This is a genomic window from Streptomyces siamensis (assembly GCF_039543605.1).
Lineage (GTDB): Bacteria > Actinomycetota > Actinomycetes > Streptomycetales > Streptomycetaceae > Streptomyces > Streptomyces siamensis.
In genome coordinates, this window is the sequence record NZ_BAABKB010000001.1 from 401,444 (window position 1) to 457,617 (window position 56,174).

General features: G+C 70.0%; 55 protein-coding genes and 3 tRNA genes (2 of these 58 running past the window's edge). 26 read left to right on the forward strand and 32 right to left on the reverse strand.

Annotated elements, in window-relative coordinates; genetic code table 11:
- Both ABEB03_RS01725 and pdhA read right to left on the reverse strand, forming a co-directional pair.
- Positions 1-251, reverse strand: the start of a protein-coding gene (locus ABEB03_RS01725) for an alpha-ketoacid dehydrogenase subunit beta (protein WP_345640082.1). The gene continues 754 nt to the left of window position 1, outside the view; only the first 251 of its 1,005 coding nucleotides appear in the window; it begins with the start codon at positions 249-251; the stop codon falls past the left edge of the window.
- Complete coding sequence (gene pdhA, locus ABEB03_RS01730) at positions 248-1,408, reverse strand: pyruvate dehydrogenase (acetyl-transferring) E1 component subunit alpha (RefSeq protein ID WP_345640085.1); 1,161 nt, start codon at positions 1,406-1,408, stop codon at positions 248-250. The genes ABEB03_RS01725 and pdhA overlap by 4 nt, the downstream gene beginning before the upstream one ends.
- A gap of 174 nt (positions 1,409-1,582) precedes the next feature.
- On the opposite strand from pdhA, the gene ABEB03_RS01735 reads away from it, so the two are divergent.
- Positions 1,583-2,083, forward strand: coding sequence for an Lrp/AsnC family transcriptional regulator (locus ABEB03_RS01735; RefSeq protein ID WP_345640088.1), 501 nt, complete (start codon positions 1,583-1,585; stop codon positions 2,081-2,083).
- A 21-nt stretch (positions 2,084-2,104) separates the two neighbouring features.
- Here ABEB03_RS01735 and ABEB03_RS01740 read toward each other — a convergent pair whose 3' ends face one another.
- Positions 2,105-2,695 carry a TetR/AcrR family transcriptional regulator gene (locus tag ABEB03_RS01740; RefSeq protein WP_345640090.1) on the reverse strand — a complete coding sequence of 197 codons (591 nt, stop codon included), beginning with the start codon at positions 2,693-2,695 and terminating at the stop codon, positions 2,105-2,107.
- Complete coding sequence (locus ABEB03_RS01745) at positions 2,692-4,206, reverse strand: 3-hydroxyacyl-CoA dehydrogenase (RefSeq protein ID WP_345640092.1); 1,515 nt, start codon at positions 4,204-4,206, stop codon at positions 2,692-2,694. Before ABEB03_RS01745 ends, ABEB03_RS01740 begins: the two co-directional genes overlap by 4 nt.
- A 148-nt stretch (positions 4,207-4,354) precedes the next feature.
- Here ABEB03_RS01745 and paaN point away from each other — a divergent pair, with 148 nt between their 5' ends.
- Positions 4,355-6,046 carry a phenylacetic acid degradation protein PaaN gene (gene paaN, locus ABEB03_RS01750; RefSeq protein WP_345640094.1) on the forward strand — a complete coding sequence of 564 codons (1,692 nt, stop codon included), beginning with the start codon at positions 4,355-4,357 and terminating at the stop codon, positions 6,044-6,046.
- Between the two features lie 7 nt (positions 6,047-6,053).
- Here the strand turns inward: paaN and ABEB03_RS01755 are convergent, their stop codons facing one another.
- The 3 genes from ABEB03_RS01755 to ABEB03_RS01765 are packed head-to-tail and all read right to left on the reverse strand — an operon-like array spanning position 6,054 to position 9,045.
- Positions 6,054-6,932 carry a TrmH family RNA methyltransferase gene (locus tag ABEB03_RS01755; RefSeq protein ID WP_345640096.1) on the reverse strand — a complete coding sequence of 293 codons (879 nt, stop codon included), beginning with the start codon at positions 6,930-6,932 and terminating at the stop codon, positions 6,054-6,056.
- Positions 6,929-8,149 (reverse strand): HTTM domain-containing protein, encoded by a 1,221-nt coding sequence (locus tag ABEB03_RS01760; protein WP_345640098.1) that lies wholly within the window; start codon positions 8,147-8,149, stop codon positions 6,929-6,931. Before ABEB03_RS01760 ends, ABEB03_RS01755 begins: the two co-directional genes overlap by 4 nt.
- The gene (locus ABEB03_RS01765) at positions 8,146-9,045 is read right to left on the reverse strand and encodes a DUF5819 family protein (protein WP_345640100.1); all 900 of its coding nucleotides are present in this window, start codon (positions 9,043-9,045) and stop codon (positions 8,146-8,148) included. The genes ABEB03_RS01760 and ABEB03_RS01765 overlap by 4 nt, the downstream gene beginning before the upstream one ends.
- A gap of 444 nt (positions 9,046-9,489) precedes the next feature.
- On the opposite strand from ABEB03_RS01765, the gene paaA reads away from it, so the two are divergent.
- The 6 genes from paaA (at position 9,490) to ABEB03_RS01795 (ending at position 14,472) form a co-directional block, all read left to right on the forward strand.
- Positions 9,490-10,587 (forward strand): 1,2-phenylacetyl-CoA epoxidase subunit PaaA, encoded by a 1,098-nt coding sequence (paaA, locus tag ABEB03_RS01770; RefSeq protein WP_345640102.1) that lies wholly within the window; start codon positions 9,490-9,492, stop codon positions 10,585-10,587.
- Entirely contained in the window at positions 10,584-10,871 is a 288-nt protein-coding gene (gene paaB, locus ABEB03_RS01775; RefSeq protein WP_345640104.1) for a 1,2-phenylacetyl-CoA epoxidase subunit PaaB, read from the forward strand. The genes paaA and paaB overlap by 4 nt, the downstream gene beginning before the upstream one ends.
- Entirely contained in the window at positions 10,868-11,596 is a 729-nt protein-coding gene (gene paaC, locus ABEB03_RS01780) for a 1,2-phenylacetyl-CoA epoxidase subunit PaaC (protein WP_345640106.1), read from the forward strand. The genes paaB and paaC overlap by 4 nt, the downstream gene beginning before the upstream one ends.
- Positions 11,590-12,132 (forward strand): 1,2-phenylacetyl-CoA epoxidase subunit PaaD, encoded by a 543-nt coding sequence (gene paaD / locus ABEB03_RS01785; RefSeq protein WP_345640109.1) that lies wholly within the window; start codon positions 11,590-11,592, stop codon positions 12,130-12,132. Before paaC ends, paaD begins: the two co-directional genes overlap by 7 nt.
- Positions 12,132-13,202 carry a 2Fe-2S iron-sulfur cluster-binding protein gene (locus ABEB03_RS01790; protein WP_345640113.1) on the forward strand — a complete coding sequence of 357 codons (1,071 nt, stop codon included), beginning with the start codon at positions 12,132-12,134 and terminating at the stop codon, positions 13,200-13,202. Before paaD ends, ABEB03_RS01790 begins: the two co-directional genes overlap by 1 nt.
- Positions 13,203-13,338: 136 nt before the next feature.
- Positions 13,339-14,472: an acyl-CoA dehydrogenase family protein gene (locus tag ABEB03_RS01795; protein ID WP_345640116.1), complete on the forward strand. Its 1,134-nt coding sequence runs from the start codon at positions 13,339-13,341 to the stop codon at positions 14,470-14,472.
- 252 nt (positions 14,473-14,724) lie between these two features.
- On the opposite strand, the gene ABEB03_RS01800 is transcribed toward ABEB03_RS01795, so the two are convergent.
- The 4 genes from ABEB03_RS01800 to ABEB03_RS01815 form a co-directional block, all read right to left on the reverse strand.
- The gene (locus tag ABEB03_RS01800) at positions 14,725-15,072 is read right to left on the reverse strand and encodes a rhodanese-like domain-containing protein (RefSeq protein ID WP_345640118.1); all 348 of its coding nucleotides are present in this window, start codon (positions 15,070-15,072) and stop codon (positions 14,725-14,727) included.
- Positions 15,073-15,159: 87 nt separating this feature from the next.
- Complete coding sequence (locus ABEB03_RS01805; protein WP_425589167.1) at positions 15,160-16,200, reverse strand: J domain-containing protein; 1,041 nt, start codon at positions 16,198-16,200, stop codon at positions 15,160-15,162.
- Positions 16,201-16,389: 189 nt separating this feature from the next.
- Positions 16,390-17,865 (reverse strand): DUF2252 domain-containing protein, encoded by a 1,476-nt coding sequence (locus tag ABEB03_RS01810; protein ID WP_345640120.1) that lies wholly within the window; start codon positions 17,863-17,865, stop codon positions 16,390-16,392.
- Between the two features lie 140 nt (positions 17,866-18,005).
- Positions 18,006-18,377, reverse strand: coding sequence for a winged helix-turn-helix transcriptional regulator (locus ABEB03_RS01815; protein WP_345640122.1), 372 nt, complete (start codon positions 18,375-18,377; stop codon positions 18,006-18,008).
- A gap of 174 nt (positions 18,378-18,551) precedes the next feature.
- On the opposite strand from ABEB03_RS01815, the gene ABEB03_RS01820 reads away from it, so the two are divergent.
- Positions 18,552-19,205 (forward strand): FMN-dependent NADH-azoreductase, encoded by a 654-nt coding sequence (locus tag ABEB03_RS01820; protein ID WP_345640125.1) that lies wholly within the window; start codon positions 18,552-18,554, stop codon positions 19,203-19,205.
- Between the two features lie 459 nt (positions 19,206-19,664).
- Here the strand turns inward: ABEB03_RS01820 and ABEB03_RS01825 are convergent.
- Positions 19,665-19,751, reverse strand: a tRNA-Leu gene (locus ABEB03_RS01825).
- Positions 19,752-20,166: 415 nt separating this feature from the next.
- Here ABEB03_RS01825 and ABEB03_RS01830 point away from each other — a divergent pair.
- The 8 genes from ABEB03_RS01830 to ABEB03_RS01865 all read left to right on the forward strand — a co-directional run bounded on the left by ABEB03_RS01830 (position 20,167) and on the right by ABEB03_RS01865 (position 29,080).
- On the forward strand, positions 20,167-20,301 hold the full coding sequence (locus tag ABEB03_RS01830) for a hypothetical protein (RefSeq protein ID WP_257004862.1): 135 nt from the start codon (positions 20,167-20,169) through the stop codon (positions 20,299-20,301).
- Complete coding sequence (locus tag ABEB03_RS01835; RefSeq protein WP_345640128.1) at positions 20,289-21,125, forward strand: DUF3662 and FHA domain-containing protein; 837 nt, start codon at positions 20,289-20,291, stop codon at positions 21,123-21,125. The genes ABEB03_RS01830 and ABEB03_RS01835 overlap by 13 nt, the downstream gene beginning before the upstream one ends.
- 10 nt (positions 21,126-21,135) lie before the next feature.
- A complete protein-coding gene (locus ABEB03_RS01840) occupies positions 21,136-21,660 on the forward strand; it encodes an FHA domain-containing protein FhaB/FipA (RefSeq protein ID WP_345640130.1) in 525 nt (174 codons plus the stop codon).
- A gap of 90 nt (positions 21,661-21,750) precedes the next feature.
- Positions 21,751-23,322, forward strand: coding sequence for a Stp1/IreP family PP2C-type Ser/Thr phosphatase (locus ABEB03_RS01845; RefSeq protein WP_095935784.1), 1,572 nt, complete (start codon positions 21,751-21,753; stop codon positions 23,320-23,322).
- A 26-nt stretch (positions 23,323-23,348) separates the two neighbouring features.
- Positions 23,349-24,788 (forward strand): FtsW/RodA/SpoVE family cell cycle protein, encoded by a 1,440-nt coding sequence (locus tag ABEB03_RS01850; protein WP_345640132.1) that lies wholly within the window; start codon positions 23,349-23,351, stop codon positions 24,786-24,788.
- Positions 24,785-26,254, forward strand: coding sequence for a peptidoglycan D,D-transpeptidase FtsI family protein (locus ABEB03_RS01855; protein WP_345640135.1), 1,470 nt, complete (start codon positions 24,785-24,787; stop codon positions 26,252-26,254). The genes ABEB03_RS01850 and ABEB03_RS01855 overlap by 4 nt, the downstream gene beginning before the upstream one ends.
- A gap of 170 nt (positions 26,255-26,424) precedes the next feature.
- Positions 26,425-28,407 carry a Stk1 family PASTA domain-containing Ser/Thr kinase gene (pknB, locus tag ABEB03_RS01860; protein WP_345640138.1) on the forward strand — a complete coding sequence of 661 codons (1,983 nt, stop codon included), beginning with the start codon at positions 26,425-26,427 and terminating at the stop codon, positions 28,405-28,407.
- A gap of 307 nt (positions 28,408-28,714) precedes the next feature.
- Positions 28,715-29,080 (forward strand): hypothetical protein, encoded by a 366-nt coding sequence (locus ABEB03_RS01865; RefSeq protein WP_095935468.1) that lies wholly within the window; start codon positions 28,715-28,717, stop codon positions 29,078-29,080.
- A 142-nt stretch (positions 29,081-29,222) separates the two neighbouring features.
- On the opposite strand, the gene ABEB03_RS01870 is transcribed toward ABEB03_RS01865, so the two are convergent.
- The 6 genes from ABEB03_RS01870 to ABEB03_RS01895 all read right to left on the reverse strand — a co-directional run bounded on the left by ABEB03_RS01870 (position 29,223) and on the right by ABEB03_RS01895 (position 33,808).
- Positions 29,223-29,984, reverse strand: coding sequence for a class E sortase (locus ABEB03_RS01870; RefSeq protein ID WP_425589160.1), 762 nt, complete (start codon positions 29,982-29,984; stop codon positions 29,223-29,225).
- Positions 29,985-30,070: 86 nt separating this feature from the next.
- The gene (locus tag ABEB03_RS01875; protein ID WP_345640144.1) at positions 30,071-31,417 is read right to left on the reverse strand and encodes a class E sortase; all 1,347 of its coding nucleotides are present in this window, start codon (positions 31,415-31,417) and stop codon (positions 30,071-30,073) included.
- Entirely contained in the window at positions 31,414-32,052 is a 639-nt protein-coding gene (locus ABEB03_RS01880) for an aminodeoxychorismate/anthranilate synthase component II (RefSeq protein WP_028799366.1), read from the reverse strand. The genes ABEB03_RS01875 and ABEB03_RS01880 overlap by 4 nt, the downstream gene beginning before the upstream one ends.
- Positions 32,049-32,258, reverse strand: coding sequence for a hypothetical protein (locus tag ABEB03_RS01885; protein ID WP_095935464.1), 210 nt, complete (start codon positions 32,256-32,258; stop codon positions 32,049-32,051). The genes ABEB03_RS01880 and ABEB03_RS01885 overlap by 4 nt, the downstream gene beginning before the upstream one ends.
- Positions 32,259-32,283: 25 nt before the next feature.
- The gene (locus tag ABEB03_RS01890; RefSeq protein WP_345640611.1) at positions 32,284-32,982 is read right to left on the reverse strand and encodes a class E sortase; all 699 of its coding nucleotides are present in this window, start codon (positions 32,980-32,982) and stop codon (positions 32,284-32,286) included.
- 46 nt (positions 32,983-33,028) lie between these two features.
- Positions 33,029-33,808: a DUF881 domain-containing protein gene (locus ABEB03_RS01895; RefSeq protein WP_345640148.1), complete on the reverse strand. Its 780-nt coding sequence runs from the start codon at positions 33,806-33,808 to the stop codon at positions 33,029-33,031.
- A 142-nt stretch (positions 33,809-33,950) separates the two neighbouring features.
- Here ABEB03_RS01895 and crgA point away from each other — a divergent pair, with 142 nt between their 5' ends.
- Positions 33,951-34,205, forward strand: a complete 255-nt coding sequence (crgA, locus tag ABEB03_RS01900) for a cell division protein CrgA (RefSeq protein ID WP_345640150.1) — start codon at positions 33,951-33,953, stop codon at positions 34,203-34,205.
- A 275-nt stretch (positions 34,206-34,480) separates the two neighbouring features.
- Here the strand turns inward: crgA and ABEB03_RS01905 are convergent, their stop codons facing one another.
- Complete coding sequence (locus ABEB03_RS01905; RefSeq protein WP_345640152.1) at positions 34,481-35,389, reverse strand: rhomboid family intramembrane serine protease; 909 nt, start codon at positions 35,387-35,389, stop codon at positions 34,481-34,483.
- Between the two features lie 145 nt (positions 35,390-35,534).
- Positions 35,535-36,068 carry a peptidylprolyl isomerase gene (locus ABEB03_RS01910; RefSeq protein WP_345640154.1) on the reverse strand — a complete coding sequence of 178 codons (534 nt, stop codon included), beginning with the start codon at positions 36,066-36,068 and terminating at the stop codon, positions 35,535-35,537.
- Positions 36,069-36,506: 438 nt separating this feature from the next.
- Between ABEB03_RS01910 and ABEB03_RS01915 the strand changes: the two genes are divergently transcribed.
- Positions 36,507-37,208: a DUF5324 family protein gene (locus ABEB03_RS01915; protein WP_345640156.1), complete on the forward strand. Its 702-nt coding sequence runs from the start codon at positions 36,507-36,509 to the stop codon at positions 37,206-37,208.
- A gap of 525 nt (positions 37,209-37,733) precedes the next feature.
- Here the strand turns inward: ABEB03_RS01915 and ABEB03_RS01920 are convergent.
- Positions 37,734-37,806 (reverse strand) — tRNA-Ala (locus ABEB03_RS01920).
- A gap of 182 nt (positions 37,807-37,988) precedes the next feature.
- Here ABEB03_RS01920 and ABEB03_RS01925 point away from each other — a divergent pair.
- Both ABEB03_RS01925 and ABEB03_RS01930 read left to right on the forward strand, forming a co-directional pair.
- Complete coding sequence (locus tag ABEB03_RS01925; RefSeq protein WP_028799374.1) at positions 37,989-38,537, forward strand: helix-turn-helix domain-containing protein; 549 nt, start codon at positions 37,989-37,991, stop codon at positions 38,535-38,537.
- A 143-nt stretch (positions 38,538-38,680) separates the two neighbouring features.
- Positions 38,681-40,705, forward strand: a complete 2,025-nt coding sequence (locus tag ABEB03_RS01930; RefSeq protein WP_345640159.1) for a serine/threonine protein kinase — start codon at positions 38,681-38,683, stop codon at positions 40,703-40,705.
- 56 nt (positions 40,706-40,761) lie between these two features.
- On the opposite strand, the gene ABEB03_RS01935 is transcribed toward ABEB03_RS01930, so the two are convergent.
- A complete protein-coding gene (locus tag ABEB03_RS01935) occupies positions 40,762-42,123 on the reverse strand; it encodes a hypothetical protein (RefSeq protein WP_345640161.1) in 1,362 nt (453 codons plus the stop codon).
- Positions 42,124-42,699: 576 nt separating this feature from the next.
- Positions 42,700-42,828, reverse strand: a complete 129-nt coding sequence (locus ABEB03_RS01940) for a DLW-39 family protein (RefSeq protein ID WP_003999697.1) — start codon at positions 42,826-42,828, stop codon at positions 42,700-42,702.
- 339 nt (positions 42,829-43,167) lie between these two features.
- Between ABEB03_RS01940 and ABEB03_RS01945 the strand changes: the two genes are divergently transcribed.
- Positions 43,168-43,557 carry a DUF6344 domain-containing protein gene (locus tag ABEB03_RS01945; RefSeq protein WP_345640163.1) on the forward strand — a complete coding sequence of 130 codons (390 nt, stop codon included), beginning with the start codon at positions 43,168-43,170 and terminating at the stop codon, positions 43,555-43,557.
- 22 nt (positions 43,558-43,579) lie between these two features.
- Here ABEB03_RS01945 and ABEB03_RS01950 read toward each other — a convergent pair whose 3' ends face one another.
- Together ABEB03_RS01950 and ABEB03_RS01955 are read right to left on the reverse strand one after the other, a co-directional pair.
- A complete protein-coding gene (locus ABEB03_RS01950) occupies positions 43,580-43,813 on the reverse strand; it encodes a hypothetical protein (protein WP_345640166.1) in 234 nt (77 codons plus the stop codon).
- A gap of 485 nt (positions 43,814-44,298) precedes the next feature.
- Positions 44,299-44,721, reverse strand: a complete 423-nt coding sequence (locus tag ABEB03_RS01955) for a helix-turn-helix domain-containing protein (protein WP_028799379.1) — start codon at positions 44,719-44,721, stop codon at positions 44,299-44,301.
- 371 nt (positions 44,722-45,092) lie between these two features.
- Between ABEB03_RS01955 and ABEB03_RS01960 the strand changes: the two genes are divergently transcribed.
- The 4 genes from ABEB03_RS01960 (at position 45,093) to ABEB03_RS01975 (ending at position 47,983) form a co-directional block, all read left to right on the forward strand.
- Positions 45,093-45,686, forward strand: coding sequence for an RNA polymerase sigma factor (locus tag ABEB03_RS01960; RefSeq protein WP_345640170.1), 594 nt, complete (start codon positions 45,093-45,095; stop codon positions 45,684-45,686).
- Positions 45,683-46,543 carry a BN159_2729 family protein gene (locus ABEB03_RS01965; RefSeq protein WP_345640172.1) on the forward strand — a complete coding sequence of 287 codons (861 nt, stop codon included), beginning with the start codon at positions 45,683-45,685 and terminating at the stop codon, positions 46,541-46,543. The genes ABEB03_RS01960 and ABEB03_RS01965 overlap by 4 nt, the downstream gene beginning before the upstream one ends.
- Entirely contained in the window at positions 46,540-47,229 is a 690-nt protein-coding gene (locus tag ABEB03_RS01970) for a WhiB family transcriptional regulator (protein WP_345640174.1), read from the forward strand. The genes ABEB03_RS01965 and ABEB03_RS01970 overlap by 4 nt, the downstream gene beginning before the upstream one ends.
- 121 nt (positions 47,230-47,350) lie before the next feature.
- Positions 47,351-47,983: a hypothetical protein gene (locus ABEB03_RS01975; protein WP_345640176.1), complete on the forward strand. Its 633-nt coding sequence runs from the start codon at positions 47,351-47,353 to the stop codon at positions 47,981-47,983.
- Between the two features lie 118 nt (positions 47,984-48,101).
- On the opposite strand, the gene ABEB03_RS01980 is transcribed toward ABEB03_RS01975, so the two are convergent.
- From ABEB03_RS01980 to gyrB, 7 genes are all read right to left on the reverse strand, one after another.
- Positions 48,102-49,532, reverse strand: coding sequence for a PA14 domain-containing protein (locus tag ABEB03_RS01980; protein ID WP_345640178.1), 1,431 nt, complete (start codon positions 49,530-49,532; stop codon positions 48,102-48,104).
- A gap of 291 nt (positions 49,533-49,823) precedes the next feature.
- Positions 49,824-50,621 (reverse strand): maleylpyruvate isomerase family mycothiol-dependent enzyme, encoded by a 798-nt coding sequence (locus ABEB03_RS01985; protein WP_345640180.1) that lies wholly within the window; start codon positions 50,619-50,621, stop codon positions 49,824-49,826.
- 43 nt (positions 50,622-50,664) lie between these two features.
- Positions 50,665-50,829 carry a hypothetical protein gene (locus tag ABEB03_RS01990; RefSeq protein WP_345640182.1) on the reverse strand — a complete coding sequence of 55 codons (165 nt, stop codon included), beginning with the start codon at positions 50,827-50,829 and terminating at the stop codon, positions 50,665-50,667.
- A 72-nt stretch (positions 50,830-50,901) separates the two neighbouring features.
- Positions 50,902-50,978, reverse strand: a tRNA-Ile gene (locus tag ABEB03_RS01995).
- 101 nt (positions 50,979-51,079) lie between these two features.
- On the reverse strand, positions 51,080-51,769 hold the full coding sequence (locus ABEB03_RS02000; protein WP_345640184.1) for a DUF3566 domain-containing protein: 690 nt from the start codon (positions 51,767-51,769) through the stop codon (positions 51,080-51,082).
- 18 nt (positions 51,770-51,787) lie between these two features.
- A complete protein-coding gene (gene gyrA, locus ABEB03_RS02005; RefSeq protein WP_095935453.1) occupies positions 51,788-54,382 on the reverse strand; it encodes a DNA gyrase subunit A in 2,595 nt (864 codons plus the stop codon).
- Between the two features lie 42 nt (positions 54,383-54,424).
- Positions 54,425-56,174, reverse strand: the 3' portion of a protein-coding gene (gyrB, locus tag ABEB03_RS02010; RefSeq protein WP_345640188.1) for a DNA topoisomerase (ATP-hydrolyzing) subunit B. It continues 314 nt past the right edge of the window; the window shows 1,750 of its 2,064 coding nt (coding positions 315-2,064); its start codon lies beyond the right edge, outside the window; the stop codon is at positions 54,425-54,427.

Sequence of the window (56,174 nt, forward strand, 5' to 3'; positions counted from 1 at the left end):
ACGACCGGCCTGAGGCCGTACATGGCCATGCCGACGGCGGTGCCGAGGATGCCGGCCTCGGCGAGCGGGGTGTCCGTGCACCGGTCCTCGCCGAACTCCTTGGCGAGCCCGTCGGTGACCCGGAAGACACCGCCGAGGGTGCCGACGTCCTCGCCCATGACGTGGACCGCCGGGTCCTCGGCCATGGCGTCACGCAGCGCGCGGCCGAGGGCCTGGGCCATGGTGGCCGGTTTCAGGGCAACGGTGGTCATCGGCCGGCTCCTTCGGGCCCGTGGTGGTGCGGACCGTCCGCCTCGGCGTCGAGTTCCGCCCTCAACTGTGCTTCCTGCTCCAGGAGCTGAGGGGTGGGCTGGGCGTAGACATGGGCGAACAGGTCCATGGGGTCGAGCACCGGGTCCTGGTTCATGCGCTCACGCAGGTCCGCGGCCATCGTCTCGGCAGCCTCACGGACCTCCCTTACGCCTTCGTCGTCGAGCAGGCCGCGGTCGGTCAACTCACGCTCCAGCAGCACGATCGGGTCGTGCGCGCGCCAGGTCTCGACCTCGGCGTCGCCCCGGTAGCGGGTGGCGTCGTCCGCGTTCGTGTGGGCGTCGATGCGGTACGTCACGGCCTCGACGAGCGTCGGACCGCCGCCCGCACGCGCGTGGGCGATGGCCTCGCCGAGCACCTGGTGCACCGCCACCGCGTCGTTGCCGTCGACCAGGCGGCCCGGCATCCCGTAGCCGACGGCCTTGTGGGCCAGCGACGGGGCGGCGGTCTGCTTGGCGAGCGGTACGGAGATCGCGAAGCCGTTGTTCTGCACGAGGAAGACGACCGGGGCCTGCCACACGGCGGCGAAGTTCAGCGCTTCGTGGAAGTCGCCCTCGCTGGTGCCACCGTCGCCGACCAGGGCGAGCGCGACCACGTCGTCGCCCTTGAGGCGCGCGGCGTGCGCGAGGCCCACGGCGTGCGGAAGCTGGGTGGCGAGCGGGGTGGACAGCGGCGCGATGCGGTGCTCGCGCGGGTCGTACCCGGTGTGCCAGTCACCGCGCAGGAGGGTGAGGGCCTCGACCGGGTCCAGGCCGCGGGCGACGGCCGCGAGGGTGTCGCGGTAGCTGGGGAAGAGCCAGTCGTGCTCCTCCAGGACCAGTGCGGCGGCGACCTCGCACGCCTCCTGGCCGGTGCTGGAGGGGTACACGGCGAGACGGCCCTGCTTGGTCAGGGCGGTGGCCTGCGTGTTGTAACGGCGACCGCGCACCAGCTCCGCGTACAGCCTGCGCAGCAGGCCCGGGTCGGCCTGCGCGGCCGCCTCGGTGCCGAGGACGCGGTACGGCAGCGCGTCGGGCAGCAGCGGCGCGGGGTCGGTGCGGGGCTGCCAGGCGGGCGGCGGCGTTGGCCGGTAAGCGCCTCGCTGCTCCATGACCGTCATGACGGCACCTCCTCGTGGGAGCGGCTTCGGACGCCTCACGGGTGTGACGCGCCTCACCTACCGATTGTTCGGTCGTCGGCACATTTTGGCTACAGGCGGCGCCAGGCTGTGGACAAACGGTTCTGCACAGCCTGAGATGGACGCAGTACGTCCATGGTAGGGAGGCGGGGGGACATGGCACCTGAACAAATGGCCGAGCCACCGGAGGCCGGCCCGCACCCGCCGCCCGCCCGACCGCTCGATGCCATCGATCAGGACATCCTGCAGATGCTCCAGGCGGACGGCCGCGCGTCGATACGCTCCGTGGCCGAACGGGTCCATGTGTCGCGTGCCAACGCCTACGCGCGGATCAACCGCCTTATCGAGGACGGCGTGATCCGGGGCTTCGGCGCCCGCGTCGACCACGAGCGCGCGGGGCAGGGCACATCGGCCTACATCACCCTCAAGATCGTGCAGAACTCCTGGCGCACCGTGCGCGAACAGCTGCGACTGCTGCCGGGGGCCTCCCACATCGCACTGGTGGGCGGCGACTTCGATGTCCTGCTGCTGGTGCACACGCCGGACAACAGGGCGCTGCGCGAACTGGTGCTCACCCGCCTCCAGGCCATCCCGGAGGTGCTCAGCACACGCACGCTGCTGGTGTTCGAGGAGGAGGACCTGGAGCCGGAGGGCTGAGCCCCGTGGCAACAGGGACCCTCAGAACTCCTTGCGCAGCCCTCCGAAGACCAACTGCACGACCGCTTCCGCCACTTCGCGCTCGCCCATGCCCCGGCCGTCCGGCCGGTACCACTCCACGAGCGAATTGATCATCCCGAAGACCAGCCGGGTCGCCAGCCGGACCTCCACGTCCGGGCGCACGTCGCCCTCGGCGGCGGCCGCCTTCAGCAGTTCGGCCACCTGGTGGTCGAAGTCGCGGCGCCGCTCCAGGGCCCACCGCTCGGTGTCCGTGTTGCCGCGCACCCGCAGCAGCAGCGTCACGTACGGCAGCTCGGCCGTGAGCACCTCGACCATGCGCCGCACGACGTACTCCAGGCGCTCCACGGCACGCCCCTCGCGCGCGTGCTCCTCGTCGAGGATCCCGAAGAGGCCGTCGAGGGCACGGCTGACGGCCCGGCGCAGCAGCTCCTCCTTGCCCGCCACGTGGTGGTAGATCGAGGACTTGGAGATGCCGGCCGCCTTGGAGAGGTGCTCCATGGAGGTGCCGTCGTAGCCACGCTCGTTGAAGACCTGCACCGCCACGGAGAGCAGCGTCTCCGGCGTGTAGGTGTCGCGCTTGGCGGTGGTCATGAGGTGCCCTCCCGCTTCTCGGTGGCGTACGCGTGGCGGTAGAGCGCGAGCGACGGCGCGTAGCGCCCTGAGGGGTCCCGCTGGTGCAGGTCGTCCAGCAGGGAGCACGCCCAGCTCCTGCCGAGCCTGCGGGACCATTCGAAGGGGCCGAGCGGGTAGTTCACGCCGAGGCGCATCGCCGTGTCGATGTCCTCCTCGGTGGCCACGCCCTTGGCGACGGCGTCGTGCGCCAGGTCGACGATCCGGGCCACCGTCCGGGCGACGATCATGCCGGGCACGTCCCCGACGACACTGACGTCCTTGCCGAGCGCCTGGAAGAGGCCGACGGCCTCGGAGAGCGTCTGGGGAGCGGTGTCCTGGGAGGCGGAGAGGGCGATCCGGGTCGCCTTCCGGTAGTCGAGCGCGAGGTCGAAGTAGACGACGTCGCGGAACTCGACCGAGGTCTGGCCGTCGGCGAGGGCCAGCTGGCCGCCGCCGGGCAGTACGAGGCGGGTCCCGTGGTCCTCCTCGTCCTCGCGGACCTGTATGCCGGCCTCGCGTATCAGGTCCAGGAGCTCCGCGGCGGGGCCGAGATCGCCCTCGGCCACGACGTACGCGGGCGGCTGCGCCTTCTCCGCCGTGTGCGGCTCGGCGGGCTCCGCGCCGTCCCCGTAGTCGTACCAGCCGTGGCCGGACTTGCGGCCGAGCCGGCCCGACTCGACGAGGCGCCGCTGCGCGAGCGAGGGCGTGAAGCGCACGTCCTGGAAGAAGGACTGCCACACGGAGTGCGTGACGGATTCGTTGACGTCCTGGCCGATCAGGTCGGTCAGCTCGAACGCGCCCATCCGGAACCCGCCCGACTCGCGCAGGACCGCGTCGATCGTGGCCGGGTCGGCGGCCTGCGCCTCGTGGACGGCGAAGGCCTCGGCGTAGAAGGGCCGCGCGATGCGGTTGACGATGAAGCCGGGGGTGTCCGCGCAGGCGACAGGGGTCTTCCCCCAGGCGCGGGCCGTCTCGTACGCGCGCGTGGCCGACGTGACGTCGGTGGCGAAGCCGGAGACCACCTCGACCAGGGGCAGCAGGGGAGCCGGGTTGAAGAAGTGCAGCCCGACCAGGCGGCCGGGGCTGCGCAGGGCGCCGCCGATGGCCGTCACGGAGAGGGAGGAGGTGTTCGTGGCGAGCAGGCAGTCCTCGCCGACGACGTCCTCCAGCTCCCGGAACAGCTGCTGCTTCGCGTCGAGCTGCTCCAGGACGGCCTCGACGACGAGCGCGCAGTCCGCCAGCTCGGCGAGGTCGCGGGCAGGGCGCAGCCGGGCGCGCGCGGCGTCCCGCTCGGCACCGGTCAGCCGATCCTTCTCGACGAGCCGGTCGAGCCGGGCGCCTATCGCTTCGGCGGCCGCCTCGGCCCGCCCGGGAAACGCGTCGTGGAGCCGCACCGGATGGCCCGCTACCAGCGCGACCTGGGCGATGCCCTGGCCCATGGTGCCGGTGCCGACGACGGCCACGGGGCTGCTGAGGTCGATAGCTGTCATGTGCGCGATCCTCCCGCACGGGGTTTTCCACAGATGCGGCGGACCCCCTTGTCCCGACCGATCGTTCGGTTACTCTAACTCTGTCCGTCCATTCCTGCCCAGCTCGTGAGCTCAAAGAAGAGCTCTTGAGACGAGGAGTTGGTCCTTGATGGCCGCCGAACTCACCGCGCACCAGCTGATCGCCCAGCACCGGCCCACCCTCGACCAGACGCTGGAAGCGATCCGCACACGCGCGTACTGGTCCCCCCACCCCGAGCACCCGAAGGCGTACGGCGAGCACGGCAGTCTGGGCATGGCCGAGGGCAAGGAAGCCTTCGACGCCCTGCTCGGCACCCGCCTCGACCTCGGCCAGCCCGGCACGGACGACTGGGTGGGCGACGAGACCTCGCCGTACGGAATCGCCCTGGGCGTCACCTATCCGCACGCGGACATCGACGTCCTGCTGCCCGCCATGCGGGCCGGACAGCGGGCCTGGCGCGACGCCGGCGCGGAGATCCGCGCCGTGGTCTGCCTGGAGATCCTCAAGCGGATCAGCGACCGGACGCACGAGTTCGCGCACGCGGTCATGCACACCAGCGGCCAGGCCTTCATGATGGCGTTCCAGGCGGGCGGCCCGCACGCCCAGGACCGTGGCCTGGAGGCCGTGGCGTACGCCTATGTGGAGCAGGTCCGCACCCCCGACACCGCGGAATGGACCAAGCCCCAGGGCAAGCGCGACCCGCTCGCGCTCACCAAGCAGTTCACTGCGGTGCCGCGAGGCATCGCGCTGATGATCGGCTGCAACACCTTCCCGACGTGGAACGGCTATCCGGGCCTGTTCGCCTCCCTCGCCACGGGCAACGCGGTGCTGGTCAAGCCCCACCCGCGCGCGGTGCTGCCGCTCGCGCTCACCGTCCAGGTCGCGCGCGAGGTGCTCGCCGCGACGGGCTTCGACCCGAACCTGGTGGCGCTGGCCGCCGAGCGCCCCGGCGAGGGCATCGCCAAGACCCTGGCCGTGCGGCCCGAGATCCGCATCATCGACTACACCGGCTCGACGGCCTTCGGCGACTGGCTGGAGAGCAACGCCCGCCAGGCACAGGTCTACACGGAGAAGGCCGGCGTCAACACGGTCCTCGTGGAGTCGACCGACGACTACAAGGGGATGCTGTCCAACCTGGCCTTCTCCCTGTCCCTGTACAGCGGCCAGATGTGCACGACCCCGCAGAACCTGCTGATCCCCCGCGACGGCATCCGCACGGACGAGGGCCCCAAGTCCTACGACGAGGTGGTCTCCGACCTCGCGAAGTCGGTCGGCGGCCTGCTCGGCGACGACGCCCGGGCGAACGCACTGCTGGGCGCCATCGTCAACCCGGACGTCAAGGCGCGCCTCGAGGCCGCCGCCGGTCTCGGCGAAGTCGCCCTGCCTTCCAGGGAGATCAGCAACCCCGAATTCCCGAACGCGGTCGTGCGCACCCCCGTCATCGTGAAGCTCGACGGGGCCAAGCCGGACGACGAAGCCGCCTACATGAACGAGTGCTTCGGACCCGTCTCCTTCGCTGTGGCGATGGACTCGGCCACGGACGCCGTGGAGCTGCTGCGGCGGACGATCAGGGACAAGGGCGCGATGACCGTCGGCGCGTACACCACCGACGAGGAGGTCGAGCAGGCCGTGCAGGAAGCCTGCCTGGAGGAGTGCGCCCAGCTCTCCCTGAATCTGACCGGCGGGGTCTACGTCAACCAGACGGCGGCCTTCTCGGACTTCCACGGCTCCGGCGGCAACCCCGCGGCGAACGCGGCACTGTGCGACGGCGCGTTCGTGGCCAACCGCTTCCGCGTGGTCGAGGTGCGCCGGGAGGCGTAGCGGCGGCTCAGGCCGGTGCGCCCCCGGTCGCGCTCCAGTGGAACAGCGTCATGGCCACACTGGTCGCGAGGTTGTAGCTGGAGACCTGGGGACGCATCGGCAGTGCCACCAAGTGGTCCGCGCGGGCGCGCAGTTCGGGCGACAGCCCGGTGCGTTCCGAGCCGAAGGCGAGCACGGCGTCGTCAGGAAGCTTCAGCCCGCGGATGTCCTCGCCCTCGGGATCGAGGGCGAACACCGGCCCCGGTGGCAGTTCGTCGACCGTCAGTCGCTCCACGGCGGTCGCGAAGTGCAGTCCCGCGCCGCCGCGCACGACCGTGGGGTGCCAGGGATCGAGCGTGCCCGTCGTGACCACTCCGGTCGCGCCGAAGCCCGCGGCCAGCCGGATCACCGCGCCGGCGTTGCCCAGATTGCGGGGGTTGTCGAGGACCACCACGGGCGTGCTGCGCGGCGTGCGGGCCAGGATCCCCAGGTTGGCGGCACGGGAGGGACGTACGGCCAGCGCGGCGACCGAGGTGGGATGCGGGCGGGGGACGAGCGCCTTCAGCGTCGTCTCCGGGACCTCGGTCAGGAGCGCTTCCAGAGCGTCACGCACGTCGGGAGCGAGTTCGTCGGCCAGCTCCAGGGCCGCCCGCCGGTCGGTGGTGACGGCCACCGGGACGTCGGCCCGGAAGCGCACCGCGTGCTTGAGGGCGTGGAATCCGTCGAGCAGCACGGAGCCGTCGGCGAGCCGGTGCCAGGTGCGTACGGCATCCGGACGGCCCTCGTCGCCCGGCCCGTCCGCCGCGGACGGGCCGGCGCCGGTTTCCGGCCGGGCGAAGGTCCCCGGCCCGTCGACGGCGTCCGCCCCGGCTGTGGTCTCCGGCGCGTCGGCGTCCCTCTCGTTCATGCCGTGAAGCCTACGTGCGTGTCCTCGTTCTGCTCGCCGGAGCGGGGCTCGGGCTGCCGGGGCCCCGGCAGCGCGGGACGGTGGCCCGGAACCAGCGCGGCACGCCCGCGAGCCGCCCATCCGCCGAGGCGCCGCAGGAAGGAAGTCGGCAGGAACACAGCGTCCGCCGCGATCATCGCGAGCGAGAAGAACGGCAGTCCGAGGACCACGGCGATCACGGCGTGCTCGGTCATCATCGCTGCCAGCAGGACGTTCTTGACGCGCCGGTTGAACAGCGTGAAGGGGAAGGCGACCTGCACGATGACCGTCCCGTACGTCACCAGCATCACCATCGTGCCGTGGGAGGCCATCAGGTGCGACAGGGCGGGCCAGGGCGAGAAGTAGTCCAGGTTCAGCGGGTAGTAGACCGCCGTGCCGTCCTGCCAGCGCGAGCCCTGGATCTTGTACCAGCCGGCGGTCGCGTAGATGAGGCACGCCTCGGCCATGACGACGACCAGGGCGGCGTTGTGCACGAGGTTGGCCACGACGTCCAGCAGGATGCGCGGCTCGGCGGTACGCGCCCGTCTCCCGACGACCCACCACAGTGCCTGCACCGCCAGCAGTCCCCAGAAGATCACCAGCCAGCCCGTGCTCAGCCGGCCCGCGAGCGAGGCCGCGGCCAGGGCCAGGCACATCACCCCCCACAGGGCGATCCCCACCCGGTCGAGAGCGGGAGGCTGCCCCGGCGCGCGTGCCTCCCGCGCGCGCCGTGCCTGCCGCGCGTCCATCGACCACACCTGGCCGCAGCGCGTGAACACCAGGTAGATCGCCATCAGGTGGATGACGTTGTCCCCGCCGTCCCCCATGAAGACACTGCGGTTCTGGAGGGACAGCACCCCGATCATGAAGAGCACGGACGTCGTGCGGGTCCGCCAGCCCACGAGCAGCAGCGCGCTGCAGAGGACGGCGAGAGCGTAGAAGGCCTCGAACCATCCCTGGCTGTCCGACCACAGCAGTGCCGAGAAGGCGCCGTTGCCCGAGACGGACTGCTGGGCGAGGTCCCAGCTCCACGGCGATTCGGGCCCGTACAGCTCCTGGCGGTGCGGGTATTCGCGCAGCAGGAAGAGCAGCCAGGTGGCGGAGAAGCCGATACGGATCACGGCACTCTGGTACGGGCCGAGCGCGGACTCGGTGACGCGGTTGATGCCGTGGGAGACCGCCGGGGCGAACCGGTTCATCGGGCGCTCGCCTCCGTCAGCCCGCCCTCGCGGTCGCTGTCGGGGACGATCCACCAGGGCAACTCCCGGACGACGGGCTTGTCGGACACCTTCTCCTCGCTCCACTCGGGGGCCGGCACGTTGGTGGAGCTGGAGCGCACCTGGATGCGTTCGACGACGGAACCGGCGCCGCCCGCGTGCTCGCGGGCGAGACGCATGACGGCGATCCGGCGCAGATAGCGCTCGGAGAGGTCGCCGCGCAGGCCCATGGGACGGTTCTTGCTGTCGTGCGTGGCGGCGTAGTAGTCCCACGCCCGGCGCAGTTCGTTCTGCTGGGTGTGGCTCGGCAGCAGATTGCCCTCGATGGCCTCCCCGTCCAGGGCGGACAGGTCGTACCAGCCGGTCTCGCGGCTGAGGCCGTCCGGGGTGCGGACCAGGGCACGGACCTGGACCGAGACGTTCTGCTGCAATGGGTTGGGAGCGAAGAGCTTCCAGTTCTGCTCGAACTCGGGGTAGATCCAGTCGTCGATCGCGCGGCCGTGCTGCTTGGTCATCGTGTTCGACGGCGCGACGTGCAGGAAGACCATGCCGAGGTGCACAAAGGTGACCACGGCGACCACGGCGAGCGCGAAGGCGGCGGCGACCTGGGAGCGGAGGGGGAGGGCGGCTATGCCCGCGATCGCGCCGCGGGGCCGACCGGGGGCGGGGTCGTCCGGAGCCGGGTCATCGGGGCGGCCTGGGTCATCGAGGTCGCCCGGGGCACTGGGGTCACCCGGGGCGCTGGGGTCACCCGGGGCGCTGGGGTCACCCGGGGCACTCGGGTCGATGAGATCACCGGGACCGAGATCGCCCCGTACGGCGGTTTCGGCCTCCGCGTCACCCCTGATGGCGGTATCAGGCCCCGTGTGGTCAGCCACGGCTCTGTCGGATGCCGGGGCGTCGCTCACGACCCCGTCGCTCACCGCCCCGTCGGGCCCGGCCCCGACGTCTGCGGCCCCGTCCTCGGCGGAGTCGCCCGGGAACCCGTCCGCCCCGGGCCGGAGCTTCGGTCCCTCGTCGTACGCGTCCAATTCCGCCCCGATTCACGATCCCGAACCCGAATGCCGTTGGGCCGCAGGCATCGTGCGCTCACGCCGCTCCCGACCTGTACCACCGCTGCGCACAGCACCGCCCGCACCGCGACGTCCGCACCGGAACCGTACTCGGACCGGCCGGTCCGGCACAGCCTCCTGAGCCACAGCGGTCACAGAGTGGCCCACGAGGTTATCCACAGCGGTTGACACCTTACGGCGCTCGGCCGACCATTGATTCGAAGCGAACCGAACGATCGGTCGGTCGGGAGAGAGGTCGAGGGGGACCGCATGGCGACAGCAGCAGCGCACCACACGGCCCGCGCGCAGGCGGACGGACAGGAAGAAGCCGCGCACGCGGCGGCGTACGAAGCCGTCTTCGACGCCGCGGTGGCGGCGGACGAGCGCATCGAGCCGCGTGACTGGATGCCCGACGCCTACCGCTCCACCCTGGTCCGGCAGATCGCGCAGCACGCGCACTCCGAGATCATCGGCATGCAGCCCGAGGCCAACTGGATCACACGCGCGCCTTCGCTGCGCCGCAAGGCGATTCTGATGGCCAAGGTCCAGGACGAGGCCGGGCACGGCCTGTACCTGTACAGCGCGGCCGAAACCCTCGGCACCGGCCGCGACGAGCTCCTCGACAAGCTGCACACCGGCCGCCAGAAATACTCGTCGATCTTCAACTACCCGACGCTGACCTGGGCCGACGTCGGCGCCATCGGCTGGCTGGTGGACGGCGCCGCGATCACCAACCAGGTCCCCCTGTGCCGCTGCTCGTACGGACCGTATGCGCGCGCGATGGTCCGCATCTGCAAGGAGGAGTCCTTCCACCAGCGCCAGGGGTACGAGCTGCTGCTGGCCCTCAGCCGCGGCACCCCCGAGCAGCACGAGATGGCGCAGGACGCGGTGAACCGCTGGTGGTGGCCCTCCCTGATGATGTTCGGCCCGCCCGACGACGAGTCCTCGCACTCCGCACAGTCGATGGCCTGGAAGATCAAGCGCCATTCGAACGACGAGCTGCGTCAGCGATTCGTGGACATCTGCGTACCCCAGGCGGCGTCGCTGGGCCTGACCCTCCCCGACCCGGACCTCGTGTGGAACGAGGAGCGGGGACACCACGACTTCGGCGCGATCGACTGGACGGAGTTCTGGGAGGTCCTCAAGGGCAACGGCCCGTGCAACGAACAGCGCATCACCCAGCGCCGACGCGCACACGACGAGGGCGCCTGGGTACGGGAGGCCGCCGCGGCGTACGCGGAGAAGCAGGCCACCACCCGGGCGGAGCCGCCCGCCGGACAGACCGACCAGCAGAGCAACGGCACGGGCGGCCCCCAGGGCGACGAGCCCGCGGGCACGGCCGACGAGCACGGGAAGGCACGAGCATGACGACCAACGAATGGCCCCTGTGGGAGGTCTTCGTGCGCTCCCGCCGCGGCCTCTCCCACACGCACGCCGGCAGCCTGCACGCGCCGGACGCGGAGCTGGCCCTGCGCAACGCACGCGACCTGTACACGCGCCGCGGCGAGGGAGTCTCGATCTGGGTCGTCCCCTCCGCCGCCGTCACGGCCTCCTCGCCCGACGAGAAGGACCCGTTCTTCGAGCCCGCCGCGGACAAGCCGTACCGGCATCCGACGTTCTACGAGATCCCGGACGGGGTGAAGCACCTGTGACCGCCTCCACGTCCGAGACGGCGACCGCCGCGGCCCTCGCCCTCGGCGACGACGCCCTGGTGCTCTCGCACCGGCTGGGGGAGTGGGCCGGCCACGCGCCCGTCCTCGAGGAGGAAGTCGCCCTCGCCAACATCGCGCTCGACCTGCTGGGCCAGGCACGCGTTCTGCTGTCCATGGCCGGTGACGAGGACGAGCTGGCGTATCTGCGCGAGGAGCGCGCCTTCCGCAACCTCCAGCTCGTCGAGCAGCCGAACGGCGACTTCGCGCACACGATCGTCCGCCAGCTGTACTTCTCCACCTACCAGCGGCTCCTGTACACCCAGCTGGCCGAGGGCACCGGCCCCTTCGCGCCGCTCGCCGCGAAGGCCGTGAAGGAAGTCGTGTACCACCAGGACCACGCCGAGCAGTGGACCCTGCGGCTGGGCGACGGCACGGACCTCAGCCATGAGCGCGTGCGGCGTGCGACCGAGGCGCTGTGGCGGTTCACCGGCGAGATGTTCCAGCCGGTCGAGGGCGTGGACGTCGACCGGGAAGGGATGCGCGCCGCCTGGCTGGAGTCCGTGGGCGACGTCCTGCGTCGCGCGACCCTCGCGCTCCCCGAGGGACCGGCGTCCGGAGCGTGGACGGCGGGTGCCGGACGGCAGGGCCTGCACACCGAGTCCTTCGGGCGGATGCTCGCCGAGATGCAGCATCTGCACCGCAGTCACCCGGGGGCGACATGGTGACGACGACCGCTCTCGAAGAGGAGGTCCGCAGGCTGGCCGGGTCCGTGCCCGACCCCGAGCTGCCCGTGCTCACCCTGGAGGAGCTCGGCGTGCTGCGCGCCGTACGGATGCATGACGCGGACTCGGTCGAGGTGGACCTGTCCCCGACGTACACCGGCTGCCCGGCCATCGAGGCGATGTCCGTGGACATCGAGCGGGTGCTTCACGAGCACGGCATACGAGAGGTCGCCGTCCGTACGGTGCTCAGCCCCGCGTGGTCGACCGACGACATCTCCGACGAAGGCCGCCGCAAACTGCGGGAGTTCGGGATAGCGCCACCGCGCGGCGGCCGTCCCACAGGCCCGGTGACGGTCGAGTTGGGTCCGACGCGGACGTCCCCGTCCGCCCCGCGCCCGCAGCAGACCGAGCCGGTCCTCTGCCCGCACTGTGGATCGGCAGACACCGAGCTGCTCAGCCGCTTCTCCTCCACCGCGTGCAAGGCGCTCAGGCGCTGCCTGTCCTGCCTCGAGCCGTTCGACCACTTCAAGGAGCTGTGATGGCCCGCTTCCACTCGCTCCCGGTGGCCGCGGTCGACCGGCTCACCGACGATTCGGTGGCCCTGACCCTCGCCGTGCCGCCCGCACTGCGCGAGGAGTACCGGCACGCACCCGGCCAGCACCTCGCCCTGCGCTGCACGATCGACGGCGAGGAGATTCGCCGGACGTACTCGATCTGCTCACCGGCGCCCGCACCCGGCGACGAGGGCCCGCACACCCTGCGGGTCGGGGTGCGGCTGGTCGACGGCGGAGCCTTCTCGACGCACGCGCACAAGGAGATCGCCGTCGGCGACGACGTCGAGGTGATGACTCCGGCGGGCCGTTTCATCCTGGAGCCGGCCAACGGGCTGTACGCGGCGGTGGTGGGCGGCAGCGGGATCACCCCGGTGCTGTCGATCGTCTCCACATTGCTGGCGAGGGAGCCGGAGGCGAGGTTCTGCCTCGTCCGCAGCGACCGGACGAGCGCCTCGACGATGTTCCTGGAGGAGGTCGCCGACCTCAAGGACCGTTATCCGCAGCGGTTCCAGCTGGTGACGGTGCTCTCCCGGGAGGAGCAGCAGGCCGGACTGCCGACCGGACGGCTCGACCAGGAGCGGCTCACCGGACTACTCCCGGCCCTGCTGCCGGTGGACCGGGTGGCGGGCTGGTTCCTGTGCGGGCCGATGGGGCTCGTACAGGGGGCGGAGCGTGCGCTGCGCGGGCTCGGGGTGTCGCGGACCAGGATCCACGAGGAGATCTTCCACGTGGACGCCGGTGCCGCCGCCGCGGTCCCCTCCACGCGCCCCGCGCCTGCGCACAGCACGGTGACGGCACGGCTCGACGGACGCGGCGGCACCTGGCCCGTCCAGGAGGGCGAGTCGCTGCTGGACGCGGTGCTGCGCAACAGGCCGGACGCGCCGTACGCCTGCAAGGGCGGCGTGTGCGGCACCTGCCGGGCCTTCCTGGTCTCGGGCGAGGTCCGGATGGACCGCAATTTCGCGCTGGAACCGGAGGAGACCGAAGCCGGCTATGTGCTGGCCTGCCAGTCCCACCCGGCCACGGAGAAGGTGGAGTTGGACTTCGACCGGTAGGCCTGCCGGCACCGGCCGTTCCCTTCTTGTAGAACCTGTTCTATCTTGACGCTCCGTCAGATCGGAGGCTCCGGAGGGCTTTTGCCCGTGCGCCGGACCTCCGGTCGGTTGGCCGGCGCGTGGGAGGACAGGACTCGTGGACTTCACCTTCACCGAGGAGCAGCAGGCGGCGGTCGAGGCGGCGAAGGCGGTGTTCGCCGGGGTCGCGCCGGACGGAGTACCCAGCCCCGCGCTCACCCCCGGCGCCGTCGCCGAGGACTTCGACCGCGGTCTGTGGGCGAAGCTCGCCGACGCGGATCTGCTGAGCCTGTTGCTCGACGCGGAGTACGGCGGAGCGGGACTCGACGTGGTGGCCCTGTGCCTGGTGCTGCGCGAGTCGGCACGGGTCCTTGCGCGCGTACCACTGCTGGAGAGCAGCGCGGCGGCGGTGGCCGTGCAGACGTACGGCGGCAAGGAGTTGAAAGCCGAGTTGCTGGAGCGCGCGGGCCGGGGCGAGCTCGTCCTGACCGTCACCGCCAGTGGCCGGACGGGGCACGACCCGGCCGAACGCGCCGTGACCGCACGGCGGGACGGTGGCATGTGGGTGCTGGACGGCTCCCAGACGGCGGTGCCCTGGGCGTACGGCGCCGACCTCCTCGTCGTACCCGCGCACACGGAGGCCGACCGGACCGTCCTCGCGTTCGTCCCCCGCGACCACGAAGGCGCCGTGCTCGCCGAACAGATCTCCACCACCGGCGAGCGGCTCGCGGAACTGCGCCTGGAGTCGGCGCGGATCACCGACCGGTATGTGATCGACGCGGAGGGCGCCTGGGACGCCCTGCGTGAACTGCTGGCGACCGGGACGTGCGCGCTGGCGCTCGGGCTCGGGGAGGCCGTGCTCGGGATGACCAGTGAATACACCGGCAAGCGGGAGCAGTTCGGATTCCCCGTCGCCACCTTCCAGGCCGTCGCCGTGCAGGCCGCCGACCGCTACATCGACCTGCGTGCCATGGAGGTGACTCTGTGGCAGGCCGCGTGGCGGATCGGGACCGGGGCAGGGGGCGCGCTCCCGGCGTCCGGGGACGTGGCCGTCGCCAAGATCTGGGCCTCGGAAGGCGTACGCCGGGTGGTGCAGACGGCACAGCATCTGCACGGGGGCTTCGGCGCCGACACCGACTATCCGCTGCACCGGTACCACGCCTGGGCCAAGCAGCTGGAGCTCTCGCTCGGCCCGGCCGCGGCGCACGAGGAGGCCCTGGGGGACCTGCTCGCGGCGCATCCACTGGGCTGAGGCCGGGCACAGGCCACGCGGGACGTCACGGCCGGCCTCGCGGGACAGCTTTCCCGCATGCCCGACGGAACTCCGGTATGCCCGGTGGCGTCCCGCGGACCGGGCGGCGCTCCCATGTCTCCGACAGCTCTCCCGGCGACCCGGCCGCGACGCCCGGTCACCGCAGGCTGGGCACCGGTCGCCGGTCCCAGTCTCCGGCCCATGGACGCCGGGCGCCGGACACCGACCGATGGGCGCCGGGCGAGGGAAGCCCTACACGACGGCGCCGGGCCGGCCCTTGTCGTCGACGACGGGGCGGCCGGCCGCTTCCCAGGCCTGCATGCCGCCGTCGACGTTCACGGCGTCGATGCCCTGCTGGACCAGGTACATGGTGACCTGGGCGGAGCGGCCGCCGGACCGGCAGATGACGTTGACGCGGCCGTCCTGCGGGGCGGCCTCGGTCAGCTCGCCGTAGCGGGCGACGAACTCACTCATGGGGATGTGCAGCGCCCCCTCGGCATGCCCGGCGTCCCACTCCTCGTCCTCCCGGACGTCCAGCAGGAAGTTCTCGTCCGTGAGATCCCCGATCCCGACGGTGGGCACAGCAGCTCCGAAACTCATGTCCCCGACGCTACCCGACCGCGGCCGCAACCCGATCCCCACGGGACTCCCCCGGTCCCCTCCAGGTCCCTCAGGCCCCTCGCGGCCTCACTGAGCCTGGGCTATCAGCGCCGCCAGCTCCGCCTCGCGCTCGCCGACCTGGGTCAGCAGCTGTTCGGCGATCTCCTCCAGAAGACGGTCCGGGTCGTCCGGGGCCAGCTTCAGCATCGCGCCGATGGCGCTCTCCTCCAGCTCCTGGGCGACGAAGGCGAGCATCTCCTTGCGCTGTGCGAGCCATTCGAGACGGGCGTAGAGCTCCTCGCTCCGGGTCGGCTTCCACTCCTCGGGCACGGGCCCCGCGGCCCACTCCGCGGAGAGCTCCCGCAGCAGCGCCTCGTCGCCCCGGCCGTAGGCGGCGTTCACCCGGGCGATGAACTCGTCGCGCCGCTTGCGCTCGTCGTCGTCCTGCGCCAGGTCGGGGTGCGCCTTGCGGGCCAGTTCGCGGTAGAGCTTGCGAGCCTCCTCGCTCGGGCGCACACGCTGCGGAGGCCGTACGGGCTGGTCCGTGAGCATCGCCACGGCCTCGGGGAACAGGCCCTCCGAGTCCATCCAGCCGTGGAACAGTTCCTCTACCCCGGGCATGGGCATGACCCGCGCCCGTGCTTCGTGCGCCTTGCGCACGTCCTCCGGGTCGCCGGTGCGCGCGGCCCTGGCCTCCGCGATCTCGGCCTCCAGCTCGTCGAGCCGGGAGTACATCGGGCCGAGCTTCTGGTGGTGCAGCCGCGAGAAGTTGTCCACCTCGACGCGGAAGGTCTCCACGGCGATCTCGAACTCGATCAACGCCTGCTCGGCCGCCCGCACGGCCCGCTCCAGCCGCGCCTCGGGCCGGGCATCGCCCTCGACAGCGGACTGCGAGGCCGACTCACCCCCGGCGGACACCCCCTGCGTGGAAGCCTCGTCCCCGGCAGGCGCTTCCTGCCCGGAAGCCTCACCACCGGCGGCCACTCCCTGCTCGGAAGCCTCGTCCCCAGCGGATGCCGGCTGCGCGGCCTCACCCGCAGCGGGCACACTCTGTGCCGAAGCCTCATCACCGGTGGACGTCTCCTGTCCGGAGACCTCACTCCCGGCGGGCTCCCGCTGCTCGGACATCGCGCCCTCCAGGGCACCGGACTGCTCACGAACCCCCTTGTCGGTGGGCTCGGACTGGCTCTGCTCGGCTTCCGGCGTCGTCACCCGACCAGCGTAGGCCACGGCGCTCCGGGGCCCTGCCGAGAGCGCCGTTTCCCGTTCTCCGCCGCGCTCCGGAGAGCGGCGCCGTCGGGGACGGCCACCGGACCGTCAGACACCCAGCTCCGCCGCTGTCCGGCCGTCCCGGACCGCCGCGACCAGCTCCGCGTGGTCGGCCTCCGTGCGGTCGGCGTACGCCACGGCGAACGACGCGACGGCCTCGTCCAGCTCCTCGCTCTTCCCGCAGTAGCCGGCGATGAGGCGCGGATCGGCGCTGTGGGCGTGGGCACGGGCGAGCAGCGCGCCGGTCATGCGGGCGTAGTCGTCGATCTGGTCGGCGGCCAGTGCGGCAGGGTCGACGCTGCCCTTGCGGTTGCGGAACTGACGGACCTGGAAGGGACGGCCGTCGACCGTGGTCCAGCCGAGCAGGATGTCGCTGACGACCTGCATGCGCTTCTGTCCGAGGACGACGCGGCGGCCCTCGTGCGGCACCTCGGGCATCGCGTGACCTGCGGTCGCCAGATGCGGGAGCAGCGCCGAGGGGCGGGCCTCCTTCACCTGGAGGACGAGGGGTTCGCCGCGGTGGTCGAGCAGCAGGACGACGTAGGACCGGGTGCCCACGCTGCCGGTGCCGACGACGCGGAAGGCGACGTCGTGGACCGCGTACCGGGCGAGGAGGGGGAGACGGTCCTCGGAGAGCGTCGTCAGGTAGTGCTCCAGGGACGCGACGACCGCCGCGGCCTCCGCGTCGGGTATGCGGCGCAGCACCGGCGGGGCGTCCACGAAGCGGCGCCCGCCGCCCTCCACCACTTCCGTCGCCTTGGCGGCGAACCGGCCGCTGGTGTTGGCCCGCGCCTTCTCCGAGACCCGCTCCAGCGTGCCGAGCAGGTCGTGGGCGTCGGTGTGCGAGACGAGTTCCTCGTCGGCGATCGCGTTCCACGCGTCGAGGACGGGCAGTTTGGCCATCAGCCGCATGGTGCGGCGGTACGCGCCGACCGTGTCGTGCGCGGCGGTCCGGCAGGTGTCCTCGTCCGCCCCGGCCTCCCGGCCGGCGAGCACGAGCGAGGTGGCGAGCCGCTTGAGGTCCCACTCCCAGGGGCCGTGCACGGTCTCGTCGAAGTCGTTCAGGTCGATGACGAGACCGCCCCGGGCGTCGCCGTACAGCCCGAAGTTGGCCGCGTGGGCGTCTCCGCAGATCTGGGCGTCGATCCCGGTCATGGGGGTGCGCGCGAGGTCGTACGCCATGAGGCCCGCCGAGCCGCGCAGGAACGCGAAGGGGGTGGCGGCCATCCTGCCGACCCGTATCGGGGTGAGGCCGGCGATGCGGCCGCGGTTGGACTCCTCGACGGCGGCCACGGCGTCGGGCCGGTCGGCGTCCTCGGTCAGCTCGGCGTGCGAGGCGCGCGGCACCCGCTTGCGCAGGGCCTTACCCGCGTCCTTGGGCGAACCCTGCACCGGCCACGCGGCGAACCCCGGCACGGCATATCCCCGCGCCGCAGCCCCGGCCTCGGGTCGCCGCCGTCCCTGCGGTTGCTGCCCCTCCGCGCGCTTGTGCTGGTCCGGAACCGCTGTACCGAGCTCGGTCACTGCGACCGCCTCCCCCGTGCACGAACATCAACTCGTGCTGACCGTACAGCCGGCCGGCGAAACACGTCAGACCCTGTGGACAACTCCGCCGCAGGGCCTGTGGACAAGGCCACGACGCCCAGCCCCCGCGGGCCGGCCCGTCACTTCCTGAGCACCTCCGGGCACGGCCCCTCTTCGGGGAGATAGCGCTCGGCCCACGCCCCGAGCTCCTTGAGCGCGGGTTCCAGGGCGGCGCCCGCCTCCGTCAGGCGGTACGAGACCCGCAGCGGGGGACCTTCGTCGACCTCGCGCACCACCAGGCCCGCCGCCCCGAGTTCGGTGAGCCGGTCGGAGAGCATCCGCTCGCTGATGCCGGGGATCGCCCGGCGCAGCTCGGTGAAGTGGACCGGCCGTTGCAGCAGGACGGCCACGACCAGGCCCGTCCAGCGCTTTCCCAGCAGATGGAAGACGCGCGCCATGCCGTCGTCGACCTTCTGGCACGGCCCCGCTTCGTGGATTCCCCGTTCCGGCATGGCTCCAGAGTACTGCGTCCCCGTTGGGGGATGAAAAAAAGTAAGTAGCTGTGTTATCTCTAGTCGAGTACGAAAAAGAAGCTACCGAGTTTCTTGCACCGACCCGGCCCCAGCCGTGCGCGGACACCCCCGCGCACCTGGACGACCCGGCTCACCCCTTTGTCTGGAGAACCCATGGCCACCCTGCTGCACATCGACTCGTCCGTCTTCACGGGCTCCGCCTCCTCCTCCCGTTCGGTGACGGACACCTTCCGCAAGAGCTGGGAGGAGCAGCACCCGCAGGGCACGGTCGTCTACCGCGACCTCGCCGCCGCCCCCGTGCCGCACATCACGGCCGCCGCCCACACCGCCGGTTTCGTCGCCCCGGACGCGCACACCCCGGAGCAGGCCGCGGCCTTCGCCGAGCGTCTGAAGCTCATCGAGGAGCTGGAGGCCGCCGACGCGATCCTGATCGGCGCCCCCATGTACAACTTCGCCATCCCCTCGACCCTCAAGGCGTGGCTGGACAACGTGTTCCTCGTGGGCCGCACCGCCATGGCCGAGGACTCGAAGCTGAAGGGCAAGCCGGTCACGGTCGTCGCCAGCCGTGGCGGCTCCTACGCGCCGGGCACCCCGCGCGAGGCCTACGAGTACGTGCAGAACTACCTGGAGGCCATCCTTCGCGACACCCTCGCCCTGGACCTCACCTTCATCGTCCCGGAGCTGACGATGGCGCCGCAGAACCCGGCGATGTCCGAGCTGATCCCCCTCTTCGAGGCGTCCCGCACCAAGGCCCACGAGGACGCGAGCGCCAAGGCCAAGGAACTCGCCTCGCGCCTCGCCGCCTGAGACGGGCCCGCGCGACCGGCGGCGTGAAGCCGCCATCGCCTCGTCGCCCAAGACGGACCCGTACGGTCGCGACCATGACCGTGGCCGTGGCGTAATGCCGCCGCATACGGCGGCGCACGGCAGCACGAGCGGCACAAAGGCGTGCCGACTCGTACCCGGCCGTGCGGACCGCCCGCGGCGGCACGGGGCGGGGCGTGAGATCCCGCCCTGAAGAGCGTTCCGTGCGCCCTCCCGACGAGCGCGCCGTGTGATTGTCCTCACCCGAGATGATCATGCGGCGCGCTCTCGCGTCCCCGGAGTCGCGAAGCTCACGGGAGGCGAAGCTCACGAAGGGCACGGAAGCCCACGAGAGACGAGGCTCACGCGAGACCAGCCTCGCGGAAGCCGAAGCCCCCGCACACGGAAGGGCCCCGGACAACGCGAAAGCCCCGCAGGTCCAAGACCTGCGGGGCTTCCAGCTGGTGCGCGAGGGGGGAGTTGAACCCCCACGCCCTTGCGGGCACTGGAACCTGAATCCAGCGCGTCTGCCTATTCCGCCACCCGCGCATTGGGTGTGTCGTCCGTCTCTCACCGAGTGGTGCGAGCGCCTGCCGACATCCAGAACATTAGCACGCTGTCAGGGGTGGATTCACATCCCTTTCCCGCTGCCCCGGGGGCCGGCGGACCCCGCTCCAGCCCAGGCCATCTCGCCCATGAGGGCCTCCGCGCCCGCCGCACGTCTCGACCGGAACCTGTTCACGTATCAACCTCGTACCGGTCCTGAACATCTCCCCAGGAGCCGGACGGCCCGCACAGTCAGGTGCGGGACACTGGTTGTGGGGCGCCTCTACGATCCTGGGCAGGAGTAGTGCCGGGAAGAGTTCGAAGAGGGGTCCTCGCGGGAACCTCGGGAGGGGACTTCGGAAGGCGTCGACAACCCGTCGACCGGGCCGACAGGGGGAACCAGCCGATTTCCCGACGCGTGGATACGATCAGTAAGCAGTACCAGGACGACAGCGACAGGCAGTACCGGGACAGCGTCCGCCGCCAGGACGAAGAAGGCAGCAAGCTGTACCAGGACGGCTACGAAGGAGGAGGTGCCCCATGGGAGTCCTGAAGAAGTTCGAGCAGCGTCTCGAAGGTCTGGTCAACGGCACCTTCGCCAAGGTGTTCAAGTCCGAGGTCCAGCCCGTGGAGATCGCCGGCGCGCTCCAGCGCGAGTGCGACAACAACGCCACGATCTGGAACCGCGACCGGACCGTCGTCCCCAATGACTTCATCGTGGAGCTGAGCACGCCGGACTTCGAGCGCCTCAGCCCCTACTCCGGCCAGCTCGGCGACGAGCTCGCCGGCATGGTGCGCGACTACGCGAAGCAGCAGCGCTACACCTTCATGGGCCCCATCAAGGTCCACCTGGAGAAGGCGGACGACCTCGACACCGGTCTGTACCGGGTGCGCAGCCGTACGCTCGCCTCCTCCACCAGTCAGGCTCCGGAGCGTGCCCCCGCGGGCCCGGCCCCTTCGGCCCCCCGCGGCCAGGGTGGCTACGGCTACCCGCCGGCGGCCACTCCTCCCATGCCGTCCGCGCCGCCGCCCGGCGGCCGCCCCGGAGGCGCGCCCATGGGGGCCCGGCCGCCGGCCGGCCCCGGACCCGGCGCCCGTACACGGCACTGGATCGAGATCAACGGCACACGCCATCAGATCTCCCGCCCGACGCTGGTGCTGGGTCGCAGCACCGACGCCGACGTGCGGATCGACGACCCCGGCGTCTCGCGCCGGCACTGTGAGATCCGGACCGGAACGCCCTCGACGATCCAGGATCTCGGGTCCACCAACGGCATCGTGGTGGACGGGCAGCACACCACCCGCGCTACGCTCCGCGACGGCTCGCGGATCGTCGTGGGCAGCACCACCATCATTTACCGGCAAGCCGAAGGGTGAAGCGGGGGCAATGTCAGAGCTGACCCTCACGGTCATGCGGCTGGGTTTCCTGGCCGTACTGTGGCTGTTCGTGATCGTGGCCGTGCAGGTCATTCGCAGCGACCTGTTCGGAACGCGCGTCACACAGCGCGGCTCGCGCCGGGACGCCTCCCGGCAGCAGCCGGCCGCACGCCAGGCCGCGCCTCCGCCCCAGCGCCAGCAGCAGCCGCCGCCGAGCAGCGGCGGCCGGCAGCGCCGCGGTGCCCCCACCAAGCTGGTCGTCTCCGAGGGCACCCTCACGGGCACCACGGTGGCGCTCCAGGGGCAGACGATCACGCTGGGCCGCGCGCACGACAGCACGATCGTGCTGGACGACGACTACGCGTCCAGCAGGCATGCCAGGATCTACCCGGACCGGGACGGCCAGTGGATCGTCGAGGACCTCGGCTCCACCAATGGCACGTATCTCGACCGGAGCCGACTGACGACTCCCACGCCCGTACCGCTGGGCGCGCCGATCCGCATCGGCAAGACCGTCATCGAGCTGCGGAAGTAGTACGACAATGAGCGAGCGGAGCGAGCACGCAGCGGCGGTCCACACGACGGACCCCGGCGCGCTCCCGACCGGAGGGTGGGCACCGTGCGGATGTACCCGGAGCCGACGGGCGAGGTGCGCATGAGTCTGTCACTGCGCTTTGCCGCCGGATCGCACAAAGGCATGATCCGTGAGGGCAACGAGGACTCGGGCTACGCCGGTCCCAGGCTGCTCGCGATCGCCGACGGGATGGGCGGCCAGGCCGCCGGCGAGGTCGCCAGTTCCGAGGTGATCTCCACCATCGTCGCGCTCGACGACGACGTGCCCGGCTCCGACATCCTCACCTCGCTCGGCACCGCCGTGCAGCGGGCGAACGACCAGCTCCGGATGATGGTCGAGGAGGACCCCCAGCTCGAAGGCATGGGGACCACCCTCACGGCACTGCTGTGGACCGGCCAGCGCCTGGGTCTCGTGCACGTCGGCGACTCCCGCGCGTACCTGCTGCGGGACGGCGTGCTGACGCAGATCACGCAGGACCACACCTGGGTGCAGCGGCTCGTCGACGAGGGACGCATCACCGAGGAGGAGGCCACCACCCACCCGCAGCGCTCCCTGCTGATGCGCGCGCTGGGCAGTGGCGACCACGTCGAGCCCGACCTCTCGATCCGCGAGGTCCGCGCCGGCGACCGTTACCTGATCTGCTCCGACGGTCTCAGCGGCGTCGTCTCCCATCAGACGATGGAGGACACCCTCGCCAGCTACCAGGGCCCGCAGGAGACCGTGCAGGAGCTCATCCAGCTCGCGCTGCGCGGCGGCGGCCCGGACAACATCACGGTCATCGTGGCCGACGTCCTCGACATCGACTCCGGGGACACCCTGGCCGGGCAGCTGTCCGACACCCCGGTCGTGGTGGGCGCGGTCGCCGAGAACCAGCACCAGCTGCACGACAACGGCGCCATGCAGACGCCCGCGGGCCGTGCCTCCAACCTCGGCCGCCCGGTGCCCGGGCAGGGCGGTGGCGGCGAGTTCGGCCCGCCCGGCAGCGGCGACACCACCGGGTACGTGCCGACGGACGGCTTCAACGCCTACTCCGACGAGGACTTCGTCAAGCCCCGTACCGGGCGCAAGTGGCTGAAGCGGTCCTTCTACATCACGCTGGCCCTCGCCGTGATCGGCGGCGGCCTGTACGGCGGCTACCGCTGGACGCAGACGCAGTACTACGTCGGCACCAAGGGCGAGCACGTCGCCCTGTACCGGGGCATCAGCCAGGACCTGGCCTGGGTCTCGCTCTCGAAGGTGGAGAAGGACCACCCCGAGATCGAACTCAAGTACCTGCCGCCGTACCAGCAGAAGCAGGTCGAGGCGACCATCGCCGAAGGCGGCCTGGGCGACGCCCAGTCGAAGATCGACGAGCTCGCCGTGCAGGCGTCCGCGTGCAAGAAGGACGCCGAGCGCCGCCGCGCCGAGACCGAGAAGAACGCGAAGACCGGTGAGGGCGAGGCCGGCGGGACCACGGGAACCACAAAGACCTCCCTCACGTCCAAGGCCACGTCCACGCCGACGCCGACGCCGTCGAACTCGGCACCGTCGTCCTCCAAGTCCACGACCGCACCCACTCCCACACCCGGCCCCAGCCTCTCCGACGAAGAGCAGAAGCTGGTCTCGCTGTGCGGTAAGCAGTAAGCAGCCGTGAGGGGCCCTGTCACACGATGAGCAGTAGTACCAACACGCCGACGCACCACACGTCCACGATCGGCTCGATCGGCACACCGAGCCGGCGCAACACCGAGCTGGCACTGCTGGTGTTCGCCGTTGTCATCCCGGTGTTCGCCTACGCCAACGTGGGCCTCGCCATCAACGACGAGGTCCCCGCGGGCCTGCTGAGCTACGGCCTGGGCCTCGGTCTGCTGGCCGGCGTGGGCCACCTCGTCGTGCGCAAGTTCGCGCCGTACGCCGATCCGCTCCTGCTGCCGCTGGCCACGCTGCTCAACGGCCTCGGCCTGGTGATCATCTGGCGGCTCGACCAGTCCAAGCTGCTGCAGTCGATCGACCAGGCGGGCACCGCGGCGCCGCGCCAGCTGCTCTACACGGCGCTGGGCATCGCCCTGTTCGTCGTCGTGCTGATCTTCCTGAAGGACCACCGCGTCCTGCAGCGCTACACGTACATCTCGATGGTCGGCGCCCTGTTCCTGCTGCTGCTCCCCCTGGTCCCGGGCCTCGGCGCCAACATCTACGGCGCCAAGATCTGGATCTCCGTCGCCGGCTTCTCCATCCAGCCCGGTGAGTTCGCGAAGATCGTCCTGGCGATCTTCTTCGCCGGCTACCTGATGGTGAAGCGGGACGCGCTCGCGCTGGCCAGCCGCCGCTTCATGGGCCTGTACCTGCCGCGCGGCCGCGACCTCGGCCCGATCCTCGTGGTCTGGTTCATCTCGATCCTGATCCTGGTCTTCGAGACCGACCTCGGTACCTCGCTGCTGTTCTTCGGAATGTTCGTCATCATGCTGTACGTCGCCACCGAGCGGACCAGCTGGATCGTCTTCGGTCTGCTGATGTCCGCGGCCGGCGCCGTCGGTGTGGCCTCCTTCGAACCGCACGTCCAGCAGCGTGTCCAGGCCTGGCTCGACCCCATGCGCGAGTACAAGCTGAGCCAGGCCGGCGCCCCCGGCGTCCACTCCGAGCAGGCCATGCAGGCGCTGTGGGCCTTCGGCTCCGGCGGAACCCTCGGCACCGGCCTCGGCCAGGGCCACTCCGAGCTCATCCGGTTCGCCGCCAACTCCGACTTCATCCTCGCCACCTTCGGTGAGGAGCTCGGCCTGGCCGGCATCATGGCGATCCTGCTGATCTACGGCCTGATCGTCGAGCGTGGCATCCGCACCGCCCTGGCCGCCCGGGACCCGTTCGGCAAGCTCCTCGCCGTCGGCCTCTCCGGCGCCTTCGGACTCCAGGTCTTCGTCGTCGCCGGCGGCGTCATGGGCCTCATCCCGCTCACCGGTATGACGATGCCGTTCCTGGCCTACGGCGGTTCCTCCGTGATCGCCAACTGGGCACTGATCGGCATCCTGATCCGGATCAGCGACACGGCCCGCAGGCCGGCGCCCGCCCCCGCTCCGAACCCCGACGCCGAGATGACCCAGGTGGTCCGCCCGTGAACAAGCCCCTGCGCCGGATCGCGATCTTCTGCGGGCTTCTCGTCCTCGCGCTGCTCATCCGCGACAACTGGCTCCAGTACGTCAAGGCCGACGAGCTGAAGGCCGACCCGAAGAACCGCCGGGTGAACATCGAGCGCTACGCCACCCCGCGCGGCGACATCATCGTGGACGGCAAGGCGATCACCGGTTCCTCGAAGTCCAAGACCGGTGACTACGAGTACAAGCGCACGTACAAGGACGGCGCGATGTGGGCGCCCGTCACGGGCTACGCCTCACAGGCCTTCGACGCCAGCCAGCTGGAGAAGCTCGAGGACGGCATCCTCACCGGCAACGACGACCGGCTCTTCTTCCGCAACACCCTGGACATGATCACGGGCAAGAAGAAGCAGGGCGGCAACGTCGTCACCACGCTGAACGCCGCCGCTCAGAAGGCGGCCTTCAAGGGCCTCGGCGACAAGAAGGGCGCCGTCGCCGCGCTCGACCCGAAGACCGGCGCGATCCTGGCGCTGGCCTCCACGCCGTCGTACGACCCGTCGGACTTCGCCGGCAACTCAGACGACGACGCCAAGGCCTGGAACAACCTCCAGAAGAAGAACAACGCCGACGACCCGATGCTCAACCGGGCGCTGCGCGAGACGTACCCGCCGGGCTCCACCTTCAAGGTCGTCACCGCGGCCGCCGCCCTGGAGAACGGGCTTTACCCCGACGCGGACACCAAGACGGACTCGCCGGACCCGTGGACCATGCCGGACACCACGACCAAGCTGCCCAACGAGGGCAACCTGCCGTGCAAGGACGCGACGCTGCGGGTCGCGCTCCGGGTCTCCTGCAACACCGTCTTCGGCAAGATCGGCGCGGACCTCGGCAAGGACAAGATGCTGGAGGAGGCCAAGAAGTTCGGCTTCAACTCCGAGCAGTTCACGCCGGTCCGCTCCAACGCCTCGAACTTCCCCACTGAGATGGACAAGCCGCAGACCGCGCTGAGCTCGATCGGCCAGTTCGAGACCGCCGCGACCCCGCTGCAGATGGCCATGGTGGCGTCCGCCGTCGCCAATGACGGCACGCTCATGAAGCCGTACATGGTGAGCGAGCTGAGCACGCACAACCTGGACGTCATCTCGCAGACGGAGCCCGAGAAGATGAGCGAGCCGCTGTCCGAGGACAACGCCCAGGTCCTCCAGTCGATGATGGAGACCGTGGTCAAGTCCGGCACCGGCCAGAACGCCCAGATCCCCGGGATCACGGTCGGTGGCAAGACGGGTACGGCGCAGCACGGCATCGGAAACAGTGAGAAGCCCTACGCGTGGTTCATCTCATACGCGAAGCTGAGCGACAACAGCTCGCCGGTCGCCGTGGCCGTGGTGATCGAGGACGGCAGCGCCAACCGTGACGACATCTCCGGTGGCGGTCTCGCCGCCCCCATCGCAAGGGACGTGATGAAGGCAGTCATCGACAGCAAGAAGTGACCCCGCTCACGTCCCCTTCACATCGGTGCACGTTGCGATACCGGTCCTGTATCGGGTGACGGGCTTGGCCAGGTCACAGACTTCGAGCCGGGTACGGTATGCCCGGACGGCACACCGCCGGACCGCACGCTTGTGCGGTCGGGACCGACGGAGAGGGCTGGTAGGTAGCTATGGAAGAGCCGCGTCGCCTCGGCGGCCGGTACGAGCTGGGCCAGGTGCTCGGCCGTGGTGGCATGGCGGAGGTCTACCTCGCGCATGACACCCGGCTCGGCCGCACCGTGGCGGTGAAGACGCTGCGGGCGGATCTCGCGCGCGACCCGTCGTTCCAGGCCCGGTTCCGCCGGGAGGCCCAGTCGGCCGCCTCGCTCAACCATCCCGCGATCGTCGCCGTGTACGACACGGGTGAGGACTACATCGACGGCACCTCCATCCCGTACATCGTGATGGAGTACGTCGACGGGTCCACGCTGCGCGAGCTGCTGCACTCCGGGCGCAAGCTGCTGCCCGAGCGGGCCATGGAGATGACCATCGGCATCCTCCAGGCACTGGAGTACTCGCACCGCAACGGCATCGTCCACCGCGACATCAAACCGGCGAACGTCATGCTGACGCGCAACGGCCAGGTCAAGGTGATGGACTTCGGCATCGCCCGCGCCATGGGCGACGCCGGCATGACGATGACGCAGACCGCGGCTGTCATCGGCACCGCCCAGTACCTCTCGCCGGAGCAGGCCAAGGGCGAGCAGGTCGACGCCCGTTCCGACCTGTACTCCACCGGCTGCCTGCTGTACGAGCTGCTGACCGTCCGGCCGCCCTTCGTCGGCGACTCCCCGGTCGCGGTCGCGTACCAGCACGTGCGGGAGGAGGCGCAGCCGCCGAGCGTCTTCGACCCCGAGATCACGCCCGAGATGGACGCGATCGTGCTGAAGGCGCTCGTCAAGGACCCGGACTACCGCTACCAGTCCGCCGACGAGATGCGCGCCGACATCGAGGCCTGCCTCGACGGCCAGCCCGTCGGGGCCACCGCGGCCATGGGCTCCGTCGGCTACGGCGGCTACCCCGACGACCAGCCGACGACGGCGCTGCGCTCCACTGACGCGCAGGCGACGTCCATGCTGCCCCCGACGAACCCGGACGACGGCGGCTACGGCTACGACGACCGCCCGGACCGCCGCCGCCAGAAGAAGAACAACACCTCGACGATCCTTCTGGTCGTCGCGGGTGTCCTCGTCCTCATCGGCGCGATCCTGATCGGCAAGTGGGCGTTCGGCGGCGGTGGGACGGGCAACGACTCGTTCAAGGCCCCGAACTTCGTGAGCCAGACACTGAACGATGCCAAGCGCATGGCCAAGAACCGCGACCTGACGCTCTCGGAGACCAAGAAGACCTGCGAGGACGAGCCCAAGGGCAACATCTGCTCCCAGGATCCGGTCGCGGGTACGACGGTGAAGAAGGGCGACACCATCAATGTGGTGGTGTCGACCGGAGCGCCCAAGGTCGCGGTCCCGAGCGTCGTCGGCGACAAGCTGAGCGAGGCCAAGGCGACCCTTGAGGACGACCAGTACCAGTTCGAGGTGAAGACGAAGTTCCAGGAGTCCTCCGAGGAGGCGAACACCGTCCTGGAGCAGGACCCGAAGCTCGGCGAAGAGGTGCAGAAGGGATCGACGATCACCCTCACCGTCGCCAAGGAGAAGAAGCAGTCCTCCGTCCCGGACGTCGCCGGCAAGACCTGTGACGAGGCCAAGGCGCAGATGACGGCCAACAACCTGGTCGGAGAGTGCACCGACGTCGAGACGGACGACCCGAACCTGGTCGGCAAGGTCATCCAGACCTCGCCTGCGGCCAACACCCAGGCCGACCCGGGCTCCAAGGTGTCGATCCAGATCGGCAAGGCCAAGGAGCAGCAGCAGGCCACGGTGCCGCCCCTGGCGGGCCAGCGGCTCAAGGACGCCAGGAAGGCGCTCCAGGACGCCGGGCTGAGCGTCGGGAACATCAACGGTGCCTCGGACGACAACGCCCTCGTGGTGGCCTCCGACCCGCAGGCAGGCACCCAGCTCGCCCAGGGCACCGCGGTCAACCTGACCACGGTGGGCCAGAACGGCAACAACCAGGGCGGCGACAACGGCGGCATCTTCGGCGGCGTCACCGGCTGAACGACCGGGGCCGGGTTCCACGCCAGGAACTGACGTCCCACGAGCGGTGAGAAGGGCCCCGGTACTCGAATCGAGTACCGGGGCCCTTCTCTATTTCCGCAGCGCCTGTCGAGATTTCCGCACCGCCTGCCGTGATTTCCGGACTGCCTGGCGTGATTTCCGCACCCACCCTCGGCACGTGTCGCGCATCACTCGGTGAGACAAAAGGCAAATGTTGATCAACTTCTCATGAATTGGTAATGTCCGGGGTGGGCGGGAAAGTCTCCGCCCGGACCGATTCGGGGGTAGTAAAATCAAGAAGCGCATTTTGGCGGTACTCGGTGCCGCCTGTTCTCTCACGTTCCTCGCGACGGGTACGGCCTCGGCCGGCACCAACAGCGGCTGGGTCTACACCACCGACTGGGACCCGGGTGGCCAGGGAGCGTTCGGCCACGACGGTGACTGCCTGACGGTGTACGACAACCAGAAGGACGGCTACAACGTCGAGATCCACCTTTTCCGTATGAGCACGTACGAGACCATCGCTGAGCTCCACACCACCCAGGGTGGCGGTTCTCACGCGTACAAGTGCTTCTCGGACAAGGTCCCGGAGAACATCAAGGTCGGCGTGCGCGTCTCCCTCATCAAGAGCGGCGACAAGTTCAGCGGGTTCAAGAACAACCTCACCAGCTGAACAGCGCGGTTCAGTCGTTGAATGGCTGAACAAAATGAATTGCCTGAGGTAAAGGACCGGGCCCGGAGTCGCGTAGGGGAAAATGCGACTTCGGGCCCGGTTCTCGCCGTGTGTCCCTCGGGAAGAGAGACACACATTCACATCAGCGGAGTTCCTTCGGGGGCGTCCGGTCGCTGTCGACCTTCTCCACGCGCTCCAGCTCGCCCCAGACCACGTAGCGGTAGCGGGACGTGTAGACGGGGGTGCAGGTCGTCAGGGTGATGTACTGGCCGGGCTTCTTCTTGCCGGACTGCTTGGGGACCGTCTGGAGGACCTTGACGTTGAACTTCGAGGTCTCCGGGAGGATGGCGTACGCCTTGTAGACGTACCACTTGTCCTTGGTCTCGAAGACGATCGCGTCGCCCTTCCTGACCTTGTCGATGTTGTGGAACTTGGCACCGTGGCCGTCCCGGTGGGCGGCGAGGGTGAAGTTGCCGTCCTTGCCCGTCATCGGCAGCGACGACTTGACCGGGTCCGTGTAGTAGCCGGCGACACCGTCGTTGAGGACCTTGGTCGAGGTGCCCTTCTCGACGAGCACCTCGCCGTTCTTCATGGACGGGACGTGCAGGAAGCCGATGCCGGCCTTGGTGTCCAGAGCACCCGGACCACCCTTGTCCTGCGCCCAGCTGTCACGCACCTTGTCACCCTGCTTGTGCGCCTCGCGGTCGGCCACGACGTTCGTCCACCACAGGGAGTAGACGACGAACAGCCCGAGCACCAGACCCGCGGTGATGAGGAGTTCGCCGAAGACGCTGACCGCCATCGCGATGCGGCCGCCGCGGCGCCTCGGCGCACCCGCGTGATCGTGGGCCGCCGAACCGCTCTGCGATCCGGCGCGCTCGTCGTGGTCGGTCCTCGCTGCCACTGTGCATCTGCCCCGTCTGGTCTGTCTCAGGTTGTCTCGGGTGCTCACGCACCCATGTGCGCACATCGTCGAGCGCCCGTGCGCTCTCAGCCGACGAGCGCGTCCGGTTTGCCCTTGCTGCGCGGGCGGTCCTCGACCATCTTGCCCCAGACGATCATCCGGTACTTGCTGGTGAACTCCGGCGTGCAGGTGGTCAGTGTGATGTAGCGGCCCGGCTTGGTGAAAGTCGAACCCCTGGGGATCGGGTCGAGCACGCTCGTGTTGCTCGGCGGCGTCACCGGGAGGATCGAGGTCATCTCGTAGACGTAGTAGTCGTCCTGCGTCTCGACCACGATCTCGTCCCCGGGCTTCAGCCGGTTGATGTAGCGGAACGGCTCGCCGTGCGTGTTGCGGTGCCCCGCCAGCCCGAAGTTCCCGCTCTTCGCGTCCGGCATCGCGGTCTTGCTGTCGCCCTCGCCGTAGTGACCCACCATCCCGCGGTCGAGCACCTTCGTCTTGCTGATGCCCTCCGCGATCGGCGCGACCACGTCCAGCTTGGGGATGTGCAGGATGGCGAAGCCCTGGCCCGGCGAGAAGCTCCCCGGGTTCCGCTTGCCCTTCGCCCAGTCCTCCTGGAGGTGGTGGGCGGCGCTGCCGGCCTGCTGGTGCGCCCGCACGTTGGACCACCACAGCTGGTAGGTCACGAACAGCAGCATCAGCACACCGGTGGTGATGAACACCTCGCCGATCACCCGGCTCACGACGACACCCGCGCTGGGCTTGCGCGCCCGTGCCGCGCGCCGGGCCTCCAACCGGCTCAGAGGGGCCTCAGCGCCCTTCTCCGCCGGTTCCAGGCCCTCCGAGGCCTCCTGGGCGCCTCCGTGCCGTCCATGGCGCCGAGCGGCCTTGCGCCGCGCCGCGCGGCCCCCCGGGGCGGGTGTGGCGCTCTCGCCTATTCGGGGTTTCTCCGGCGCGTCCGGGATGCGCAGCGCCACCGTCTCGTCGTCCAACGGCAGAGCGGGGGCGACCGGTTGGCCGTACGGTGCCGTGCCGGGGTCCTCGTACGGGACGGCGGCCGGTTGTTCGTACGGGACGGCCGCGGGCTCCTCGTACGACGGGGCGTACGTCTCCTCGTACGACTGCTGCTGCGTCTGTGCCTGTGCCGCGTGCCGCGGCTGCCGCGGCGGCGTCTGCGCCGGCGACTGGGGTCGCGGCCGGTCCTGTCCCGGGTACCAGTCGCGCGCGTACCTCTCCGGTTCGGACCAGCCTTCCTGGCGTCCCGCGGTCACGGGCTGCTCTGTTCGCGGCTGTCCCGGCAGGGGGTCCGTCAACGGGTCCGCGAGCCGGTCGACGGCCGCCTCGAAGCCCCCCGCGCCCTCGAACGCGTCAGCGCCCCCGTACGCGGCCTCGCCGCCGTAGGGGGAGCTGTCGCGCTCGGGGCGCAGTGCGGTCACGCCGTGGCCCTGCCCACCACCGGGGCGAGCCCCGCCGACCTCGCCACGGCCACCTTGTCGCCGCACTCCTCCAGCCAGTTGGCGAGCATCCGGTGGCCGTGCTCGGTCAGCACCGACTCGGGGTGGAACTGCACGCCCTCGACGGGAAGTTCGCGGTGTCTGAGGCCCATGACGATGCCGTCGTGGGTGCGGGCGGTGACTTCCAGCTCGGCCGGGACGGTCTCCGGCTCGGCGGCCAGCGAGTGGTAACGCGTGGCCGTGAACGGGGACGGCAGGCCCGCGAAGACCCCCTTGCCGTGGTGCTCGACGAGCGAGGTCTTGCCGTGCAGCAGCTCGGGCGCACGGTCCACCACACCGCCGTACGCCACCTGCATCGACTGCATGCCGAGGCAGACGCCGAAGACGGGCACTCCGGTCGCGGCGCAGTGCCGGACCATGTCGATGCAGACGCCTGCCTGTTCGGGCGCGCCCGGACCGGGTGACAGGAGCACGCCGTCGAAGCCGTCCTGGGCGTGCGCGGTCGACACCTCGTCGTTGCGGAGCACCTCGCACTCGGCGCCCAACTGGTACAGGTACTGGACCAGGTTGAAGACGAAGCTGTCGTAGTTGTCGACGACGAGAATCCGCGTGCTCACTGGTTGTCCACCGTCACATCGTTGAAGGGAAGCAGCGGCTCCGCCCACGGGAAGACGTACTGGAAGAGCACGTAGACCATCGCGAGGACGAGTACGAGCGAGATCAGTGCCCTCACCCATACGTTCCCCGGCAGATGCCGCCAGATCCAGCCGTACATGCCGTCCCTTCCGTCGCACCACGGCACCGGAGTCGCCACTCGCACCATCGGACTCCTGCCGTACTGCACCAGACTAACGGCGTAGAGCCTGCGGTTTCCCAGCCTCCACAGGCTGCGTGGAGTCGAGGTGCGCCCAGACGATCAGCCGGTGGCTGTGTCCCCACTCCGGGTCGCACGTGGTCAGCGTGAGATAGCGGCCCGGCCGCGTATACCCCGACTTACGTGGGACAGGGTCGATCACCTCAATGTCCGAGGGCAGAGTTTTGTAGGGGCCTTTGTCGATCCGATACGTGAACCACGTCGTCCCGTCGGTCAGCACCACCGCGTCACCGCGGCGCAGCTCGGGAAAGTCCTTGAAGGGGTCCCCGTAGGTGCGCCGGTGGCCGGCCACCGCGAAGTTGCCCGTCTGCCCGAGCTGGGCCGTGCCCCGGTAGTGGCCGAGCCCCTTCTTCAGGACGTCCGTGGCGGTGCCTTCGACCAGGGGCTTGTTCCACGTGAAACCGAGCCGGGGGATGTACATCACCGCGAACGGCTTGCCGTACGTGTACGGGCCGGGCGGCTTCGGGCTCGCGGTCGCCCGATCGCCCGACGGGGCCTGGGTCCCCTGCGCGACGGCACCCTTCGACCACTGCTTCTGGAGCTCGTCGATCTGGTGATCCATCGCGTTGTCGGCCTTCACCCCGGTCCAGAACAGCACGTAGACCACGAAGAGCACGATCAGAGTGCCCACGGTGATGCACAGTTCGCTGACCGTCCGGACGACCACCCGCACCGACACAAAGGCCCCCCAGCGGCAGCTGCTCCACAGGCTCGGCGTACTACTCCACAGGCTTCGCGTAGTGGAGATCCACTGTGCCCGAGTAGCCGGGAAGAGTCACCGTCCCGTCCTCGACCACTTTCCAGCCGAGCCCGTAGACGTTGACGTAGACCATGTAGTTCTGGATCGCCGGGGAGGCGGCGAGCGCGTCCTTGAGCTTCTCGGGATCGCCGACCGCGGTGATCTTGTACGGGGGCGAGTAGACCCGGCCCTGGAGGATCAAGGTGTTGCCGACGCACCGCACGGCGCTCGTGGAGATCAGCCGCTGGTCCATGACCTTGATGCCCTCGGCGCCGCCCTGCCACAGCGCGTTCACGACGGCCTGGAGGTCCTGTTGGTGGATGACCAGGTAGTCGGGCTGGGGCTCGGGATAGCCCGGCAGCTTGGCCGTGGCGTTCGGCGGAGCGTCGTTGAGGGTGACCGTGACGGCCTTCCCCTTCAGCTTCTGGGTGCCGGCGTTCTCCTCCAGGGCGGCGAGCTTGGCGTCCTCGGCCTTGCTGCTGCCGTCCTCTCGTCCGGCGAGCCCGTCCACCTCGTCGCGCAGCGCACCGTTGGAGTCGTCGAGCGACGCGTTCTTGTGGCTGCGCTCCTGAATCAGGTCGGAGAGCTTCAGCAGGGAGGTGTCCGAGCGGATGTTGGTGCCCTTGGCCGTGTTGAAGCTGGTGAAGAAGATCAGGCCGGCGAGGGCGAAGACGGCCGCCGTGAGCACGCGTACGGGCCGGAAACGGCGCGTACCGGCAGGACTGGTACCCGTCCCTGGGGAGTCGGCAGAATTGCTCAACGTACCCTTATCTCCTTAGGCGCCGCGGAAGCACTACGCTAACGGACGCCCGGGGGAGCGCTCAGTGTCCCCTTGTACGCTGCTCCGGAGCCCGCCCCAGTTCCCTGCGCGGCCACGCAGCGCATCGACAGGAGAGACCCTCGTGCCGAAGTCACGTATCCGCAAGAAGGCCGACTACACGCCGCCCCCGGCGAAGCAGGCGACCAACCTCAAGCTGACCAGCCGCACCTGGGTCGCGCCCGTCATGCTGGCCATGTTCCTCATCGGCCTCGCCTGGATCGTCGTCTTCTACGTGACGGACGGCTCGCTGCCGGTGGACGCCCTGGACAACTGGAACATCGTGGTCGGCTTCGGCTTCATCGCGGCGGGATTCGGCGTCTCCACACAGTGGAAGTAGCTCTGCCCACGGCTATCCACTGAGTTATCCACAGCCGTTTTCCACAGGTGGAAAAAGAACGACGATCTGTGGATAACTCATCCGGGGTTGACGCCGGTGTGACTGACCTACCGCGATCCGCAAATCTGTTCGCCCCCTGCCTGACCTGCGAAAACTCTGGTCAGTGACAGGGGGCACAGTTGTTCCCGCACAGCGTGCACAAGATCCGCCACGATCTGTGGACAACATCGACTCCCGGTCGATCCGGACGCGCGCTCAGTGGGTCGGAAGGGCCCTCAGGTGAGCTGAGCCGTCCTGACCAGCGTCAGGACCACGACCACGGCGAGAACGACGGCGCAGACGCCGTACTGGATGGCGTTCCGGTGCTCGCGCGGTGCGTGCACCATCGCGTACCCGACGACGACGCCTCCGACGAGTCCCCCGACGTGTGCCTCCCAGGCGATGTTGAACGCCGGGCTGAAGGTGAAGACCATGTTGATCGCCAGCAGGGCGATGACCGGCCGCATGTCGTAGTTGAGCCGGCGCATCAGCACCGCTGTCGCTCCGAACAGGCCGAAGATCGCGCCGGAGGCACCGAGCGAGGGCGAGTTGGTGGCGGCGACGAGATAGGTCAGCGCACTGCCCGCGAGGCCCGAGAGCAGATAGAGCGTGAGGTAGCGGGCGCGGCCGAGGAACGCTTCGAGCGGGCCGCCGATCCACCACAGGCTGAGCATGTTGAACAGGATGTGGACGATGCTCGCGTGCAGGAACATCGACGTCAGCATCCGGTACCACTGGCCTTCGGCGACGCCCTGGATACGGCCGTCGAGCTGGGCCTGCCCGAAGAGGTACAAGCGGTCGGTGAAGCTGTCGCCCAGCACCTGCTGCGCCAGGAAGACGACCAGGTTCACCCCGATGAGGATCTTGGTGACGAGCCGGGGGTCGGAGGTGACTCTGCCGCCGGCGAGAGTGCGGGGCTGGTTGGCCGCCGGGGAGTGGCCGGTGCCGGAACCGGTGCGCACGCACTCGGGGCACTGGAAGCCGACGGAGGCGCTGACCATGCACTCGGGGCAGATGGCGCGTTCGCAGCGGGTGCAGCGGATACCCGTCTCACGGTCCGGGTGCCGGTAGCAGGTCGGCAGGCTCTGCGCGTTCTGCGGTCCCTGGTCCCGCGGGTCCTGCGGGCTGCCTGGCGCCTGGTCCATGGGTTCCCCTCAATCTCCGTACGGCGGCACGCGCGGCGAACAGGGTCTGTGTGCGCAACGCACCGCCCCGTCCATCCTTACGGATGAACGGGGCGTTTGGTTCCCTGCGGGATCCTTCGGACTCGGCGGTGCGAGCCCGCTCGGCTCAGCCTTCGCGGGTCTCGACGACGATCGACTCGATGACGACGTCGTTGACGGGGCGGTCGGTACGCGGGTTGGTCTGGGTGCTCGCGATGGCGTCCACGACCTTCTGGCTCGGCGCGTCGGCGACCTCGCCGAAGATGGTGTGCTTGCGGGTCAGCCAGGCCGTCGGGGAGACGGTGATGAAGAACTGCGAGCCGTTCGTGCCCGGCCCGGCGTTGGCCATGGCCAGCAGGTACGGCTTGTCGAAGGCCAGGTCGGGGTGGAACTCGTCGTCGAACTGGTAGCCGGGGCCGCCGGTGCCGTTGCCCAGGGGGTCACCGCCCTGGATCATGAAACCGCTGATCACCCGGTGGAAGACCGTGCCGTCGTAGAGCTTGTCCGTGGACTTCGCACCCGTGGCCGGGTTGACCCACTCACGCTCGCCCTTCGCGAGTTCCACGAAGTTCCGGACCGTCTTGGGGGCGTGGTTCGGCAGGAGCCGGACTTCGATGTCGCCTTGGTTGGTCTTCAGGGTGGCGTACAGCTGCTCAGCCACGATCTGCCTTCCGTTGCCTTCTCTTGACTCCCCGATCCTCGCACGGACAGCCCTGCCCGTCTCCCGTCACCACTCTTTCAAGGGGTTTCACGCTCCCGTTGCCGGTCACCCGTTCCTCACCTCCGAGCGAAGGTCCGCGTGTGGCACGAACAGAAAAGCGGTCGAGTCCCCCCGGGACAGGGGCACGGCGCGACGATCCGTGGCATTGTCGACGACAAGCTCCCGTTGCCCCGTATTCATCCGCTATCTCACGTGATCGACACCAGACCGGATCTTGCTCCGAGTCACCCGGAGTCAGTACCCGTGACCCGGATGCCCGTCTTCACATGCCCCGGACCTCGCGGGCGGGCATGATCCCGATAAGGGTGGAAAGGTGAACTGTGTGTCATTGGGGGCACCTCAGACCCCCGACGTACGCCACCGAGGAGGAGGAAACCCGTGACCCGCATCGACAGCGTGCGCGCCGCGACCGGCTCGGCGAAGGACAGCGTGCTGCACGCCGCGGAAGTGGTGGCGCCCTACGCCGACACGGCCAAGGACAAGGCTTCGTACTACGCGCACGAGGCGCGCGTACGGCTCGCACCGAAGGTTTCGCAGGCCGCCGAACAGGCCCGTGTGCAGTACGACGCCCATCTCGCGCCGCGCCTGGAACAGGCCCGCACCCATGTGCCGCCGAAGGTGGACCAGGCCGCACATGAGGCCGCCGTCCGCACCCGTATCGCGGCCCGGCAGGCCGCCGACTATTCCAGGCCGCGGATCGAACAGGCGATCGCCGCGTCCCAGCCCGTCCGGGAAGAGGCCGCGGCACGGAGCATCGCCGCCATCGCCGCGCTGCGCGGCCAGGTCTCACCGAAGGAGATCGAGAAGCTGGTCCGCAAGCACGAGCGGCGGGCGAGGGTCGGCCGTCTCACCAAGGGACTGGTGATCGCGGGAGTCCTCGCGGTCGGCGCTTTCGCCGCCTGGAAGTGGTGGGACAAGCAGGCCAACCCCGACTGGCTGGTCGAGCCGCCCGCCGCGACCGAAGTACCCGAAGGCGGACGTCTGACGGCGGTCGACGGTAGCGGCCGGTCCGATCTGGACCCGGAGGTTCAGGCCAAGGAGGCCGAGGAGCAGGCGGCGGAGCGCGACGACCGCCGCTGACCGACCACCCTCTCAACATCGCCGTGGGGCAGGAGACTTGTCAGTTCTCCTGCCCCGCGGCGATGTTTCACGTGGAACGCAGGCGCATCGCCCGCCAAGGGCGCTCTCCCCGACCTCATGGCCGCCCGCCCCCCGTTTACTGAGTCGGCCCATGATGACGTTTGCAACGACCGGCATGTGCAATATCCGTGCAGATGTTGTTAACAGAATGCGTTGATACGACTACCCGCATACCTTCACACCAGCTCACGCAAGGCACCCGCGCCGACACGGCCGGACGCCCGAGCCGGAGCACCCACCCTCGCGACAGATGCCGGAGACACAAGGTCGCTCGCATTTGCGCAAAGAAGAAGCAACGACTGCAAAGCCCTCCGTGTGACGTACGTCACCGCCTCCGCCGCATGGAGCGCGCCGCCGGCCCCTCGGGCGTCCGGCGAAGGCCTCACCGCCGGCTCGCACCCTCACCAAAACGGGACATAGAAAAACCGGCCAGCCGCCGAAATGGCGTCTGGCCGGTCCGAGACGTGGAGCCTAGGGGAGTCGAACCCCTGACATCTGCCATGCAAAGACAGCGCTCTACCAACTGAGCTAAGGCCCCGGATGAGGAACGTCCGACCACAGGAACCACCTGTCGACGGGCGCCGCAGACCAGAGTACCGGGTCACCCCCGGGATCTCGCAAAAAGATTGGGGGTCCCCGTGGACGACCACTCTCCGTAAGATGCTCGACGTGGTTCGCTACAGCGAACCGCGGTATTAGGGGAAGCGATGGGGAGACGCAATGGACGCCGCACAGCAGGAAGCAACCGCAAGAGCCCGGGAGCTGCAGCGGAACTGGTACGGGGAGCCGTTGGGGGCGCTCTTCCGTAGGCTCATCGAGGATCTTGGGCTCAACCAGGCGCGCCTGGCCGGGGTGCTGGGCCTGTCGGCGCCCATGCTGTCGCAGCTGATGAGCGGTCAGCGAGCCAAGATCGGCAATCCGGCGGTCGTCCAGCGCGTGCAGCTTCTGCAGGACCTGGCGGGGCAGGTCGCGGACGGCAGCGTCAGCGCCGCCGAGGCGACCGAGCGCATGGACGAGATCAAGAAGTCCCAGGGGGGATCGGTGCTCAGCAACACCACGCAGTCGACGAGCAGTTCGGGCGCGCCGACGGTGAAGCGCGTGGTGCGCGAGATCCAGTCGCTGCTGCGCTCGGTGGCCGCGGCCGGGGACATCATCGACGCGGCGGACACCCTCGCCCCGACCCACCCGGAACTGGCAGAGTTCCTCCGGGTGTACGGCGCCGGACGTACCTCCGACGCGGTCGCGCACTACCAGTCGCACCAGAGCTGAGCCGACCGCCCGGCCGCCGGACACCCTGCCGCCGAACGCACGGCAGCTGGAGACCCTCATCTTCTCCAGCTGCCCGACTCGGGCGGCCGGGCATCTCGGGAGAGGTCTCCTGACCGACCGCCGAAGGGGAGCGACACACGACCATGGGTGAGGTCTTCGCCGGCCGGTACGAACTGGTCGACCCGATCGGCCGCGGGGGAGTCGGTGCGGTCTGGCGCGCCTGGGACCACCGCCGCCGTCGGTACGTGGCCGCCAAGGTGTTGCAGCAGAGCGACGCGCACGCGCTGCTCCGCTTCGTACGGGAGCAGGCGCTGCGGATCGACCATCCGCATGTGCTGGCTCCCGCCAGTTGGGCCGCCGACGACGACAAGGTCCTGTTCACCATGGACCTCGTCGCGGGTGGCTCCCTGGTCCACCTGGTCAATGACTACGGCCCCCTGCCCGCCCCCTTCGTCTGCGTCCTGCTCGACCAGCTGCTCGCGGGCCTCGCCGCCGTGCACGCGGAAGGCGTCATCCACCGCGACATCAAGCCCGCCAACGTGCTGCTCGAGGCGACCGGCACGGCCCGTCCGCGACTGCGGCTGTCGGACTTCGGCATCGCGATGCGTCTCGGTGAGCCACGGCTGACGGAGACCAACTACGTGGTGGGAACCCCGGGTTACTTCGCGCCCGAGCAGATGCTGGGCGCCGAACCGGACTTCCCCGCCGATCTGTTCGCCGTGGGTCTGGTCGCCCTGTACCTGCTGGAGGGCGCCAAGCCCGACGCCAAGGCGCTGATCGAGTACTTCGCCGCGCACGGCACGCCGTCCGCCCCGCGGGGCATACCCGAGCCGCTGTGGCAGGTCGTGGCCATGCTGGTGCAGCCCGACCCGCACGCGCGGTTCCGCACCGCGACGGGAGCGCGCAAGGCGCTCGCCTCGGCCGCCGAGCTGCTGCCCGAGCCCGGTCCCGACGACGAGTTGATCGAGGTGTTCGACCAACTCGGGCCGCTGCCCGAAGGGTTCGACCCGAAGGGACCGCTCAAGACCGCGCCGGCCGTATCCCGGTCCCGCGCCTCCGGCCCGCTGCCCGAGAGCACCGCGTCCGGGAGCACCGCGTCCGAGGACACCGCCTCCGAAAACACCGCTTACGGAGACAGCGGGTATGGGGACAGCTCGAACGGGGGCAGCGTTTCCGAGAGCGGGCGGACGGGATCTCGTACCGGGTACGCAAGTCCCGGACCGCGCGCCGATCACATACGGCCTGCCATCCGCGCCGGTGACGCTGAGGACGAGTCCGCCCGCAGCGCCGTACAGCCGGATTCCGCGGCGCGCGGTGCACAGCCGAACTCCCCCCTGGGCGAGGGGCATCCGGCGTCCACCCTTCGCAACGAACAGCCGCAGTCCGCGTCCGGCACCGTCGAGCCGGGCCCCGCACCCCGTACCGCGGGACAGGAGCCCGCGTCCGGCACCGTGGGCTCGGAGTTCGCGCCCGGTCTCACAGGTCCGGGGTCCGAGCCCGGCGCTGTGGCCCCGGAGTCCGCGCCCCGCGCCGTAGGCCCGGAGTCCGTCTCCCGTGTCGTGGGGCCGGAGTCGGTGCCCCCATCCTCCGGTGGCCCGTCTCGGTCCGCGGCCGGTGCCGCCCCTCCGCTGCCGGCCTCGATGTCGGACACCGGCAGTTTCCATCTGCCTCCGCCGCAGTCGGGCGTCGCCGAAGGAGAGGCGCGGCGGCAGCCCGAGCGGGACGCGCAGCAGGTCCCACAGCAGCCGCCCCGCCCACAGGATGAGGCGCCGCCCCAGCCACAGGCCCAGCAGGCATGGCACAGGGCCCAGCCGCTCGCCCCTCCCGCCCCGGTCGTGCCGCCCGTGCCCGCTCCCCTGCATCCCCCGGCCTTCGAACCGACGCCGACCCCCACGCCCACCGCCGCGCCCACTCCAACGCCCACGCACGTGCCCTCCCCCCAGCGGCCCGCGGCTTCTGCCGCCACGATGCACCAGCCCGCGTACGCCTCTACTGCTTCATACACCGCTCGGTCCCCGCAGGTTCCGCCTCAGGCGCGACGGGTTCCGGTGCATCGTGCGAGGCGGGCCCGACCACGTCCCGGACCGCCCGCCAAGGTGGCCGTCCCGATGTTCCTCGTCGCGCTGGCCTGCTTCGCCGTGGGCTTCTGGGCGCTCACGCAGATCTGAACAGCCCGATCTGGACCAGCCCGATCTGAACCACGCAGATCAGAACCAGGAAGGCGCTACCAACTCCGGGGCGCCCCGCGCTCCCACGGCGCCGGCACCGCGGCCGAGGCCGTGTCCGCGTCCTCGGGTGCGGGAACGGGTCGCCGCCGGGCGAGCACCGTCCACACCCCGAGGATCAGCATCAGCAGGCTCCCCGTGCCGATCCCGCCCGCGGCGACCACCCTCATGGTGGCGCCGTCGCTGCCGGCGCCCGTGCCGTCGGCCCGCTCACTGCCGCCGACCCCTGGACTCGCACCGCCCACCGAGCCGTCGGCGTCGGCCCCGTCGTCGGCCCGGTCGTCGGAGTCGTCCGCGGGGACGTCGAACGCGTCGCGGGGTTCGGGTCGCCCCGCATACGACGGCCCGGCCCGCACGGCACCGTCCCTGCGCACGCTCAGCGTCAGCCCCAGCGGCCCGTCGCCGAAGCGGTCGGCGACCTGAGCGGCGAGATGGACGACGAGGTAGTACGAGCCCGCGAACCGCATGCCGCTCACCCGGTCGCTGAGGGCGTACCGGTTCTCGTAGGCGACCGCGGGCAGCGGTTCGAGCGCGGCGGACCGCTGCCCGCCGTCGTATCCGGAGCCGACGTCGTCCACGAAGCCGCGCACGGGGTTGTAGAGGGACATGACGAGCGCGGTGCCCACCGAGCCCTCACCCCGACCGGAACTTCCCAGCGCGGCGGTGGCGTACAACTGCTGTCCCCAGTCGAGCGGCACCTTGTAGAACAGCGTCTGACCGGGGCTGATCCCGTCCTGCCAGATGCCCTGGCGCAGCGGCGTCGCGGTGCTGAACCCGGCGCCACCGCGGCGGCGCTTCGGGTCGCCCGTCAGGGGTTCCGGCGTGGCGGAGTTCCAGGTCTCCGGGGCGGTCGTCGAGGCGGCCTTCCGCAGGCCCGGCTCCGAGACGTAGTCGAGTTCCAGGTCCCAGACGCCGGACGAGGACCCGGCCGTGCCGCTGCGCTCGACGACCACGTAGTACGTCCCCGCCGTCCGGCACGCGTACGGATGACCGCTCGTCTCCCGGGTCGCCCAGGCGGCGATCGGGTGGGAGCTCTGCGTGGCGCCGAAGTGCGCGGTCCCGGAGAAGGAGCAGTTGCGACTGTTGCCGTCCTGCACGGACACCTTGATGCCGTCGGAGTAGGCGATGCTCGTACCCGGCCTGGGGACGGCGGTGGCGGAGACGTAGGCATTGGACACGTCGTCGAGCACCAGGCGGTAGTAGAGCTTCCCGTCCTTGCCGATGGAGCTCCGGTAGGCCTTGCCCGGCTCCAGTCGTGCGGCACCCGTGGTGCCGGTGGCTCCGTCGACGCTCGTGGCGTCCTCGGCGAAGGCGTACGGCGTCGGTTCTGCGTCTGCCGCGGCATCCCCGGCCGTACGCACGCCACCCCCATCTGAGCCGACCGTGCGCACGCCACCCCGATCTGAGCCGGCCGTACGCACGCCACCCCCATCGGTACCGACCGTACGCATCGTGCCCGCATCGGCCGCGATCGGGCGCGTGCCACCGCGGTGGCCCCCGACCGGCCGCGTGCCGGCCGCGTCGGCCGTGCCGGTCTGCCAGGTCGGCACGAGCACCGCGACCAGCGCGGCTCCGGCAGCCGGCAGCGCCCGGCCGAGCCACCACACCGTGCGCCGCCCCATCACGCGCCACCCCTCGTCAAGGCCCCGGAATCGTGGGCCCATCCTGCCCCGCCCGCCACCGCACCACCCGCGCTATCCGCACAAGCGGCCGAAACGGCGCGTACGCCCAAGATGCGCACGGTCCTCGGCGCGCGGTGCGCCGAACACACGCAGGCCGCCGGTCGTCACTTCATGTGCCGTGGAGAACCGACCCATGTGCCGTGGGAGACCGACTCATGTGCCGTGCAGAACCGGCGGCGCCGCAAACGCCCGCGGAGAACACAAAACCCCGACCGCGAGGGCGGCCGGGGTCTGCTCTGAGACTGTTGTCGATACTCACGAACCCGTGGGCACGGAGTCAGTCGCCTCCGTCCACAGATCCTGCTCGGCGCGATCCGCCTGGATCTGGCGGTACACGAGGAGCCCGCCGATGGCGGCCAGTGCGACCAGGAGAAGCTTCTTCACCGCGCGACCTCGTCTTTCGTTGACGTAGGGGACCTCTGGCGCCCGACTATACACACCGACCGATATCGATCGGTGACCTGCGTCGGCCCCCCAACTCACGGCCGGGACAGCGCAGTAGAAGTCACTCGATCCGCTGCGACCAGAGGGTGAGCACACCTCCACGGACGGTGATTTTGTCCCCTCTAAGCCCTTCTCCTCCACTTTGCAGCTCTCATGCACCCATCCGAGTGGGTGTTCATCAGAAGATCGACGCGCCACGAGCGTGGGTCCACCACTTCGAGGGCCCCATACACATCATGAGGAAAGTACGCAAATCGCCCAACCCGAAAGTGAGGGAACATGGCCAGGAACCAGGTCATGAAACTGTGGACCGCCATCGTCACCGCCTTCCTCGCCCTGTGCACGACACTCGGCCTCGTCACCACGACCGCCGCCGCGGCGGTACCCCAGCCCGAGCCCGAGCGCAACACCAGCGTCCCGGCCTCGACGCTCCCGGAGCTGTCGCTCTGGGGCTGGTCACCGACCCGGTCCGCCGACAGAGGACTTCCGCCGACGATGAAGCAGCGCATCCGCGCCGAGGCGCACGGCTCTTCCCCCGCATGCCGTCACCGCCCCTCCACGGACACGACTGCCTTCATGAACGCGCTGACCGACTCCACGGCCGCCACCGACCACGTCGACACGGCCGGCTCCGCCTCCATGGTCGGCTGCCACACCGGTACACAGTGACGGGCGTCGCCCCTTCTGCGCGTCAGCGGGTGTCGGGAGCCTCGACCGGACCGAGAAATGCGAGTTCGCCGGGCAGTTCCACTCGTGTGCCGCAGAAGCAGAGAAGTGCCGCGTCGGCAGTGGCCGGCGCACCGAGGTCGATCGTGAGGATCTCCTGCACTTCCCTCAGCAGTTCGCCGGTCTCGCTGCCTCTCGCCACGAGGATGCTGACCTCGTCAGGGTCCCAGACGGCGATTTTCGGCAGATCGTCCGCCACGCAGATCAGGATGCACACAACTACCTCCCCAGGGAATGCCCCCAGGCATAAAGTGATCCCGCTCCGGGAGGCCAGCGGCCCGCCGTTCGTACTCACGCGTCCAAGCCATGCGAGAGCCGTCGAAGTGTTCCGCCCGGATGTCCGCACCGTGGAGAACACGGTCGCACCACGACCGGAACGCCCCATCGGCAAGGCCGTGCCCCAGACCACCTCCAGGACTTCCCACGGATGCGTCCGGGCCCACCGGCCGGCGCAGACCCTTCGGACGACGTACGACCCGCGGACGGCATACGACCCGCGGACGGCATACGACCTTCAGGCGACGGACGGCCTGCGCACGACGAGCCGCCCTCGGACCTCGACGAACCGCGGCGTGAACGACCTTCAGACCTGAACGAACCACACCGCGAACCACCTTCAGACCTGGACGAGGATCAGACCTGGACGACCATCAGACCTGAACGACCTTCAGACGTGAGCCACTTTCAGATGACGCGACTGAGCTGGAGCATCGCCTCGGCGTTCTTGACCAGGGCGCGCTGCCTGGACTCGGGCAGTTGCCGGTAGAGCTTCAGCAGCTGGGCCTCCCGCTCGTCCCCACTGGGGCCGGGAACCGGTCGGCCGACAGTCGCGAAGAATTCCCGCGGCGTGGTCTTCACGCCCCAACGACGGAACACTTCCACCATCGCGCGGAGCTTCTCGGGATCGATACGGGACGTTCCACGGGTCCGATTCATCCACGCGTTGAGCGTGGGATACGAGATGCCGGCCTGCTCGGCCAGATCCTTCTGCGTCCTGTCCGGCACCTGAGCAAGGAGACGTTCCAGCAGTGCGGCAAGGTCCTCACCCCCGTGGGCGACACCCTCGCCGGAGCCGGGTTCGCCGGGTTGATGAGGCTGCTTGGTCACGTTCCCGAGCATCGACCAACAACATCCACATGCGCAAGTAGATCGCAGATTGACATCCGGCTTTCTCGGAGCACGGAGCACTCCACCCTGTTCACGCACCACCGCACACCCCCGCACCCCCGTCGCCGGTTCGCGCCGGCCTCACACTCTTGACAGAATCTACATCTACACGCACACTGTAGATCGCATCGATCACACGAGCCTCCACCGCCCCAGCCGCCGCGCGGCGACGGACACACCGGACGCCTCGCAGCACCCCTCACCCATGTCGCATGAATCTACATCTACACGAAGATTGAGTACTTCTCAGCGCAGCCCGCGAAGCCTTACGCCGAATCCACGAACCTCTGTGACGAAGGAGCGCACAAGCCGTGTCCCCACAGATCACCTGTGAGACCAGGCCGCCGGGAGCGGCGGAGCCCGAATGCGTCGCACGGGCCCGTGCCGGCGACCGCGCGGCCTTCGCCGCGCTGTACGAGGAGCACTGGAGATCCGTGTACCGCTACCTGCTCCCGCGGACACGGAACCGGCACCTCGCCGAGGACCTCACCCAGGAGGTCTTCGCACGGGCCCTGCGCCGCATCGACACCTTCACCTGGCAGGGCGTCACGTTCGCCGCCTGGCTCCTCACGATCGCCAGGAACCTGCACCTCGACGAGGTGCGGACGAGCCGTACCCGGCTGGAGACCCTGGTCCCCGAACCCGCGGACGTCGACGGGTCCGACCGGAGCGCCGAGTCCTCCGCCCTGCGCGTGCTGGAGGCGGTCGAGGCGTGCGACGCCGTACGGGACGCGTTGAACACCCTCAGCCCTCATCAGCGGCGGTGTCTGGAGCTGCGCTTCCTCGGCGGCATGTCCCCCGCGGAGACGGCACGCACGATGGGCCGCAGCGTCGGCGCGGTCAGAGGGCTCACCTTCCGCGCGTTACGGAAGGTGCGGACGTCGACGGAGGCGAACCCGGCGTGAACCGAAACCTCCCCCATGCCGCCCGGGTGATCCGTGCGGCCCTGGCGGCCGGCGGCCCGGATCCGGTCGCCGCGGCGGCCCACGCCCTCGACGGCGAGCACCTGCTGGCCGATCCTGAACGGTCCTACGGCATCGTGCTGCACCGCACCCCGGCCGGCGGCTGGTCGTGCGGGCTCCGCGGTCTGACGGACCTGGAACGCCAGGCACACGCCTGGGACGCGTCCTGCGCGCACGCCCGCCGCCTCGCGGCCGCCATCGAGCAGCGCATCGGCCGGCACCAGGACTTCCACAGCGTCCGGGCGGACGGCGACCGGGTGCGCGTCGTGCTGCATGTCGTCGACCGGGACCAATGGAAGCGGTGGCGCGCGCACTTCGGCATCCCCCACACCACCGAGCGGCTCCTGCCGCACGCGGTGACGGGCGAGTGCCGGTACGAAGGGGTGCGGGTCTCGGTGCTGGCGCACGGGCCGCGCCGGACGCCGCACGACGCACCAGGCACGCCGCCTGCCAGGACGTTCGAGTTCGAGGGCCGGAGGTACGACCTGGCGGTGCCTCAGCGCGACGCGCACGGCAACGTCTGGTACTTCCGGGGCTGGAGCACCGACGACGGCATGCCGCTGCTGTCGGTGGACGGGCGTCCCGAGCGGTGCTCGCTCGCCCATGTGGCCGCGTACATGGGCCCTTTGTCACCTTCCCGGGAGCCGGTGCGAAGCCCTTCCCGGGAGTCGGTGCGAAGCCCTTCCCGGGAGTCGGTGCGAAGCCCCGTCCCCGACACGGCCGACGGGCGTACCCGCACGGGCCCGGCCGTGCGCGGCCCCGTGGCCGTGCCGATGACGCGGCGCGGGCACGCGCGATGAGTGCCCACGGCGACAGCTCGCGGGCCCCGGCCGCGGGGCGTCTCCCGGTCCGTGAAAGGGCCGCCGTCACCCGCCCAGAAGGACCGCGGAACAAGTCGGCCGCACCGCGCCCGGTCGGGGGCCAGGGCGTTCCGGGCTGGGAGCTGCGCGCCGCGTGCCGCGACGAGGACCCCGAACTGTGGTTCTCCGGCCGGACGCGTGAGACGGCCACGGCCATGTGCAACGCGTGCCAGGTGCTTCCGGAGTGCCGTGCCGCCGTGCTGCGCCGCGAAGCGGGCCTGTCCCGGTGCGACCGGGCCGGCATCGTCGCGGGCCTCACCGGCTCCCAGCGCTACGAACTGGAGAAACGCCGCGCCCGGGCCCGGCAGCCCGCGACGGTCACCGCGCGGCCCGTCGAAGCCGGCGGCTCGCGCGGGGAGCCCGCGCCCTGCGGAACACGCGCGGCCTACCAGCGGCACGTGCGCAGGGGCGAGCCGGCCGACGAGGCGTGCCGGGCCGCCAATGCCCGCGACGCCCGCCTCTACCGGCGTACCGGGTCGACGGTGCGATCCACCGACGGTCCGGCGCGCGGCGGCCACGGCGGCCCGGCGGCGTCCCCGGCCGCACCAGGCACCGCCCCGGCCGCTGTGCCTGCCGCTTTCCCTGCCCCTTTCCCCGTTCCTTCCCCCGCGCCCGCCTCCGCCTGATCCGGACGGGCGGGGCCGGAGGCGCCTCGGACACCGCGGGGACCACGCCGGGATCCGGCAGGCCCCCTCGGCACGCCCCCTGGTCCCGGCGTCCATCCCGGACCGCACTCTGGAGCACCTCATGTCCCCTCCCCTCACGCCCCCGCCCCCGTCGTGGGATCCCGAGTACGCGCCGGGGGCGACCTGGGCCGCAGCGGCACGGTCCGGCCCACGGAGCTCCCATCGCGCCCCCGGCCGGCTCCGCGGTCTCCTCGACACCGTCCTGCGGCGCGGCCGCCCCGACCCGCATCCCGATGCGGCCGGTACCCCCGTACGGCACCCGTCGGACGTCCCGGACGCGGCCGGCCCGCACGCCTCCCACCACGAGGTGACCCGCTGGCAGCGGCACGCCGACGCGTACGAGCGGCTGAGCGACGGCCTGGACCGGGAGCGGGCGCATCTCCTCGCCTGGCTCGCGGCGCTGCACCCGGCGAGCGCCGTGGTCACCCCCGTGACGAATGACGGCGACGGCGACGGCTGGGACGTCCTGCACCTGGCTGCCGGGGGCGAGGTGATGTCCTGGCCGATCTCCCCCAGGAACGCGGACCTGTTCCGTCATGCACCGCGGCGTACGCCCCCGCCGGGCGAGGCGTACCCCGGCGCGGACGACCGTGAGACGGAGGCGAAGTACGCGCACATCCGCCGGCACACCCGCCTGCTGGCCCTGGAGGACGGTGTGGCGGCGCTCGTCTCGGAACTGCGGCACGGCGGCTGACGAACCACCGTCCGCGGTGCACGGGGCGCGTGACCGACACGAAGAAGGCCCCCGACCGTGATCGGTCGGGGGCCTTCGGACCGGTGGACCCACCCGCAGGGCGTGGCCCCCGTGCCTGTCAGCCGATCCGCACGGTCACGGTCTCGATCGTGCTGGACGGCGAGTAGTTCCCGGCCGCGTCATAGGTACGGGCCCGGTAGTCGTAGCTGCGTCCGTCGGCGGGCAGCGGATCGCAGACGGTGGCCGTGGCGGTGTCGAGGCGCGGGTCGAACCCCTTGTGCAGGACCACCGACCAGGTGTCCGTCCCCGCTTCGCGACGCTCGACCTCCAGGCCGATGAAGTCGCGGATCGGGGCCGGCGTGCTGTCGCTGGCGGTCGCCCGGATGCCGTCGGTGCAGGTCCCCAGGGTCAGATCGGGGGCGTAGGCGGGGGCTATGCCGTCGGGGATGTCCAGCCAGAGCTCGTTGGTGGCGGTGGCGTCGAGCCAGAGCGGGTTGTAGGTGGTGGTGCCGCCGTCGTTGGTGACGAGGACGCGGTAGTGACGGGTCTCGCCGTCTGCCGTGACGGGTCCGGTGGTCCAGGTGCTGCCCTTGGTGGTGCCGAGCGGGACCCACACGTAGGAGCCGTCCACCTTGTCGTTGCTCAGGACGGTGTAATGGTCGAAGTGCGCCTCGGTGTTGAGGGGCCACTTCAGGGTGACGTCGCCGGTCGCCTTGTCGTAGGTGCCGGTCAGGGAGGCGACGACGGGCAGGGGTCGGACGATGGTGTCCGTGCTGCCCGACGAGGTGTTGCCCGCCTTGTCCTGGGCGCGGACCTCGTAGTAGTACGGCGTGCGGTCGTCCGGGTTGACCAGCGGGTCGGTGTGGCTGCGGGCGGTGGTCGTGGTGACCTTCGTCCAGGTGCCGGAACCGACGGGCCGCCGGTAGAGGGAGTAACCCGCCAGGTCCATCTCCTTGTTGGCGGACCAGGAGACGGTCGTCCTGCGGGTGCTGGTGTTGTAGGCGGTCTTCACGCCGGTGGGGGCGAGCGGCTTCGTCTTGTCGTACGTGGCCGAGGTCCGCGGGGTGTACGTGTACTTGACCTTCGCGGCGCCGGTCCAGTTCACGTAGTCGACGCGGAGGGTGTGCTTGCCGGAGGGGACGGTGAGATTGACGCTCTTGGAGCGGGCGGTGTCACCGGTGCCCTTCCACAGGTCGATCTTACGGACGCCGTCCAGGTGGACGCGGACGCCGTCGGTGGCGGAGGCGGTGAACGTGAAGGGGCCGCCGGAGCCGAAGTCGCGGGTCACCGACCAGCGGACGCCGAAGCCGTTCGACGGCACTCCGGAGACCGGGCTGCCGGACCAGCTCTGGCTGATCGCGCTGTCGCAGTCGGTCTTCACCGGAGAGCCGGAGAACGAGGTGTTCTTGTAGAACGTCCGCTTGTAGACGTCGGTCGAGCAGGTGACGTCGGCGGCTGCCGCCTGCGGGGCGGCGGTCAGCAGGCTGCCGAGGACGACGGCGCACAGGGCACCACCGGTCCGGGCGGCGACGAGACTCTTCTGGTGCACGGAGGCCTTTCACGCTGTGCGGGACGAAGTACAGCGTGGAGACTCGTGAGCCCGGAGGAAGGTTGCACGGCGCACGCCCCGGCGTGAAGGGGGGCTCGGAACGCGACCGCCGGGCCCCTGGAACGCGTCGGTCCGCACCTGACCGGGACCCGGTTCACCTTGCCCCTGCGCGCCGTGAGCCCCCCGGAAGATCCGACCGTCCGTCGATCGTGCTTGTTGGTGTCAGCCGCTGGTGTCGGACGCCGCATGCGGTCTTGGCAAGGCTTGCTCCGCCGCTCTGCGGCACCCGTCCTACTCCTCCGGCTCCCACGCGCGGAGCAGGTCGAACAAACCTGCGTCTCCCTCGATCTGCAGGGAGTCCGCCGGGATACGGTCGTACACGAAGAGAACCAGCTCACTGGCCGTGCCGCGAACGGAGACGCCAGCCGCGTTCGGGCCCTCGTCGGCAGCGGCGACAGGCGTCGTGCCGGGCGCGGAGATACGGGTGGAGCGTGCGCCGTCGCCGTCGACCGTGAGGCGCCAGGAGTGGCCCTCGGTGGCGTGGAAGTCGAAGGCAGTGGGCTTGTGCGGCCAGGCACTCGTCGTTGCGACGCAGGTGTACAGGAACTCCTCGACACCGTCGAGTGCCACCTCATCCGGCAGCGGCTCCGGGGCACCCACAGTGACCTGGGCGTCGTAGGTGTGCACCGCCATCTGCTGGAGCTGGTGCCGGGCGACGGCGCCACAGGTCGGCGGCGACTGGGACGCACCCCACCACGTCCAGCAACCGCGATCCGGGCCGGCCTCCCGCAGTGCGTCCAGCAACTCCCGCGTCGACGCGGCCAACCAGGCCGACACGGCCTCGCGCTCCCGAGGCGCAGCCGGGGCGCCCTCGGGTACGGACTTGGCCGGGGCAGGCCCTGCTGCGACGGTGGCGGCCCAGGCGCGGCGCCCCTCGCCGATGTGCTGCGCAAGATCGAACAGCGTCCACTCGGGGCAGGTCGGCACCTGTACGTCGAGGCTGGGCGCGGAGGCGACCGCGGCGCGGAAGGCGCTCGAGCGTTCGTCGATCAGTCGCAACAGAGCGGGGAACGCAAGTGTCGTTGTCACCCGGACTCTCTATCACCGTGTTCCGACAATCGGACAGTGATTTTCACGGCCGAGGCGGCGAGCACGCGGCACGGTGTCCCTGAGCTTCGGCCGTCCGGTGACCCGCGTCGGCGTCCGCCGCATCACGGTCCGTCTGGTCCGGCACACCCGCGCGCCCCTGCTCGCCGAACTGCTGGTAGCGGGGGTCGACGTCGTAGGGATCGGTCATCGCGCCTCTTGGGTCGATGTCAGCCGTACATGTCGAAGACCCCCGGTCCGTGTGGACCGGGGGTCTTCGTACTGGTGGGGCTAACAGGATTTGAACCTGTGGCCTCATCCTTATCAGGGATGCGCTCTAACCAACTGAGCTATAGCCCCGCCGCGCTTTGCGGTGTGTGTCCCGCGCGCTGACCTCTGAAGATTAGCGCACGACGCGGCCAGTCCCAAAATCGATAGTCGGGAGACGTTTGAACGGGGGTTCACTCGTCCTCGGCGAGCGTCAGCTCGACACCGCCGACGAAGCCCGCGGAGAGGTTGTAGATGAACGCTCCGAGCGTGGCCAGCGCGGTCGCCAGGACCACGTCGATGACCGCGATGACGGACGTGAACATCAGGACGTGCGGGAGCGACAGGTACGACTGGAGGTCGAAGCCGTTGGACTCGTTCGACCCGGTCGCCTCGGAGATGGTGCCGCCGACGGTCGAGAAGACGCCCATCGCGTCCATGACCATCCACAGCACCGCCGACGCCACGATCGTGCAGATGCCGAGCGCGATGGAGAGCAGGAAGCTGACCTTCATCACCGACCAGGGGTCGGCCTTGGCCACCCGCAGCCGCGCCTTGCGCGTCCGCGGTGTCGTGCGGGCGCCCGTACGCGGCCGGCGCACCGCGCCCGAAGACGTCTGAGCCGGGTAGGCCTGCGGCGGGTGATAGGGCTGGCCGGGCTGCTGGGGCTGTCGCTCCCCTGGCAGCGGCGAGCCCGGCGCCGGGGGCGCCCCTGCCGGGGCCGGCTGGCCGCCCGCGTACTGCTGGGCCTGCGGGCCTCGGGTGTCGGTCACAGTTCCCCCCTGGGAAACATGAGAGTCATGGGAGTCAGTCGCATCCGTGGCGGAGCCACGGCCGCCGTCCGTTTCCGTACCGGTCGATCCGGCGCCCGTGGCTCCGCTCACGATGACTCACTCCTCGCGCTACTCGGCCGAGGACTGCTCGCCCTCGTCCGTACCGATGGCCTCGGCGCCTTCGGCGGACTCGTCGACGGTGATGTCACCGTCGACCTCCTCCGCCTCACGACCGGCCTCGGCGTTACGAGCGATACCGACCACGGCATCGCGCTTGCCCAGGTTGATCAGCTGGACACCCATGGTGTCACGGCCCGTCTCCCTGACCTCGTTGACTCGCGTACGAATCACACCGCCCGACAGTGTGATGGCGAGGATCTCGTCGGTCTCCTCGACCACCAGCGCACCGACGAGGGAGCCGCGATCCTCGACGATCTTGGCGGCCTTGATACCGAGGCCGCCGCGACCCTGGACGCGGTACTCGTCGACAGCGGTCCGCTTCGCGTACCCACCGTCTGTCGCAGTGAACACGAACGTACCGGGTCGAACAACATTCATCGAGAGAAGCTGATCGCCTTCGCGGAAACTCATCCCCTTGACGCCCGAGGTCGCACGGCCCATCGGTCGCAATGCGTCGTCCGTCGCGGTGAACCTGATCGACTGGGCCTTCTTGCTGATCAGCAGCAGATCGTCCTCGGCCGAGACGAGTTCGGCTCCGATCAGTTCGTCGTCGGAACCGTCCTCCGTCTCACGGAGGTTGATGGCGATGACGCCGCCCGAACGGGGCGAGTCGTAGTCCTTCAGAGGCGTCTTCTTCACCAGGCCGCCCTTGGTGGCCAGGACCAGGTAGGGAGCCGCCTCGTAGTCACGGATCGCGAGGATCTCGGCGATCGCCTCGTCCGGCTGGAAGGCCAGCAGGTTGGCGACGTGCTGACCGCGTGCGTCCCGGCCGGCGTCCGGGAGCTCGTAGGCCTTCGCACGGTAGACGCGGCCCTTGTTGGTGAAGAACAGCAGCCAGTGGTGCGTGGTCGACACGAAGAAGTGGTCGACGATGTCGTCTTCCTTGAGCTTCGTACCGCGTACGCCCTTGCCGCCGCGCTTCTGCGAGCGGTAGTCGTCCGTCTTGGTGCGCTTGACGTAGCCGCCGCGCGTGATGGTGACGACGATGTCCTCTTCGGCGATGAGGTCCTCGATGGACATGTCGCCGTCGAAGGGCACCAGCTTGGAGCGGCGGTCGTCACCGAACTTCTCGACGATCGCGGCGAGCTCCTCGCTGATGATCCCGCGCTGACGCACGGGCGAGGCGAGGATCGCGTTGTACTCGGTGATCTTCGCCTGGAGCTCGTCGTGCTCCTGGATGATCTTCTGGCGCTCGAGGGCGGCGAGCCGGCGCAGCTGCATCTCGAGGATGGCGTTGGCCTGGATCTCGTCGATCTCCAGGAGGCCCATCAGGCCCTCGCGCGCGATCTCGACCGTGTCGCTGCGCCGGATCAGCGCGATGACCTCGTCGATGGCGTCCAGGGCCTTCAGCAGGCCGCGCAGGATGTGCGCACGCTCCTCGGCCTTGCGCAGCCGGAACTTCGTCCGGCGGACGATGACCTCGATCTGGTGCGCCACCCAGTGGCGGATGAACGCGTCCAGGGAGAGGGTGCGCGGCACGCCGTCGACGAGCGCCAGCATGTTGGCGCCGAAGTTCGTCTGCAGGTCGGTGTGCTTGTACAGGTTGTTCAGGACGACCTTGGCGACCGCGTCCCGCTTCAGGACGATGACCAGTCGCTGGCCCGTGCGCGACGACGTCTCGTCACGGACGTCCGCGATGCCGCCGATCTTGCCGTCCTTGACGAGGTCGGCGATCTTCTGGGCGAGGTTGTCCGGGTTGACCTGGTAGGGGAGTTCGGTGACCACCAGGCACTGGCGGTTCTGGATCTCCTCGACCTCGACGACCGCGCGCATGGTGATGGAGCCGCGGCCCGTTCGGTACGCCTCCTCGATGCCCTTGCGGCCGACCACGAGGGCGCCGGTCGGGAAGTCGGGGCCCTTGATGCGCTCGATGAGGGCGTCCAGGAGCTCCTCGTGGGAGGCTTCCGGGTTCTCCAGGTACCACTGGGCGCCGGCCGCGACCTCGCGCAGGTTGTGCGGCGGGATGTTGGTGGCCATGCCGACCGCGATACCGGCGGAGCCGTTGATCAGCAGGTTCGGGAAGCGGGACGGCAGGACGGTCGGCTCCTGGGAGCGGCCGTCGTAGTTGTCCGTGAAGTCGACGGTCTCCTCGTCGATGTCGCGGACCATCTCCATGGACAGTGGCGCCATCTTGCACTCGGTGTAGCGCATGGCGGCGGCGGGGTCGTTGCCCGGGGAGCCGAAGTTGCCGTTGGAGTCCACCAGCGGCATGCGCATCGACCACGGCTGCGCGAGGCGGACCAGCGCGTCGTAGATCGAGGAGTCGCCGTGCGGGTGGTAGTTGCCCATGACGTCGCCGACGACGCGGGCGCACTTGTAGAAACCCTTCTCGGGGCGGTAGCCGCCGTCGTACATGGCGTACAGGACGCGGCGGTGGACGGGCTTGAGGCCGTCCCGCACGTCGGGCAGCGCACGCGACACGATGACGGACATCGCGTAGTCGAGGTACGAGCGCTGCATCTCCGTCTCGAGCCCGACGGGCTCGACACGCATGACGATCTCGCCGCCCTCTTCAGGCGTACTGGGGGTGTTCTCGTCGGCCATTGCTGGTGAAGATCCTTTCCGGTGCGGTCAGCTGAGACCGACTCAGATGTCGAGGAAGCGGACGTCCTTGGCGTTGCGCTGGATGAACGCGCGGCGCGCCTCGACGTCCTCGCCCATCAGTACCGAGAACAGGTCGTCGGCCTGGGCGGCGTCGTCGAGGGTCACCTGGCCGAGGACGCGGTGCTCCTGGTCCATCGTCGTGATGCGCAGTTCCTCGGCGTTCATCTCACCGAGACCCTTGAAGCGCTGGATCGAGTCCTCCTTGACGCGCTTTCCGCGCTGACGGCCCATCTCGAGCAGCGCGTCGCGCTCGCGGTCGGAGTACGCGTACTCCATGTCGTCCCGGCCCCACTTGATCTTGTAGAGCGGGGGGCGGGAGAGGAACACGTGCCCGGCCTCGACCAGCGGCCGCATGAAGCGGAACAGGAAGGTCAGCAGCAGGGTGTTGATGTGCTGGCCGTCGACGTCGGCGTCCGCCATCAGGATGATCTTGTGATAGCGGAGCTTCTCGATGTCGAAGTCCTCGTGGACTCCGGTGCCGAAGGCGGAGATCAGCGCCTGGATCTCCTGGTTCTGCAGGATCTTGTCGATCCGCGCCTTCTCGACGTTGAGGATCTTTCCTCGGATCGGGAGGATCGCCTGGTACTGCGGGTTGCGGCCGGACTTGGCCGAGCCGCCGGCGGAGTCACCCTCGACGATGAAGATCTCGCACTTGGTGGGGTCGTTCGACTGGCAGTCGGAGAGCTTGCCCGGCAGGGACGCCGACTCCAGGAGGCCCTTGCGGCGGGTGAGGTCACGCGCCTTGCGGGCCGCCACGCGCGCGGTGGCCGCCTGGATGGACTTGCGGATGATGTCCGCGGCCTCGTTCGGGTTGCGGTCGAGCCAGTCGTTGAGGTGCTCGTAGACCGCCTTCTGCACGAAGGTCTTGGCCTCCGTGTTGCCCAGCTTGGTCTTGGTCTGGCCCTCGAACTGCGGCTCGCTCAGCTTGACCGAGATGATCGCGGTCAGACCCTCGCGGATGTCGTCGCCCGTGAGGTTGTCGTCCTTCTCGCGGAGCAGCTTCTTGTCGCGCGCGTACTTGTTGATCAGCGAGGTCAGCGCCGCACGGAAGCCCTCCTCGTGCGTGCCGCCCTCGTGGGTGTGGATGATGTTGGCGAAGGAGTAGACGCCCTCGCTGTAGCCGCTGTTCCACTGCATCGCGACTTCGAGGGAGAGGCTCTTGTCCTTGTCCTCGGCCTCCAGGTCGATCACCGTCGGGTGCACCACGTCTCCCTTGCGGGAGTTGAGGTACTTCACGAAGTCGACGATGCCACCCTCGTAGTGGTACGTGACGGTCTTGACCTCGGCGGTCTCGTCCGCGCCCGCCTCGTCCGCCCCGGAGGTGGCCTTCGCCGACTCGCGCTCGTCAGTGAGTTTGATCGTCAAACCCTTGTTGAGGAACGCCATCTCCTGGAAACGCCGCGAGAGCGTCTCGAAGGAGTACTCGGTGGTCTCGAAGATGTCCGGGTCGGCCCAGAAGGTGACCGACGTGCCCGTCTCGTCCGTGGCCTCGTGCTTGGCCAGCGGGGCGGTCGGGACGCCCATCTTGTAGTCCTGCGTGTGGCGGTGGCCGTCGGTCCTGACCTCGACGGAGACCTTGCTCGACAGGGCGTTCACGACGGAGACGCCGACGCCGTGCAGACCACCGGAGACCGCGTAGCCGCCGCCGCCGAACTTGCCGCCCGCGTGCAGCACGGTCAGCACGACCTCGAGGGCCGGCTTGCCCTCGGAGGCGACGATGCCCACCGGGATG

What these genes read in the sequence shown, in the direction of transcription:
- ABEB03_RS01815 (WP_345640122.1), bottom strand. Translation starts at nt 18,377, where the DNA reads ATGCCGGAACGGGGAATCCACGAAGCGGGGCCGTGCCAGAAGGTCGAC.
- ABEB03_RS01835 (WP_345640128.1), top strand. Translation starts at nt 20,289, where the DNA reads ATGGGAGTCCTGAAGAAGTTCGAGCAGCGTCTCGAAGGTCTGGTCAAC.
- ABEB03_RS01740 (WP_345640090.1), bottom strand. Translation starts at nt 2,695, where the DNA reads ATGACCACCGCCAAGCGCGACACCTACACGCCGGAGACGCTGCTCTCC.
- paaB (WP_345640104.1), top strand. Translation starts at nt 10,584, where the DNA reads ATGACGACCAACGAATGGCCCCTGTGGGAGGTCTTCGTGCGCTCCCGC.
- ABEB03_RS01840 (WP_345640130.1), top strand. Translation starts at nt 21,136, where the DNA reads ATGTCAGAGCTGACCCTCACGGTCATGCGGCTGGGTTTCCTGGCCGTA.
- ABEB03_RS01735 (WP_345640088.1), top strand. Translation starts at nt 1,583, where the DNA reads ATGGCACCTGAACAAATGGCCGAGCCACCGGAGGCCGGCCCGCACCCG.
- ABEB03_RS01990 (WP_345640182.1), bottom strand. Translation starts at nt 50,829, where the DNA reads ATGACCGATCCCTACGACGTCGACCCCCGCTACCAGCAGTTCGGCGAG.
- ABEB03_RS01925 (WP_028799374.1), top strand. Translation starts at nt 37,989, where the DNA reads ATGGACGCCGCACAGCAGGAAGCAACCGCAAGAGCCCGGGAGCTGCAG.
- ABEB03_RS01850 (WP_345640132.1), top strand. Translation starts at nt 23,349, where the DNA reads ATGAGCAGTAGTACCAACACGCCGACGCACCACACGTCCACGATCGGC.
- ABEB03_RS01930 (WP_345640159.1), top strand. Translation starts at nt 38,681, where the DNA reads ATGGGTGAGGTCTTCGCCGGCCGGTACGAACTGGTCGACCCGATCGGC.
- pdhA (WP_345640085.1), bottom strand. Translation starts at nt 1,408, where the DNA reads ATGACGGTCATGGAGCAGCGAGGCGCTTACCGGCCAACGCCGCCGCCC.
- ABEB03_RS01805 (WP_425589167.1), bottom strand. Translation starts at nt 16,200, where the DNA reads ATGTCCGAGCAGCGGGAGCCCGCCGGGAGTGAGGTCTCCGGACAGGAG.
- ABEB03_RS01760 (WP_345640098.1), bottom strand. Translation starts at nt 8,149, where the DNA reads ATGAACCGGTTCGCCCCGGCGGTCTCCCACGGCATCAACCGCGTCACC.
- ABEB03_RS01845 (WP_095935784.1), top strand. Translation starts at nt 21,751, where the DNA reads ATGTACCCGGAGCCGACGGGCGAGGTGCGCATGAGTCTGTCACTGCGC.
- ABEB03_RS01800 (WP_345640118.1), bottom strand. Translation starts at nt 15,072, where the DNA reads ATGAGTTTCGGAGCTGCTGTGCCCACCGTCGGGATCGGGGATCTCACG.
- ABEB03_RS01745 (WP_345640092.1), bottom strand. Translation starts at nt 4,206, where the DNA reads ATGACAGCTATCGACCTCAGCAGCCCCGTGGCCGTCGTCGGCACCGGC.
- pknB (WP_345640138.1), top strand. Translation starts at nt 26,425, where the DNA reads ATGGAAGAGCCGCGTCGCCTCGGCGGCCGGTACGAGCTGGGCCAGGTG.
- paaN (WP_345640094.1), top strand. Translation starts at nt 4,355, where the DNA reads ATGGCCGCCGAACTCACCGCGCACCAGCTGATCGCCCAGCACCGGCCC.
- ABEB03_RS01755 (WP_345640096.1), bottom strand. Translation starts at nt 6,932, where the DNA reads ATGAACGAGAGGGACGCCGACGCGCCGGAGACCACAGCCGGGGCGGAC.
- ABEB03_RS01905 (WP_345640152.1), bottom strand. Translation starts at nt 35,389, where the DNA reads ATGGACCAGGCGCCAGGCAGCCCGCAGGACCCGCGGGACCAGGGACCG.
- ABEB03_RS01820 (WP_345640125.1), top strand. Translation starts at nt 18,552, where the DNA reads ATGGCCACCCTGCTGCACATCGACTCGTCCGTCTTCACGGGCTCCGCC.
- ABEB03_RS01790 (WP_345640113.1), top strand. Translation starts at nt 12,132, where the DNA reads ATGGCCCGCTTCCACTCGCTCCCGGTGGCCGCGGTCGACCGGCTCACC.
- ABEB03_RS01885 (WP_095935464.1), bottom strand. Translation starts at nt 32,258, where the DNA reads ATGGTGCGAGTGGCGACTCCGGTGCCGTGGTGCGACGGAAGGGACGGC.
- paaD (WP_345640109.1), top strand. Translation starts at nt 11,590, where the DNA reads ATGGTGACGACGACCGCTCTCGAAGAGGAGGTCCGCAGGCTGGCCGGG.
- ABEB03_RS01975 (WP_345640176.1), top strand. Translation starts at nt 47,351, where the DNA reads ATGTCCCCTCCCCTCACGCCCCCGCCCCCGTCGTGGGATCCCGAGTAC.
- ABEB03_RS01945 (WP_345640163.1), top strand. Translation starts at nt 43,168, where the DNA reads ATGGCCAGGAACCAGGTCATGAAACTGTGGACCGCCATCGTCACCGCC.
- gyrA (WP_095935453.1), bottom strand. Translation starts at nt 54,382, where the DNA reads ATGGCCGACGAGAACACCCCCAGTACGCCTGAAGAGGGCGGCGAGATC.
- paaA (WP_345640102.1), top strand. Translation starts at nt 9,490, where the DNA reads ATGGCGACAGCAGCAGCGCACCACACGGCCCGCGCGCAGGCGGACGGA.
- ABEB03_RS01970 (WP_345640174.1), top strand. Translation starts at nt 46,540, where the DNA reads ATGAGTGCCCACGGCGACAGCTCGCGGGCCCCGGCCGCGGGGCGTCTC.